Raw genomic sequence first — 57,671 nt, 5'->3', positions numbered from 1 at the left:
CCAGCTCGCGCTCGCCACCGAACTCGGCGTGCCCACCGAGCGGCTGGAATCCCACCCCTGGCCGTCCTGGCTTCCGACCGGTGACCACGTCCGCACCGACTACCCCTGGACCCAGTCCGGCAGCCTGTCCGCGCTGACCGACGTCGTCCAGGACGCGCTGACCGACCGCCGCGGATTCCTCACCATCAGCGGATCCGGGGTCGCGAGCCTCGCCACCGAGTGGCTCAGCCTGGAACCGGCCCGCCTCACGGGCGCGCTGGACGGAGGCCTGGTCGACGAGCAGATCGTGCACCGGATCGCCCACAACATCCCCGGGCTCCGCGTGATGGACGATCGTCTGGGCGGTGAGAGCGTGCGCCGCCTGGTCGACGCGGAGCTGGGCGTCGTCGCCGAGCTTCTCGCTCGCGGCCGCTACCCGGAGAAGATCGGCCGGGAGCTGCACGTCGTCGCCGCCGAGCTCGCCCGCTTCGCCGGCTGGGTGTCGTTCGACGCCGGCTACCAGACCGCCGCCCAGCGCTACTGGGTGACCGCCCTGCACGCGGCGCACGTCGGCGGCGACCGTCTGCTCGGCGCCAACGTGCTGAAGAACATGTCGCTGCAGTGCGTCGACTTCTCCCGGCCCGCCGAGGCCATCGAACTGGCCGAGGCCGCGGTCCGCACCGCCGGCGCCACCACCGGCCGGGTCGGCGCGATGCTGCACATGCGCAAGGCCCGGGCGCACGCGGCGCTCGGCGACCAGGTCGCCTGCACGCGCGAGCTCGCCGTCGCCGAGGCCGCGTTCAGCCGCGCCCGGCCGCAGGAGCCGTCGTGGGCGGTCTACTTCGACGAGGCCGAGTTCCAGGCCCAGGTCGGCTGCTGCTACATCGACCTCGGCCATCTGCCCTCGGCCGACCGCTGGCTCGGCAACGCCCTGGCCAGCCACCCGGCCGAGAAGGTCCGCGACCACGCGACCTACCTGCTGCGCCGCGCGGGCGTCCAGATCGACCTCGGCAACCTCGACGCCGGCTGCGCCCTGGCCGCCGAGGCCGTCCCGCTGCTGACCGTCACCAGGTCCCGGCGCAACGCCCGCCGCGCCGACGAGGTCCGCCGCCGCCTGCGCCGCCACGCCACCGTCCCCGCCGCCCGCGACCTCGACCAGCGGCTCGCCGAGATGGTCTAGCTGGCCTCGGCTACCTGGGCCAGGGCGTCGGCGGTGGCGCGGGGTTCGGTGATCATCAGGTCGTGGCCCGTGTCTATGTCCCAGAGGCGGCCGTCGGCGCGAGCCTTCGCCATCAGGTCCGGGTCCCTGGTGGCGAGCGTGGACGTGCAGACGATGTGGTACCGCGGGATCGCCCACAGCGCTGCCTCGTTGGTGAGCGTCAGCGGCTGCTCGAAGCATCGCCAGGGGTGCGGGGTCAGCCGCTCGGCCATCCAGACGAGGTCGTCGGGGTCGGTCACCCCGTAGAAGGCGCCAGCCTCGGGGAACGGGATGAGCACGAGCTCGACGCCGTCGACCACCTGTCCCGTCGGGCGGGTCGCCTCGATGATCGGCCCGGCGACGTCGACCAGCGACTGGCCGTTGACCGGGTTCGCCGCGTCCAGGTACACGAGGCGCCCGACCCGGTCGGCGGCCCGGTCCGCGATGCCGGTGATGACCATTCCGCCGTAGCTGTGCCCGACGAGGATCACGTCGCGCAGGTTCTCGCAGTGCAGCAGGGCGACGACGTCCTGGATGTGCAGGTCGAGGTCGACGTGCGGGCCGACCAGGTGCGCCCGCTCCCCTAACCCGGTCAGCGTGGGGGTGTGCACCTCGTGTCCGGCCGCCCGCAGCAGCCGGGCGACGGGCTGGTAGCACCAGCCGCCATGGCCACCCCCGTGTACCAGGACATATGTCGCCATGATCCAGCCTCCTCCGCAATGACGGCGCTCGCGCCGCCTGGTCTGCCGCGCACAGGCCCGCCGCATGGTGGGAGCGGCTAGTCGACGCCGATCAGCGCTCCGTCGCCGGTGAAGAAGGCCAGAGCGGTGGCCGGGGCTGTCAGCGTGACCGGGGCCCCGGCACGCGTCGCGTCCGGGGTTCCCGCCACGTCGGTCTGGCGCGCGGAGACGCGGACGGCCACGGCACCGGCCGCGGTCTGCACGTAGACCACCCGCTCGGCGCCCAGGCGTTCGGAGACGACGACGTTGCCCGCGATGCGCAGCGAGCCGTCCAGCCGGGCGGCCGGTGGCGCGCCGGGCGCGGCCGGCGCGCCACCGGGGGACCCGGCCGCCGCGGGGGCGAGCTCGAGGCCCTCGGGGCGCACACCCACAGCGGCGGCACCCGCGGGGGCCGCGACGGCGAACCCAGGACCGCGCAGCATGCCCTCGGTGAGGGCACCGTCGAGGACGGTCATCGGCGGGCTGCCGACGAAGGTGGCGACAAAGCGGGTCGCGGGACGGTCGTAGATCTCGTCGGGAGTGCCCAGCTGTTCCAGGCGGCCCCCGTTGAGGACGGCGACCCGGTCGCCGACGGCCATCGCCTCCGACTGGTCATGGGTCACGAACAGCGCCGTCGAGCCGAGCCGGCGCAGCAGCGCGACGATCTCGACCCGCAGCTCGACACGCAGCTTCGCGTCCAGGCCGGACATCGGCTCGTCGAGCAGCACCACCCGGGCGCGCCGGGCCAGCGCCCGGCCGATCGCGACCCGCTGACGCTGGCCGCCGGACATCTGCGCCGGCCTGCGGTCGGCGAGTGCCCCGATACCCAGCATCTCCAGGGTCTCGCGGGCGCGCGCCACGGCCGCGGACCTGGACATCCTGCGGCCGTAGCGCAGCGCCAGCGTCAGGTTGTCCAGCGCCGACAGGTGCGGGTAGAGCGCGTAGTGCTGGAACACCAGGGCGACGTCCCGCTGGTGCGGGGCGAGGCCGGCCTGGTCCACACCGGCGAACAGCAGCCGGCCGGAGGTGGGGGCCTCCAGGCCGGCGCAGATGCGCAGCAGGGTCGACTTGCCGGAGCCGGACGGGCCGAGCAGCGCGACGATCTCCCCCGGGCGCACGGACATGGACATCTCGGCGAGTGCCCTGACCGGACCGAAGTCCCGGCCGAGGCTCTCCATGTCGATCGGCACGCCCGCGGTGCCGGCGGCGGTCGCCGCCAGCGCGTCGTCGTCAGGCCGCACGGCCAGCTCGGTCACTCCAGCTCCTTGTCGCTCCCGCGGCTTCGTTCCCGCGGCTTCGTTCGCTGCCGGCCGGCCGACGGCGCCCAGGATGCCGAATCCCCGCCGGATCCCGGGGCCGGCGCCGGCGCGCGCCCCCGGTCAGGAGGTCAGCTCGGCGGCCTTGGCCTGGGCGTCGCGCATCGCGGTCGCCGGATCGCTACCCGTCATCGCGCGGATGACCTGGTCCGTGATCGCCTGCGGCACCTCGCCGCCGCGGCTGCCCGCCCAGGCCGGCGGCGGGATCAGCGAGCCGGCCAGTTCCCTGAACGGAGCCAGCTCCGGGAACTCCTGGTAGAACCCGGCGAGCTGGGTCRCCGCGGCGGTGTCGACCGGCAGGTAGCTGAGCGACTCGACGCTGGCGGCGACGACGTCCGGCGCCAGCAGCGAGACCAGCAGCTCGGTCGCCATCTCCTTCTGGCACTGGTCGGTCGAGAGCACGGTCAGCGCGTTGCCGCCGGCCACCGGGTGCTGGGTGCCGCCCGGCAGGGTCGGGAAGGGCACGACGCCGGCCTTGAAGCCGTTCGCCCCCTGGCCGCGGATGAAACGCAGGCCGGCGGCGATCGAGTTCACCGATGCGCTCACCATCGCGGTCTGCCGCTGGATACCGAAGCGCAGCAGTCCGTTCTGGGCCGGCGAGTCGGACTGCGTGCCGTACGTCCCGACCTTCGCGAGGAACTGGGTGGCCTCGAGGGCGGCTGGGGTGGTCAGGTTCGGCGTGCCGTCGGGCTTCTCGATCGGGCTGCCCTTCGACGCGGCGAGCGTGCTCAGGTACCACTGGCCGAACTGCTCGCCGGTCGGCAGGTCGATCGCCTGGACGCTGGCGCCGGAAGACTTGATCTTCGCGGCGGCGGCGAGGACGCCGTCGGTCGTGGTCAGCGTCTTCGGGTCGACGCCGGCCTTGGCCAGGATGTCGGCGTTGTAGATCAGCACGGGCATCGACACCTGGGCCGGGATGCCGATCTGCTTCCCGTCGACCTGGCCGAGCTTGAGGAACCGCTGGTCATAGGTGGAACGCAGCAGGTTGGGCGACAGCGTCTGGGCGCCGAGCTGCCGGGAGTAGACGGGAAGCAGGTCGAACCCGGCGACGGCGACGTCGGTCTGCTTGCCGGCGGCCCGGTCGGCGGAGATCTGCTGGACGAGCGCCACGTAGGTCGGCGCGGTCGAGTTCAGCTGCACGGTGAGGCCCGGGTGCGCCTTCTCCATGTACGCCTTGCCGGACTTGGCCACGTCGCTGAGCGACGCGACGCCATAGAACGTCAGCGTCTTCACCTTGGACGCGCACTCGGCCGACGCGGTCGCGCCGTTGACGCCCGCGACCCCGGCGTCCGCCGTGCGCACGGTCGGCCGCAGATCGGGGACGTCGGAGCTGTCGCCGCCACCGCCGCAGGCCGCGGTGGCCAGGGCGATGGTCGCCGTGAGCAGCACCGGCGCCTGCCTGAGACCAGCCAGCCTGGCTCGGCCCCGGCGCGCCGGGGCCGCTCCGGCATGGCCGGACCTGTCGATGCGGATCACGGTCTATCCCTCCACTGCGCTGGCTGGCACGGTCTGCGCACGGTGTGCCTGGTCGAGGACGAGACGTACATGGTCGACGAGACGCCCAGATCGATGCTGAGGTTGCGGGCTGAGGACATTGGTCAGCCGCCGGCTCCGGTGCCGGTGAGGCCGGCGGTGAGGCGACGCTGGGCGACGAGGAACACGGCGAGGGTCGGYAGGCTGATGATCAGCGCTCCGGCCGACAGCTCGGCGAAGTCAGGCAGGCCCGACGGGGGCGAGGCCACCAGGCTGGCCAGCGCCAGCGGTGGGGTGGCGATCTCCGGTGAGCGGGCTTCCAGCAGCGGCCAGAGGTACTCGTTGAACGACAGCAGGAAGCTGAACACCGACACCGTGGCGATCGCGGGCGCCGACAGCGGCACCACGATGGTCCGCAGCGTACGAACCAGGCCGAGGCCGTCCATCCGGGCGRCTTCCAGGACGGATACCGGGATGGTCGTCATGTACTGGCGCAGTAGGAAGATCGACGCCGCGCTCGTCATGAACGGCAGCACCAGGCCGACGCGGGTGTTCGACAGGCCCAACGCGGAGATCGTCACGTAGTTCGGGATCGCGGTCACCTGGCTCGGGACCAGCAGCGTTGCCAGCACCAGCCCGAACACCACGCCGCGCCCGCGGAAAGGCAGCCAGGCGAACACGTACGCGGCCGGGATGGCGGTCAACAGCTGCAGCAGCAGGATCGCCAGGCTGACGAGGATCCCGGTGAGCAGCGCCCTTCCGAGATGGCCGTCCCGGAAGGCGCGCGTGAAGGCGTCGAAGCTGACGGACTTCGGAATCGGGTTCGACGAGAGGGCCAACGCCGACTGAGACGGCCCGAACGCGGTGCGGACCATCCAGACGAAGGGCAGCAGGGCGAAGAACACGCCGACCGTCAGGACGACGGCTCGCCCGGCGAGCCCCGCGAACCGACCGCTGTTCGGCCCGCCCGTCCGGCCGCTGTTCGGCCCGCCCGTCCGGCCACCCGTCCGTGCGGCGCGATGCGCGTGTCTACCAGTCGGGGCGGCCGGCACAGGGCTGTCCGCCCGCGGCTGGCCCGTCACCGGCTCGGTCATCGCCGGCTCGGTCATCGCCGGCTCGCTCACGGCGGGTTCGTCGGTCGGCGGTTGACTGATGGGCGATGGCCCGGGAGGTGGTTGGCTCATCGGGCCGCCTCCGCCGCCGGGGCGGCCGCGCCGGCGACGCCGAGGCCCACCAGAGCGGCGCCCGATGCGCCGTCCACCCCGGCGTCGGCCCCGTCGCTCTCGACGCGGGCGGCCCGTGCCCTGGCCCGCCTGCCGAGCACCGAGCCGAGGACCCCGATGAGGACGATGCCCAGGATCAGCAGCAGCGCGATCGCCGAGGCGTAGCCGATCCGGAACGAGCCGGTGAACCCGACCTCGTAGATGTAGTAGATGATCGTCGCGCTGGACCGGAACGGCCCGCCGTGCGTCAGCACAGCGACCGTCTCGAAGGTCTGCAGCGTGAGGATCGTCGTGAACACCGCGAGGAAGATCGTGGTGGGCGCGAGCAGCGGCAGCGTGACGTGCCGCAGCCGGGCGAAGCCGCGGATCCCGTCGACCTCGGCCGCCTCGTACACCGAGGCCGGGATGGTCGTGAGGCCCGCGAGGTAGACGACGAAGACGAAGCTGGTCAGCCGCCAGCCGCCGACCAGCGCGACCACCGGCAGTGAGGTCGCCTCGTCTCCCAGCCAGTTGCGTGGCCCGGCGCCGAACCAGCCGATGACCGTGTTGGCGAGCCCGTGACCACTCGGGTCGAACATGTACGCGAAGACCACCGCGATGGCCACCAGGTTCGCGCTGACCGGCAGGAACAACGCCAGCCGCAGGGCACCCGAGCCGCGGGTCACCTTCTGCGTCGCCAGTRCCAGCGCGAGCCCGACGACCACCGCGGGGATGACCGTCAGCACGCAGTACAGCAGCGTGTTGCGGACGGACCTGCCAAAGTCCGGGTCGCCGAACGCCTCGCGGAGGTTCGCCGTGCCGACCCAGTGAAAACTCGGCCCTGTCAGGGTTTTGTCGGTCCCCGCCGCGAAGGCGGAGACCAGCGCGGGGCCGAGGATGAACACGGTCAGCCCCAGYAGAGCGGGCAACAGCAGCGCCCCGATCCGCCAACCGCCGGCTCCGGTCCGCGGTCCGGCCCCCGTCCTTCTCGTCACGCTTACGCATCTTGGACTGCCGCGCGTCACCTGCCTAGAAGGGCGGCTGACATGGAGGTGAACACGACCGGTCCGGGCCATGACGGTGATGGGGTTGAAGCCGGATCCCCGGCGGGGATCCCACTCTGGCCCGATGCCTGCAAGAATGGCAGGCAACCTGATGTCGATCTTGGGACTGCGATGAGTGACGGGACCGGCTCCGAGTGGGGACGAGTCGCCGACGACGGCACCGTCTACGTACGGACGTCCGAAGGCGAACGCGCTGTCGGCTCGTGGCGGGCCGGCAGCCCTGACGAAGGGCTCGCGCACTTCGTGCGCCGCTATGAAGACCTTTCCGCCGAGGTGGTGCTGCTGGAACGGCGGGTGACGATCGCCGGGGTCGACCCGGTGGGGATCGCCGCCAGCGCGCGGAGGCTGCTCGACGGGCTGCCGACGGCCGCCGTCGTGGGCGACCTCGACGCGCTGCGCGGCCGGCTGACGGCGCTGCTCGGCGTGACCGAGGAACGCAAGTCGCAGGCGCAGGCCGAACGGGCCGCCCGCGCGGCGCAGGCGGTCGCCGCGAAGGAGGAGCTGGTCGCCGAGGCCGAGCGGCTGGCGAAGAGCTCCGACTGGAAGACGGTCAGCGAGCGATTCCGGACGATCGGCGACGAGTTCCGCGCGATCACCGGCGTCGACAAGCGGACCGACTCCGGGCTGTGGCGTCGGATCGCCGCCGCGCGCGAGGAGTTCGCCCGCCGCCGGACGGCGCACTTCGCCGCGCTCGACACCCAGCGCGCCACGTCGAAGGAGCGCAAGGAGGCGTTGATCGCCGAGGCCGAGTCGCTCGCCACCTCCACCGACTGGGGGCCGACGAGCACGAGGTTCCGCGAGCTGATGGCCGAGTGGAAGACGGCGGGTCGCGCGGCCAAGGACGTCGACGACGAGCTGTGGACGCGGTTCCGGGCGACACAGGACGCGTTCTTCAGCCGGCGCAACGCGGTGAACGCCGAGCGCGACGCCCAGGCGCGGGCGAACCAGACCGCCAAGGAGGCGCTGCTGGCCGAGGCGGCCGAGCTCGACCCGGCCGACACCGATCGGTCGGCGCGCAGACTGCGCGAGATCCAGGAGCGTTGGGACGCCATCGGCAAGGTGCCGCGTGAGGTGGTCGGCCAGCTGGAGCGACAGCTGGCCACGATCGGCGATCGCATCCGCGAGGCCTCCGACGCCCGCTGGTCGCGCCATGACGGGGAGACCTCCCTGTTCGCCGCGAAGATGCGCGAGAACATCCGCCGGCTCGAGGAGAAGCTGCAGAAGGCCAGGGCCGCGGGCCGGGAGAAGGACGTCGCCCGGCTCGAGGGCGAGCTCGCCAACCACCGGGCTCTGCTGCCGGGCAGCGACCGCTAGGCCGCACCCCCAGGCCCTCGCACCACCGCGACGAAGCCCGCCGACCAGCAGGTTGGCGGGCTTCGTCGCGTTCGGAGTGGTCGCCCACACACGTGTGATGTGCTAACTGTCCGCTTGCCATAGTTAGCACCGTGACGTAGCGTCGCCGTAGTCGGTACGGTGTGCATCGCGCGACGACGCGCCGACGCGGCCGGTGAGTTGGCTGTTCCCCCTTCAGCCACCGGCTGGCTCGACGCGACGGCGGTGTCGACGGTCTGGCGAGGAGGTCGAGAAGCCTGTGGCGGCTCTGAACGTCCGTGAACTCGGCGATTTCATCCGGGACCAGCGGCGCACGGCGCAGATCTCGCTGCGACAGCTGGCGAAGCAGGCGGGAGTCAGCAACCCGTACCTGAGCCAGATCGAGCGCGGCCTGCGCAAGCCGTCGGCGGAGATCCTGCAGCAGATCGCCAAGGCGCTGCGCATCTCCGCCGAGGTCCTGTACGTGCAGGCGGGGATCCTGGAGGAGCGCGAGGGCGGCGAGGACGTGCACGCCGCGGTGCTCGCCGACGAGTTCCTCACCGCCCGCCAGAAGCAGGTCATTCTCGACATCTACGAGGCGTTCCGCCGGGAGAACGCGGTCGCCGCCGCCGCCGTCGCCGCTGGCGGCGCTGGCGGCGCTGGCGACACGCCCGGCGCGGCTGTCAGGGAGCCCGGCACGGTGACCAGGCCACCGGCCCCCCAGCCGTCCACCGCGGGTGGCACGAACGCGGCGAGCACCACCGCCGCGCCCACGCGGGCGGTCCCGAAGCCGGCGGCGGCGGAGACAACCGCCGAGACCGCCGGGCGGCCGACGACGGGGCGCCCACGACGCGCCGCGGCCTCGGCCACGGGGTCAGCCCCGACCACCCGGGCCACGGCCCGCCGGCCGCGCGCGACGTCCGCCGACAAGACAGCCGCCGACAAGACAGCCACCGGCGACACGGCCACGGCCCAGCCCGCGCGGCGGACCACCACCCGGCGCGCGGCGACCCGGCGTCCGCCGGCGGATGCCCCCGCCGCGGGCACCCCGGGCACCGCGGGCACCCCGGGCGGGCCGAGCGCGAGCGCGGAGCCCTCGGGCAACGCCTCGCCGACGGCTCCCCAGTCGTAGCTCGGCGAGCTGCCCGGCTCGCCGACGGTTGCTCCAGATGACGGTGTGTCCCGACTGCCCCTGAAAGCGGTGCACCGCCCTTAGACGACAACAGCAGACACATGCGCGGTGGGACCGCTGGTCCCGATCGCGAAGGAGGTCAGATGGCTACCGAACGGACCACGACCACGACCACGGCCAAGGCCAGGCGCACCAGCACCGCGGCGTCCTCGAAGACCTCGGCCACCGGCGGCGCGAAGAGCGCGCACGCGACCGGCGGCACGACGCGCGGCACAGGCACGAGCGCCTCCGCCGGGACGGGGGCGGCCAGCTCGCGGACCACTCCGGCCCAGCGGCGCGCCCAGATGTCCGAGGTCCGCAAGCCGCTCTACGCCTACGTCGGCGCGGCGGACCTGGCTGTCGAGAAGCTGCGTGCCCTGCCGGCCACGGCCAGCCGGCTGTCGGACCGGGTTGGCGAGCTGACGGTCGAGGCGGCGAAGGTCCCGACCCAGGTCGGCACCACGGTCCGCGGCCTGCCGGAGACCGTCGGCGCCCAGCTGTCGGGCCTGCAGGGCCGCGCGGCCCAGCTCTACAACGCATGGATCGACCGCGGGGAGAAGCGGGTCACCGAGATCCGCCGCAGCCCCGCGACCGAGGAGGCGGTCACGCGCACGAGGACCGCGGTCAGCCGGACCAAGGCGGCCAGCACGTCGGCGCGCCGGGCCGCGGACGCGGTCAGCAAGGCCGCCGTCAGCCAGGCCCCGCTCTCCGGTCGGCCCTCCTCCCGCTAGGACTGGCCCGGGGCGGGGCGCCGCGCGTCCCGCCCCGGGCAGCGGGCACCTCGCCGTGACGACCGGGCGGACGGCCGACCGAGAGGGGAATCGCCGGACCGGGCGTCCGGCGATCGTGGTCCGGGTGTTGTATGGCGGTCATGCGCTACCGTCCCTTGGGCAACTCGGGCCTTCTGGTCTCCGTCGTCGGTCTCGGCTGCAACAACTTCGGGTCGAGGGTCGACCTGGGCGGCACCCGCGCCGTCGTCGACGCGGCGATCGAGGCCGGCATCAACTTCTTCGACACGGCCGACACCTACGGCAACAAGGGCGGCTCGGAGACCCTGCTCGGGCACGTGCTGCGGTCCCGCCGGGATGACGTCGTGCTCGCCACCAAGTTCGGCAACGACATGGGCGGCGTCTRCGGCCCGGACTACGGGGCGCGCGCGTCGCGCCGCTACATCCGCAAGGCCATCGAGGGGTCGCTCAGCAGGCTGCAGACCGACTACATCGACCTTTACCAGCTGCACACCCTCGACGGCGTCACGCCGATCGAGGAGACGCTTGAGGCCCTCGACGAGCTGGTCAAGGAGGGCAAGGTCCGCTACGTCGGGTCCTGCAACCTCGACGGCTGGGAGGCCGCGGACGCCGAGTGGACGGCGCGGACCGCGGGCCACACCCGGTTCATCTCGGCGCAGAACCACTACAACCTGCTGGAGCGTGGTGTCGAGGCCGAGCTGGTGCCGGCGGCACTGAGGTACGGGATCGGCATCCTGCCCTACTTCCCGCTCGCCAACGGCATCCTGACCGGCAAGTACACCCGTGACGAGCCACCGGCACCCGGCACCCGGATGGCCGGCAGGCAGGACGAGCTGACCGACGAGGTCTTCGACCAGATCGAAACCCTCGAGACGTTCGCCAGAGAACGGGACCGTTCGCTGCTGGACGTCGCGATCGGCGGCCTCGCCGCGCAGCCCGCCGTCACCTCCGTCATCGCCGGCGCGACCAGCGCCGCCCAGGTCCAGGCGAACGTGACAGCCGGCGCCTGGCAGCCCCGCCCGGACGACCTCGCCGTCCTCGACAAGATCGCCCCCACCTACCGCCCGCGGGACTAGATTTCTGGTTCGCTCCGTGCGCGCACGGAGCGAACCAGAAGTACAGCGGCGCCCGCCGACCTATCGGCGGAAAGGTACGCCGGTGGGCACCGCGCACCTCTCAGCCTGCCCACGCCCACCCGCCGCGAAGCCGTTTCCCAGGATGAACCGTGCTGGCCAGCCCTAGCGGACCTCGGGTGGGGGCCAGCGGAGGGTCAGCTCGCCGAGGCGCCAGCGGCGCGGCGTTCGGTGGATGGGCCAGCCCTCGGCGTGGAGGGCGGACACGGCCTGGGACCAGCGGGTCCGGGGGCCGAACGGGGCGTAGCTGGCGGCACGCTCCCAGGCAGCGTCAAGGGCGACGAACAGGGCGTGGATGGGCTCGCCGGGGGTGTTGCGGGCGATCAGAGCCTTGGGGAGGCGCTCGGCCAGCTCGGAGGGGCGTTCGAGGCTGGGCAGGTGCGCGGAGAGCGTCAGCGTTCCCGGGCCATCGGCGGGCAGCGCGAACCAGCAGGCGCGGCGGCCGATCTCGTCACAGGTGCCCTCGAGGAGCAGGCCGCCGGGCGCGAGCCGGGAACGCAGGGTCCGCCAGGCGGGCTCGACGTCGTGCTCGGCATACTGCCGCAGCACGTTCATCGCCCGGATGACGAACGGGCGCCGGCCGGCGAGCTCGAACCCACCGCGGGCGAAGGCGAGGCCGGGCGGACGGGCGGCGGCCTGGGCGGCGGCGACCCGCTCCGGGTCCAGCTCGAGGCCGAGCACCCGTACCGACGGGCAGACGGCACGCAGCCGGTCGTGGAGCTCGATCGCGGTGACCGGCGACGCCCCGTATCCGAGGTCGACGACGAGCGGGTCATCCGCGGCGCGCAGCAGGGCCGCCTGGGTTCCCGTCAGCCACCGGTCGACCCGGCGCAGCCGGTTCGGCGCCGTCGTGCCCCGGGTCGGCAGGCCGAGCGCCCGGGCCCGGCCCGCCGCCAGTCGCGGGGGGCGCCCGCCGGGCACCGTCGCCGTCACCCCTCCACCTTGACAGACGGCGCCGGACCGCCTGGGCGGCGCGGTCCCGCCTTCGCCCGTCCGGGACAGGCCGGGGATGACCACTGACCGTCAGGGGGATACAGGTTGCTGCCAACGTGAGGAGGATCGCGCCCGCCAAAACAGCCGAAGTGGTGTCACAACCCGCCTAAGGTGGGCAGTCGGCCTACCGGGACGGGCCGCCCGCGGCCGGTCGCCCTGGCCGCCGAGACGGCCCGGGCATGCCTGGCCAGATGCGTATGTTGCACCTTCCCGGGTCAGCAATATTCGAGTAACAAATCGCTGAAGCGGTCTGACAACGGGGCAGCGCCCGCCGGCCGGTTCGCGGTAGGTGCGTGGAGGTGGTCGTGCAGCTGGTCGCAGGCGGAGGCGAACCGTCCCCGAGCCACCAACGGCACGCCCGGCCTCGTGTACCCCGCCGAGTCGCGATGCTGTCGATGCACACCTCGCCGCTCGAGCAGCCCGGTACCGGCGACGCTGGCGGCCTCAACGTCTACGTCGTCGAGCTCTCCCGCCAGCTCGCCGCGCTGGGCACCGAGGTCGAGGTGTTCACCAGGGCGACGAGCAGCAGCCTGCCTCCGATCGCGCGGCTCCATCCCGGCGTGACGGTCCGGCACGTGCCGGCCGGCCCCTTCGAGGAGATGCAGCGCGCCGAGCTGCCCGCCTGGATCTGCGCCTTCACCGCGGACGTGCTGCGGGCCGAGGCGGAGCGTGAGCCCGGCTGGTTCGACGTCGTCCACTCGCACTACTGGCTCTCCGGCCAGGTGGGGCTGACGGCGGCCCGCCGCTGGGGCGCTCCGCTCATCCACACCGCGCACACCCTGGCGAAGGTCAAGAACCGCTCGCTGGCCGCCGGGGACCTTCCGGAGCCGACGGCGCGGGTGCTCGGCGAGCAGGAGGTGGTGGCGGCCGCGACCCGGCTGGTGGCCTCGACCACCGAGGAGGCCCGCCACCTCGTCGAGCTCTACGGGGCGGATCCGCACGCGGTCGACGTGGTCGCGCCCGGCGTCGACCTGGAGGTGTTCCGGMCCGGCGAGCAGGCCGCGGCGCGTCGACGGATCGGCGTCCGGGCGGACGGTCACCTGCTGCTGTTCGTCGGGCGTATCCAGCCGCTGAAGGCGCCCGACCTGCTGTTGCACGCCACAGCCGAGCTGCTGCGTCGCGACGGGCGGCTGCGCGAGTCGCTCACCGTCGCCGTGGTCGGCGGGCCGAGCGGCACCGGGCTGGACCGCCCGGACGCGCTGGTGAAGCTCGCCGCCGACCTTGGCATCTCCGATGTCATGCTGTTTCGCCCGCCGGTGCCGCGCGCCGAGCTCGCCGACTGGTTCCGCGCGGCCACCGCCGTCATCGTCCCCAGCCACAGCGAGAGCTTCGGGCTGGTCGCGATCGAGGCGCAGGCCTGTGGCACGCCGGTGGTCGCCGCCGCCGTCGGCGGGCTGCGCACCGCCGTCGCCGACGGGCATTCGGGGGTGCTGATCGGGGACCGCGCCCCGGCCGCGTACGCGGATGTGCTGGCGAGGCTGCTGGCCCAGCCCGACTGGCGCCGCCGGCTGTCGGCCGGCGCCCGGGCGCACGCGTCCGGGTTCGGTTGGTCGGCGACCGCCGCGGGCGTGCTCGCCGCCTACGACGCCGCCCTGTCCCCCGCACCGGGTGTAGCGGTGCCGATGCCCATGCCGGTGACGCGGTCGCGCGGACGGCGCAGGCTGACTGGCAGCCCACACTGACTGACAGCGCACGCCGCCTGACTGGCAGCGCACACTGAACAGCACGCCGAACGTCGAGTGGTTCACGTCCGGTCAGGCACACCGCTGGCGACCAGGACCGGCAGTATGAGCGGTCAAAACCAGGGAAGGTTGTCGGTCATGACCGTGACGTCTGTGGGCACAGTGGGGCGGATCGACGAGGCTGAGCGCGCCCGGCTGGACGAAGTGATCAAGGATGCGCTCGACGATCTGGGGCTGGCCTATGAGCACCCCAGAGTCGGAACGTTCCTGGTCACGCTTGAAGGCGAACACAAGCTGCGGACGATGACCTGGGTCGTCGTCCAGGACCACACGCTGCTCGTCGAGGCGTTCTTCATGCGCAAACCGGCGGAGAACGTCGCCGGGACCTACGGGTTCCTGCTCAGCCGCAACGCGAAGACCTACGGCGTGCACTTCTCCATTGACCGCATCGGCGACATCTTCCTCACCGGCCAGGTACCGCTGCTGGCGGTCAACGCCGACGAGATCGACCGACTGCTCGGCTGCGCCCGCACCTACGCCGACGAGAACTTCGACCCGGCGATCGCGCTCGGCTTCGCCCAGGCGGTCGCCCGGGAGAAGGCCTGGCGCGCCAAGGTCGCCGCCGAGGCCCGAGCCGCCCGCGCCCAGGACTAGGGCAGGCCCCCCGGCCGCCCCTGTCCGAGCCGGCCGGTCAGTCCTCGGCTCAGTCCTCGATCTTTCGGAGCCGGGCGGACAGGTGGGGCTGAAGCGGCTTGCCGCTGGCTTCCATGTCGATCGCGTAGGCGAGGTCGCCGCCCTCGACGATGCCGTAGAGCCGGACCGAACGCGTGACGTCGCGGGCGGTGGCGGTCCGGATGACGACGTTCGAGTCCAGCTCGATCCTGGTGCCGTCCAGCGTGCCAACGTAGATCTCGGCGATGCCGAACGGGTGYGCGAGGGAGACCTCGACGATCCTGCCGCCGGGCTTGTCCGGGTCGTCCTGCACCCGCCAGAAGCCGGTCTCGGTGGCCAGGGGGCTCCCCGGCTCGCGGCCGTCGCGCGGCTCGTCGGCCCACCAGGTCGTCGACGCGTAGGCGAGCGCCGGCCGGCCGGTCGACAGGAAGGTGATCTCCTGCTCATAGCGGAAGTCCGGCAGGTCCTCGTAGCCGCCGACACCCTCGCCGTGCCAGGTGCCGACCAGGAAGGCCAGCGGTGCGAGGCTGGGGTGCGGGTCGGGGACCGACGCCCCGCTCCGCGCTGGGCCGGTCGTGCTCGTCACCTGAGTTCTCCTCGTGTCACGGCGCCTGTCGGCGGCATCTGGGGCCCGCCCGAGAGGCAGGATCACGTCCCGTTCGGGCAGGCGGCTTCGGGCAGGTCAGCGTCAGCGCTGGCCCTGGTAGAGCCTGTAGGCCACATACGCCGAGCACCACGCGATCAGCAGCGCGRCCGCCGCCAACAGTCCTGTGAAGACGTACTGCACGGCTCTCCCGCCAAATCTGCCGGAACGGCGTAGTCGGGCGACGTCACGACCTTAAGGGACCGGGATCCCGGTGGTGGCGACCGGGAAGCCTGTGTTGCTGGTTCGTGCCGCGCGACCGGCGCGCTCCGGCCTCGTACTCGCCTCGCTCGTACGGGCGTTGCCGGGAATTCCGTCGCGGCCGGCGGTCATTGTGGGTGTCGTGACAGGACTGTGGGCGCTGGTGGCGGCGGTCGTCGTCGCGACCGGGATTGGGGTGACGCTGCGGCACCGCGACGGCCGCTTCCGTCCGTCTCGGGTCGCGCGGCTCGATCCTCCGCGGGCCCCCGCCAGCCCGTCGGGGGCGGCGACCGGGGAGCAGGCGCCAGGTGAGGGGGACGATCTGGCCGGGCCCAGTGACACGGAGCGGCCTGGGGCGATCCCGAGCCCGGTTGCCCCCCCGGGCGCCACGACGCTGACGCCCGGGGGGACCGCCGCGGTCGGGGAGCAGCCGATGGAGCCCTCGACGGGGTCGCTCGCGGCGGAGCTGGCGGCGCTCGGACGGCCGGGCGGGCAGCGGGGCACGCTGTTGCAGTTCTCCACCGCGTTCTGCGCGCCCTGCCGAACGACCCGGACAGTGCTTGCCGACGTGGCTCGGATCGTGCCGGGCGTGGCGCATGTCGAGGTCGACGCGGAGGACAACCTCGAGCTGGTGCGGCGGCTGGGGATCCGCCGGACGCCGACGGTGCTCGTCCTCGACGGCCATGCGCGGGAGATCAGCAGGGCGAGCGGCGCGCCGCCGAGCCGGGCGGCCGTGATCGCCGCGTTGGGCCCGGTCGCGTCCGAGTCCGAACCCATCGAGCCTTGGTGACGTGGTTGAGTCCGGCGCGAACCATCCAGACACTCACTCACCGGCCACTCCAGCCACTCTGGTCGCCCGCTCCTGGGCGGACGCCGCGGGAGATCGGGCAGCACCCCACCCCCGGGCGATCGTCGCGGGACGGCCTCTGGAAAAATCACTCGATTCGGGCCGCAACTGTTAACACCTGCGTGACGTTCGCTGCTAACGTGGCACCGTTATGTTCTCGACACACCTGATCAAGCGCCGCGCGGTGGATCTTTGCCGCGTGAGCAGCTGCTTGTGTCGACTTTCCTGATTGGGCACTAGCCCAGGCATGCCCGCAACCCGCGGGTGCCCGCCAGACCAACGCCAAGGTTCCCGCTAGATCGGCGAAGCCGAACCAGCGGGTAGGCGCTCTGGGGGCCAGCGGGCGGGCACCCGCCACAGCGACGGCAGACCCGGCCTCACCTGTCTCCGCCCCGCCTGTCAGGAGAAGATCCCTGTGGTTGACCCCAGAGGTCTGCGGTTTGCCGCGACCATCACCGCGGTCGTCCTGTCCGTCGCCCTCGTCACCGGCAATCCATGGGTGCTGCTGGCGCAGCTGGTGGTCTTCGCCGTCGGCGCGGTCGGCGGTGTACGCCGCGCACCGTACGCGCTGGTCTTCCGGCGCCTGATCAGGCCGCGGCTGGGACCCCCGGCCACCACCGAGGACCCTGCCCCGCCTCGGTTCGCCCAGGCCGTCGGGGCCGTCTTCGCCGCCGTCGGCGTCGTCGGGTTCCTGACCGGGCTCGACGTTCTGGGCTATGTGGCGACGGCCTTCGCCTTCGCCGCCGCGTTCCTGAACGCCGCGTTCGAATTTTGTCTCGGTTGTCACCTTTACCTGTTCATCAGAACCACTACTGCGAGAGGAGCGCGCGCATGAGCCGCGAGCAGGCGCTGGTCGACGCGACATGGGCCGAGGCGCACCTGACCGACCCGTCGGTCGTGTTCGTCGAGGTCGACGAGGACGTGTCCGCCTACGACAAGGGCCACATCCCGGGCGCCGTCCGGGTGGACTGGAAGTCCGAGCTACAGGACCCGGTCATCCGTGACTTCGTCGACAAKGCGGCCTTCGAGGCCCTCCTGTCCAGCAAGGGCGTCTCCAACGACCAGACCGTCGTGCTTTACGGCGGGAACAACAACTGGTTCGCCGCGTACGCCTACTGGTACTTCAGCCTCTACGGGCACGCCGACGTCCGGCTGCTCAACGGCGGCCGCAAGAAGTGGGAGCTCGACAGCCGCGAGCTGACCACAGAGGTCGTGGCGCGGCCGGCGACCCAGTACAAGGCCAAGGAGGCGCGCACCGACATCCGCGCCTTCCGTGACGAGGTCATCGCCGCGATCGGCGAGAAGGCGCTCGTCGACGTGCGGTCGCCAGACGAGTTCTCCGGCAAGCTGCTCGCCCCGGCGCACCTCCCGCAGGAGCAGTCRCAGAAGGCCGGGCACATCCCGACCGCGAAGAACATCCCGTGGGCGAAGACCGCCAACGAGGACGGCACTTTCAAGAGCAACGACGAGCTGACCGCCCTCTACAACGAGGCGGGCGTCGACCTCTCCAAGGAGATCATCGCCTACTGCCGGATCGGTGAGCGCTCCGCGCACACCTGGTTCGCGCTGCACGAGCTGCTCGGCCTGCAGGGCGTGAAGAACTACGACGGCTCCTGGACCGAGTACGGCTCGCTGGTCGGCGTGCCGATCGAGAAGGGCGCCTGAGCATGTGCGGAGCCATCGCTGGCGGGCCGTCGACGGAAGGAATTGACGTGGCCAAGGAGACCGTGATCCAGGGAATCGTCGTCAAGGGCGGCGAGCCGGTGTCGTCCGGCTACGCGAGGCTGYTCGACGAGGGCGGCGACTTCACCGCCGAGGTTCCGCTGTCCGCCACCGGCCAGTTCCGGTTCTTCGCCCGCCCGGGCACATGGACCGTGCGCGCCCTGGTGCCGGGTGGAAGCGGCGAGCAGAAGGTGTTCGCCCGCCAGGGCGAACCCGTCGACGCCCGCGTCGAGGTCTCTGTTTGATCTCGGGCCAGGACCCTGGCCGGGTTTTGTAGGCAGGAAAGGCGAAGGCGGTAGAGGGCGACCCTCTACCGCCTTCGTTCTGTTTCAGCTCCCCCCGGCCGCCGCTGCCGCGGCGCGCCCGCTCGAGGAAGATCCACGAGAGTTCGCCTAGGTGGGGCGGCGCGGGGCGGGGATCGAGGGGGGTCCGGGCGGGGCCGCGAGGACCATCGGGCGGACCGTGAAATGTCGCATCTCATTGTCGACGGCGAATGTGGCGGCGGCTCCACGGTCGGGAAAGGGCGCGACCACCTGCCGGACGTCCTGGCGTCCGGCGCCGTCGTACTGAATCACCGCGTACAGACTCTGCGCCTCGGACATCATATGATCATCTAACCTCATCCACGCAAAGTCACGGGATGGGCACCGAGTGTCCCCGCTGTGGTCCGTATCAGTGCGACCAGGCCCGTCGATCAACAGGAGAAGCCAAAACCCGCCCGTCAATAGACAAGGGCCTGCGCGCCGTCTTCCATGGCCTCGGCGACGAAGGCGGCGGCGCCCGCGATCCGGATTCCGTCGATCACGTCGTCCGGGCCGATCGAGCGGCGAGCCGCGCATTGCGTACACAGCGTGACCCGACCGGCCRAGAGCACCACCTCGAGGAGGTCGGGCAGCGGTGCCGCTTCCGGCAGGCTGAACTCGGCCGCCCRGCCCGGCAACGCGAACCAGGCCGACTCACCGGTCAACCACAGCGATACGTCCACCCCGCTGCTGGCCGCCACGGAGGCGACGGTGAACGCCTGTGAGCAGCGCTCCGGCGCGTCCGTCCCGGCGGTCACCTTGATGACGAGCGATCGACTCATACGACCAGTCTCCACCGACGCCGCCTTCCACTGACGTCGCCCGCGGTCTAGCCCGCGGGCGACGGCGTCGCGGCACCTGCCGGGATGGTTGTCGTATCGAGGATGACGTGCTCGCCCGCGGCGCTGAAACGCATGCGGTCGGGCAGAACATCGACGGCCGTCAGCTTCAGGTTGAAGGGCAGCCCCTCGACCGGGATCCTGACGGTCAGCAGCTTGATGATCTGGTCGTGCCACTCGGGTGGGAGCACCGAGGTGACGCTCTGGGCCAGTTCCCGTGGGGTGATGGTGAAGGCCGCCGGCTCCACGCCGATGCTCGCCGTGCCCTCCACCGGGTAGTCCGTTCCGAACACGTTCGCCGTGCCGCCGATCCGGATCGCCGAACCTGCCGGGGCAACCGTCAACTTCATGCCCTGAGCGGCCAGATAGGCGTTGAGGTCGGTGTAGGTCACCTCCACGTCGGCGTCGAGCCTGTCGACCGGGATCTTCTTGACGTCGCCGCCGATGATGTCGGACAGCGGGATGTGCACGCCGTCCAGATGCGAACGCACCCGATCGACCCGCAGGCCGTTCTGGACGCTGCCACGCACGTCGATGTCGATGTCCCGGTAGTCGCCCCTCACGACCTGAGGCAGGAAGAGCACGCCACCGATGGACACCGACGGTTTGGTCGGCAGGTTCTGGCTGCGTTGCGCCTCGGTCGCTATCTGGCCGGAGACCACCCGGACCGCGACCCTGTCTCCGATGAACAACAGCACCAGCAGAACGACAACGACGCCAACTGTGATCCGAATTGCCCGACTGCCCACCGGATCATCCTTACAGATGCCGTCCGACCAGATAGATGAGCGGTGCCGCGATGGTCAGCGGAGCCACCGCCGCGAGCAACGCCGTCGCAACCGGCCTGGCCGCGATCGGGCCGACGCGAACCCCGCCCAACAGCAGCGGCGCGGCTGGTGAACGCAGATCGCCAAGCGCGCCGCGGCCGGCCCGCCACACCCGCGCTCCCGCGCTCCCGGACGCGGCGGCTGGCCGCGCGGCCGGGACCGGTCGCGTCTCGTCGGCCGGCGCAGCCGCCGCACCCGCCGATGAGCGGGACGCGGTCGCCGGTACCGGTGCTGGTGTTGGTGAGGAGGCGCTGGCACGCGCGATCAGCACGCCCATCACCGCCGCCGCGAGCGCGCCGGCCGCGGCGAGCAGCGCGCCCGAGCCAGCCGACAGCTCGTCCGCGTATGCGCCGTAGACGGCGCCCATCCCCGTACCAGCGGAGAGGCCCAGCCCAGCGGCCACCAGCGTCCCAGCGCCCAGCAGGCCGGTCAGCCAGGCGACGAGCACGGCTCCACCGGCCCCGGCCAGCCCGACGGCGACGAGAAGGTCACCCGGCGCGGCCGACCCAGGCTGAGCCCGCAGCGCGAGCAGCCCGGCGAGAAACGCCACGAGCGTGCCGCCGCCGAGCGCGGCCGCGAGCTCACCCGTCACCCGAGCCGGCGTCGGCGTCGGCGTCGGCGTCGGCGTCGGCGGAGCGGACATGCCGGGCGCGGGCGGCGCCATCCGCGCCGTCGGTGCCGAGCCCTCCGGTGAGGCCGATGGTGTCGCGGTGGGTCCGGCGCCGGCGCGCTGGCGCCGGATGAGCTGGTAGACGATCACCACGGCGATCCCGGCGCCGACGACGCCCGCGAGGCTGCCGAGGTCGTGCCGCGCCGCGCCGAGCACAGCGCCGTCGGCGGTCAGCGCCGCCGCGGTGAGCAGGAGCACTGTCGGCCGGGAGGCGCGCAGGACGACGACCCAGGCCCAGCCGAACGCCAGTTGTTCGGCGAGCAGCACGGCGGCCAGCGCCGGGGTTCCGGCCATGGCGGCCGCGGCCGGGAGGGCGGCGGCCAGTGCCGCGCCGAGCAGCGCGGCCGTCACCCACCATCCGCCGGCACGGGCGGTCCGCCCCGAAGCTCTGGCCGGCAAGGCCGACGAGTCCGGGAACGAGGGGTCTGGTGAAGGCTCGGCGCCCGCCGATCCGGCGGGCGCGCAGGTCCGTGGATCGCGGGCACGCACCCCCTCATGCTGTCACGTCACCCGCTGGCCGCCTGCCCGACATCCTCTATCGATCATCGATGGCCCGAGGCCGGCCCCAGACCGCCTGCCAGGACGCTTGTTCTGAGCCACCCCTGAACGCGAGCGCCACCCGGCGGGCCGGCGGGCGCGGTCACCGAACACCAGGACCGAACAGGACCGAACAGGTCAGTCAGGCCGGCTCAGTCGCCTCTCAGCCGCCGGCGAAGGGCGGAAGGGCCTCCACGACACTGCCAGGCCGCAGCGCCAGCGTGGCCGGGTCGCGCCGGCCCGCGGGCTTCTCGTCGATGAGGAACGAGCACCGGGTCAGCACCTCGGCGAGCCGCGGGCCGTGCCGGTCGACGGCGGCCTCGATCACCGCGGCCAGCGTCTCGGCCATCAGGCGCTCCTCGGCCACCCCGGCCGCGTCACGCGCGGCCGCCCAGTACCGGACAGTAACTTCCGTCACACCCGACAAGTAGCCCATCACCCTTCCGCGGCCGGAGTACCTGGCACCACTGGACTTAACTCCGCCACAGGGTGGCGCGCTTCCCATGCGGCGGCCTCAGGAGCACGGAGACCGACGTCGCGTCTCCTCGCGCCCCCTCACGTCATCCGCGCGGTTCGTCTCGCTCGGGGCCRCCTGGGCCGCCTGGGCCGCCCGACGCGGCGCGCGGCGTCATGACTGGACGGCGACGCTGGACGGCGACCCGAGACCGTTGCCGATATGTTTCACTGGCGTTTCCCAGGCGTTATCCGCACTGAACATGGAGTCATGCCGGTGGCCGTCCAGGAGGTACGGAAGATACCTCCCGATCCGGTCGACGAGCCCCGGCACCACGCCCGTCTCCGCGTGCCCGAAACCGGGGACGATCCAGAGCCGGGCCCGCGGGCCGGCCGCCGCGGCGAGCGCCCGCGGATGATCCAGGGTGAAGTACCCGTCCAGGTCGCCATGCACRATCAACAGGGGCGTCGGTGCCACCTTGCCGATCAGGTCGACCGGCGCCGGCGGATGCTCGGCGGGAAGCTCCGGCCAGGGCCGCGGCGAGATACGCACCCCGAAGGCGATTCTCGCGATCAACCGCCCGATCCGCGTCTCGGCCATCCAGAGAATGCGCCGAAGCGGAGCGGTGTCGCGCACGAACCACCGACTGGTCGCGCTGACGGTGATCACCGCGTCCGGAAGATTGCGCAGTCGGTGCCCATAAATGTGAGTTCCCGAACTCGCGAGCGCCGCGTGCCGGACGACCGCGGCACCACCCATCGACCAGCCGACGGTCACGACCCGCTCGTGCCCGAGCCGCCTGGCCTCACCGACGGCCGCGTCGACGTCGAGGACCTCGCGGTCGCCGAACGTGCACACCCCCGTCGACCTGCCGTGACCGCGCGTCTCGACCATGACCACGCCCGCGTGCCACCGCAGCCCCTCCGCCACGGACCGTACAGCCCGCCGGCGGGTCGTCCCGGAGAAGCCCGGGACCAGCACGACCGCGGGCGGCGGGACGGCGGACCCCACCAAAGGGCTGTGATCAAGAAAGGCAGTGGCCAGGATCTCAGCATCGGCCGTCGGGAGAACCCGGTAGACGGTGGGAGCGTGGTGGAACACTCCGCTATCCTCCTCACGTACCGATGTGCGTTTCATGCCCATGACGGTCGTGAGACGCCGAGGTTCGACTTGTGCCTTCTGAGGTCAAGTGCGAACCGCACGGCACACCTGGGTCGACGCTGCCCCACCACACATCCGCCGCACATGGAGGAGCCGTCTTGAGCGTCGTCCTTTTGCTCACCAACGCACCCGGTCCGTCTGCCGAGTCCTTCCCCTCGCTCGGACTACTCACTCATACGGTGCGCGTCGCCCCGCTGGAGGCCAGCGCCCTGCTCGACGCCCCGCCGGTCGACGTCATCGCTGTCGACGGTCGCCGTGAGCTCGTCATCGCCCGCGGCCTGTGCCGCCTGCTGCGCACGACCGGCCTCACCACCCCGCTGCTCGCCCTGGTCACCGAGGGCGGCCTGGCCGCCGTCTCGGCGGACTGGGGAGTCGACGACGTGGTGCTCGACACGGCCGGCCCGGCGGAGGTCGAGGCCCGGCTGCGGCTGGCGATCGGCCGGGTGGCGGCCGCAGGCGGTACCGCGGAGGCCGGCGTCATCCGCTCGGGCGACCTCTCGGTGGACGAGACGACCTACTCGGCGAAGCTGCGTGGCCGGCCCCTCGAGCTCACCTTCAAGGAGTTCGAGCTGCTCAAGTACCTCGCTCAGCACCCTGGCCGGGTCTTCACCCGGGCCCAGCTGCTGCAGGAGGTCTGGGGCTACGACTACTACGGCGGCACCCGCACGGTGGACGTCCACGTCCGCCGGCTGCGCGCCAAGCTGGGTGCCGAGCACGAGTCGATGATCGGCACCGTGCGCCACGTCGGCTACAAGTTCGTCGCCCCGCCGATCACCCCACTGCCCGAGTCGAACGGCGCCGGGCGCCTCGACCGCGATGAGCTCCGCACCCCCGAGCGCGTCTGAGGCTGGCGCTTCTGGCGCTTCGCGACCGTGTTTCTGGGACGCGCGGACTGTCCGCGCGTCCCAGAAACACGGTCGTCTTGGCTTGCGTGCCTGGTGGGTGCGCCTCGCCGCCAGGGTGACTACCGTCTGCTTGTGACCTCTTTGGGCTGGTCGGACAGTCTCACCGCGGCCGAGTCCGACGCGGTGCGGTCGGTCGTCGCGGCCGCGCACGCCGCCGACGGCGTCGGACCGGTCTCCGATGACGTCGCCCTGACGGTCCGGCCGGGATCAGGCGCGGCGCCAGGCCGATTCCACCTGCTCGCGGCCGACCCCACGGCGGCGGGGCCGGCCGCGGCCGCGAGTGACGTCGCCGGGTATGCGCACCTCGCCCATGCGGGAGGTGGGGCGTGGGAGGCGGAGCTGGTCGTCCGCCCGGACCGGCGGCGCCGGGGAGTCGGGTCAGCCCTCGTCGAGGCCCTCGTCCAACGGGTGGCCAGCGAGTCACCGGCCGAGGAGTCCGCCGCCGCGAGCCCGGCGACGCTGGACATCTGGGCACACGGCGACTCGGCGGCCGCCGCCGCGCTCGCCACGCGCAGGGGGTTCGAGCGTGGCCGGGTGCTGCTGCAGCTACGCCGATCCCTGGTCACCGACGCGAAGTCCGCCGACGAGGAACTACCCGAGCCGACGTGGCCGGCGGACGTGACCGTGAGGCGTTTCGAACCGGGCCGTGACGAGCGGGCCTGGCTCGCGCTCAACGCCCTGGCGTTCGCCAGCCACCCAGAGCAGGGCCGCTGGACCGAGCAGGACCTGCTACCGCGCGAAGCGGAGCCGTGGTTCGATCCGGCGGGCTTCTTCCTGGCCGAACGGGACGGCGAGCTGGTCGGTTTCCACTGGACGAAGGTGCACGCCGAGGACCCGACACCGCCCGGCGGCCAGGCCGGGCCGGACGGGGCGCTCCCGATCGGAGAGGTCTACGTCGTCGGGGTCGACCCCTCCCGCGCGGGTGGGGGGCTGGGCCGCGCCCTGACCCTGGCCGGGCTGCGCCATCTGCGCGCCCGTGGCCTCACCGCGGTGATGCTCTACACCGATGAGGACAACGCCCGCGCGGTGCGGATGTACGAGCGTCTCGGCTTCACCCGGCACACCGTCGACGCGCAGTACCGCTGGCACGCCGCCGCCGCCGACCGGCTCGGTCACTGACACGGTCGGTCACCGACACGGCCGGTCACCGACACGGCCGGTCACTGACACACTGACCGCGCGCCGACGGTGCCGGCCGCCAGATCGCCGGCTCTGTCACTCGGAGCTCGCCACCAGCCGCGGCGTCATGCCCATCAGGCATCCCCCGGGATCAGGCTCGGCTCGGTACGAGATCGGGCTCCCCTACCAGGTCACTCGCCACGGGTGGCGCGCGACGCGGCAGCGGCGGCAGCCGCCGTCGGACGCTCGCCCACCCCGCCCTCGACGTCGAGCACGGTGGTCAGGTTCGTCACGTGCAGCAGACGTCGGGCCATGTCGTTGAGGTTGCGCAGGATCAGCCGACCACCGCTGGAACGCTGCCGTCGGTGGGCGTAAAGGATGACAGCAAGGCCCTGCGAGTCCAGGAACCCCACGTCGGTGAAGTCAACGACGATTTCGCTGACACCCGCCATCCGGGCGTCCATGAGGGCTTCTCGCAGAGGATCGAGGGAGGAGTAATCGACGTCTCCCTCGGGCCAGATCACGATTGCATGCGGACCCGTAACTTCGACACGCACTCTCAGGATCATTGCTCCCGCCTCGGCTTCCGTCCGGGTCGTCCCCGGCCGGACATACGGCCCTGTCCTGGCGGCGCGGGGAGCGGCCGGAACAGCCTCGCGTCGCGCACGCCCCGAGCGGGCGTGATCCAGCTCCCCACCGTTGTCAGCCCATCTCCAGGCAACGGCGCCTGCGCGGCCGACGACGGAACGGCGAAACCACCGGCCCGGGTCACCGTAGTCGTGACGGTGATCGGGCTCAGACACTTCGATCGGGTGACGTAGCGGGACGCAAGGCCCGTCAACCATGCAGCGTCGTACCCCTCTCGACTGGGCTCACACCCCGTCAGCAGAGTTCACCCATCGTTTTGACGCTGGGTGCACGACAGGGGACCACCCGTCGATCCTCGGCCTCCCGCTGTTCGTCTGGCCGGACGCGACCGACCGCGAAAAGCTCCCCGCCGCGCGGGGTGGGATGGGGCAGCCGGGGATGCGATCTTTGGGCCATGCGCGATGAACAGGCCCTCGTCCCCCGGCCGGGCACCCCCAGGGAGCCACTCACCCTCGTGAGCCAGCTCGACGGGAGCGTCGTCACGGTCGGCACCCAACCGGGCATCGACGGCGGCGCCCGCGTCATCGTCATGCGGCTGCAGTCGTCCTTGCTGGACGTCCTGAACGCGGTGTACCTGCTGCCGGTGGAGGCTCAACGGCTGGCGGACTCGTTGTCGTCCGCCGCCACAATGGCCGGCACCGGCACCGGCACTGCCGCGCCCGCGGACCGCTTCCCGGCCCGCGTGCCGGACGAGGGTCCATATCCGTATGACCTCGTCGACGCCGAGCCGGCGAGCCTGGAAGCCGACGCGGTTGACGGGGACGGGAACGGGGACGGCGTCGTTCCGGACGGGAACAGCGCGATGGACGGCATGGCCGCGATGCACACGGTCACGGCCAGCGAAGGGGCGAGCGCCGGCGAGCTGCGCGACGCGCTCGGCACCCTGCCGTCGTCCGCGGAGCTGGTCGACTTCGGCGCCGACGCTGACGTCATCCTGGTCTTCGCGACCACATCGCGTTCGAGGCCCTAGYGAACCCGCGGGATCCCAGGGATCCCGGAAGGGGTTCGGCGGGAGGTCTCTACGCGGGGTCGGCGGATCCGCTGCCTGGCCCCGCCTGGCTAGAAGCGAGCCGAGCGTCCAGCTCCGCCCGGTCGTCGACCCAGTACGGCCCCTCGTCCTCCACCACGTCCGCCATGATCACATGATGGCGGCCGGCGTGCCCGGCCGGAAGCAGGCAGGTCAGCCCCTCCGCCCGGCAGCTCGAGATCACGACGGTCTTCGGCATGGTCCAGAGCAGCCACACCTCGTCGTCGCCCCAGCCCTGCAGCACGGCCGTGTGGCTGCCCTCGTGACCGCCTTCCAGCGCGCAGGTCACCTCGTCAGGCACCTCGTAGGCGGCACCGGGCACGTCGCCCAGCCGCTGCACTATCTCCTCCGGCACCCGCTGCCACTCGCCGCAGGCACCGTCGTCCACGGTCTCACCCATGTCCCGGCTCCCTTTGCCCTTCCCGGAGACCTCCGTCGGCCCGGCCGCGCGGTCCTCGCAACCCGATACCCAGCACCGCCGACCCACTCGACGCACAGATATAAGCACGTGGGGTCGGTAGACCCGGACACCGGGTCGAAACACTCCGTATGGATAAAGTCACCCATCGAACACAAGAGGAAGTTTTCGACCGACCTAGACCCGGTCCGCCGGCGAGGTGTCAACGAGAGAGATGCCGAGGGCGGCGGCAAGCGACGGCGCCAGGCCCATGAGGTCGCCGGCGCCGATCTCGGCGCCGGCGAGGCCACTCGCGCCCGTCACCCGGTCGAACCGGCAGCCGGCGAAGCGGGCCGCGGTGACGGTCGCGCCGGTGAAGTCCGCGCCGGTCAGGTCACAGCGAACGAACTCGACGTGGTCAAGCCGGGCGCGGGTCAGGTCCAGGCCGGTCAGGTCGCAGCCCTCGAACCGAGAGCGGTGCAACCGGCAGAACCGCAGGGTCAGGCCGTCCGCCCGTACGTCGGTCAGCCGCGCGTCGCGGATCTCGCCATCCACCCAGACGGCTCCCGAGAGCCGGCCGCCATCGACCGTCACCCTGGTCGCCGCGCCGCCGTCGACTATGGTTCCGGCGAGCGCGACGTCCCGTATCGCGACGTCCCGCAGGGTCACGCCGGCGAGCTGGCCGCCGACCACCCGCAGCGCGACCACCCGCAGCGCGGCCAGCCGGACGCCGGCCAGCCGGACGTCGCGCCCGGCACTGTCGCCCGCCGCTGCGAGCAGCTCCGCCAGCTCGACGAGCTCCGCCGGCCCCCGGCCACCGTCGATCGGCCGGGCTGGCTCGGCCGGCAGATCCGGTGCCACCGGAGTCCAGGGGTCGTTGCGTCGCCGCGTGCTCGCCATGGCCTCAGCATCCCGGACGCTTCCGACGCCTTCGGCCCGGCCTCCGCCGCGCGGCTCAGCCGCGGATCACGTCGATGAGGCTCAGGATCGCCAGGATCACGAAGGCAGCCGCCGCGATCCTGGTGATGATCTTGACCGGAACGATCCGCAACAGGCCGCGGCCACCGGCGATCGCGATCGCCGCCACCGACCACAGCGCGAGCAGCGCGCCGAGCCAGACCGTCACCGGTGAGTCGAACCGGGCGGCCAGGTTCGCCGTGGAGATCTGCGTCAGGTCGCCCATCTCGGCCACGAAGATGACGGTGAACGAGGTCGCCGCCACCCGCCAGAACCCGCGGGATGCGGAGCTTTCCCGCTCCTCGGACGCGACCCCGAGGTCACTGGGCGCTGGCTCACCGGCCGACGGATGAGCCGCGTCCGGCGCCGCGGTCGGCTCACCGGCGATGCCGGACGCGCCGCCGCCCCTCGGCGTCGCCGTGGGCGCGCCCGCCGCCGTGGGCGCGCCCGCCGCGACGGTGCCCGCCGGGACGCTCCCGCGGCTCTCGCGGGTCATATCGGTCTCGCCCGTCTCGCCCGTCTCGCCGGTCTCGCCCGTCTCCTCGCGGCCYTCGCGGCCCTCGCGGTAGACGAGCACGGCGCCGACGGCGAACAGGACCAGCGCGATCGCGTCGACGACGCGGTGCGGCAGCAGCGTGAGTACGCTGCCGGCGACGACGGCCAACGTGACATGCACGAGGAACGCGGCGGCCACCCCTGCCCAGACGTAGAGAGGCCGGTAGCGGCTGCCCATCACGATGCTCGCGACCATGGTCTTGTCGGGCAGCTCGGCGAGAAAAATGATGCCGAAGGTAATGAACGCGGCGGTAAGGCTCACGGCCTGGTCCCTCTTCTCGGGCCGGGCCGGGGGCGCGAGTCCCTTCGACCCGGCAGGCGAACCGGATCGAAGGTCTCGCCCACCCGGTCGACCGCAAGATCAACCAGGCCCGGCCGCCGGGCCTGCGCCGCTGGGTCTCGGCCGATCTAGATCGGCCTGACGCGCGACGCCGCCAGTATGTCGACGACCGGGCTGTCCAGCACCTCGGCGCCGGACAGCAGGGCTACTCCCCTTCGGGGGCCACCCTACCGGAGGAACCGGAGCCAACCGGCTGTCAAGGGGCACAGGCCGCTATGACATCATCGCTCGGCCGAGTCTGTGCGAATGTCGCACCGAGGCGCAGCTAGAGGCGTACAGCTCGTTGTCGAGGAGAGGCGCATGGCTTCCAAGAAACAAGTCAAGGCATACGCCGACCAGGCGAAGACGACCCTGCGCAAGGCGGTGCAGCAGACCGGCTTCGACGTCGTCCGCCGCCGTCCCGGGCTCGACTCCGCTGGCATGGATGCGCTGGCGATCGCGACCATCCGCGAGACGTCGCCCTACACGATGACCGACCCGACGAAGGTGTTCGGCCTCATCCAGGCCGTCCGCTACCTGGTGACGAACAAGATCCCCGGCAACATCGTCGAGTGCGGTGTGTGGGCCGGCGGCTCGTCAATGGCGGCCGCGCGCACGTTGCTGCAGCTCGGCGACACCTCCCGCCACCTCTACCTGTTCGACACCTTCGAAGGCATGACGCCGCCGACCGGCGCCGACATCGCGCCGGACGGGCAGACCGCCGAGCACCTGCTCGCGAACTCCGACCCGGACGACCCGGCTTCGGCCTGGTCGATCGTGCCGCTGGAGCAGGTCAAGGAGAACGTCGCGCGGATCGGCTACCCCGCCGACAAGATCCACTTTGTCAAGGGCATGGTCGAGGAGACGGTGCCGGCCGGAGCCCCGGAGCAGATCGCGCTGCTGCGCCTGGACACCGACTGGTTCGAGTCGACCCGGCACGAGATGGAGCACCTGTTCCCGCGGATCAGCCCCAGCGGGGTACTGATCATCGACGACTACGGCTGGTGGAAGGGCTCCCAGCAGGCCGTCGACGCCTACATCGCGAACCACCAGATCCCGCTGCTGCTGACCCGCCTCGGCCCGGAGGGCGGCGCGATCGGCGTGGTCCCAGCCACCGGCGCGGCTACCACCCTGACGAAGCCCCCGTCGTACTCCGCCAGCGCCCAGGCTTGAGTTTCCGGTTCGGCTCCCGTCCCGGCCGACATAGTCGAGCCGGGTCGGGCGGGAAGGTTGTCCCCGGTTCGCTCCGTCCGGGCACGGCGCTACGGCCCCGTACTCGCTTCGCTCCCACGGGACCTCCGCGCCGTGTCCTCCTGCGCTCACGGGCGCTGCGGCGACCTCGCTGCGGCCCGACCCACTTCGCTTCGCTCGTGGGTCGGGCCTCCGCGAGGTGCGCCTCCGCGCCCAGCGCGGTTGCGTGCCGCTGAAGCGTCACCAAACCGGGTGCGGGCCGGGCACTGGAAACTACGTGAACAGGGCGCTTGCCCAGTGGTCGCCGGTCTTGACGCCGGGGGGGATGGCGAAGACGGCGCTGCTGGTGTGCTTGATGTACTCGTTGAGGGCGTCGGTCATCGCAAGCCGTCGCTGGAGCGGGATGAATCCGGTGCGCGGGTCGCGCTGGAACGCGATGAAGAACAGGCCCGCGTCGAGCTGGCCGGTCTCCTGGTCGACCCCGTCGGTATAGGAGTAGCCGCGCCGCAGGATGGAGACGCCGCCGTTGGCCGACGGCGCGGCGAGGCGGATGTGGGCGTCCTCGGGGACGACCAGGGCGCCGTCCTCGTTCTTGGCCGTCAGCGGGACAGGGTCGAACTCGCCGGTCGCGCCCAGTGGCGCGCCGTTCCCCTTGTGACGCCCGATGACGTCCTCCTGGTCGGCGAGGAAGTCCCGGTCCCAGGCCTCCAGCAGCATCCGGATCCGGCGGGTCACGACGTAGGTGCCGCCGCGCATCCACGCCTGGTCGGTGTCCGCGCCGACCCAGACAAAGGAGTCGAGGGCCTTCGCGTCCTCACGCTTGATGTTGTTGGTGYCGTCCTTGAAGCCCATCAGGTTGCGCGGGGTCTGCTGGGCGTCGCTGGTGGTGCTGGTCCGGCCGAACCCCAGCTGGAACCAGCGCAGCACGGCGCTGCCCTGGGCCAGCCGGCGGAGGTTGCGGACGGCGTGGAACGCGACCTGCGGATCGTCGGCGCAGGCCTGGATACACAGGTCACCGCCGCCGCGGTTCGGTTCGAGGGCGTCGCGGGGCATGAACGGGATGTCGACGAGAGCGGCCGGGCGGCGGGCGCCCAGGCCGAAGCGGTCGTCGAACAGCGTCGGGCCAACCCCGAAGGTGATGGTCAGGTTGGCCGCGGACAGGCCGATCGCCTCTCCGGTGTCCCGTGGCGGTGACTGGGGCGCCGTCTCGACGTCGCTCACGGGCTGCCCGGCGGCCATCCGGCCAGCCGCGTCGGTCCAGACCCGCAGCAGGTCACGCAGGCCGTCGCGACTCACTCCGGCCGAGACATCGAAGGCCGCGAAGGCCAGCCGGTCCTGGGCGACCGTGGTGATACCGGCCTGCTGGCGGCCGTAGAACGGAATGACGGCGCTCGGCGGGGTGGAAGCGGCGGGCGCCGCGTCATCCGAGCAGCCGGCCACGGTCGTGGCCGCACCCGCCCCGGCCAGACCAGCCGCGCCCAGCAACGCCCGGCGTCGCGACAGTCCTCGATACTCGGCCATCGCCGCATGTCCTTCTCGTCTGGTTTCCGGCGGACGTTCGACGAACGCCGCCGCCTGCTACCGATGGCTGCCCGGGCCTGGCCCGGGCAGCCATCGGCCGTTACTCCTGACGCACGACCGGCCGCGCCGGTCCTACTGCACGACCGTGCCGGCCACCTGCGACAGCGGCTCGGCGAGAGCGTCGACGGTCTGCGTCAGCGCGCGCCGCTGGTCCTCGGTGACCTTGTCGTACGAGACGTAGCCCGTGCCTTCCTTGTACGGGTCGAGCGCCTTGTACATGTCGGTGAAGCGGGCCCGGACGTTCGTGGCCAGCGTCGGGTCCAGCTTCTGGAGCGCCGGCTCCAGCAGGGTGAAAGCCTTGTCCGCTCCGTCGATGTTGCCCTGCATGTCGAGGAGGTCGAGGAGGCTGTACCGCTCCTCCTCGCCGGTGACCTTCGTCAGGCCCACCTCGTCGAGCAGCTCGGTCGCGCCGTTGGCCACCTGCGCGGGCTGGAAGGTGGTCGTGGCGACGAGCGTGTTGAGCTTGCCCACGTCGGCCGCGAGCTGGTCGGCGATCGGCGACATCCCGTCGAGCGACTTGTCGGCGAAGATGGCCTTCTCGAGGCGGTGGAAGCCGGTCCAGGTCGCCGGGTCGGGAGCGTCGTCGATCCGGGCGTCGATGGCGGGGTCGAGGTCCCCGAACGACTCGGCGACCGGCTCGATCCGCTCGTAGTTCAGGCGGGGGACGCCGTAGAGCTCCGCGGCCTTGGCGATGTCACCGGCCTTGACAGCCGCGACGAACGGCGCGGTGTTGGTCACCAGCTCGGCGACCTGGGCGCGCACGTAGACGGCGTAGTCGGTGGCCGCCTTGTTGAGCTGTTCGGTCACCCCCGCCGGCAACGTCGCCTTGGCCGTGGCTCCGGCCTTGGCCGCGGTGACGACGAAGTCGGTCTTCTCCTTGTCCTCGCCGCCCTCGGCTCCCGGGCAGTAGAGCTGGTACTTGCCCTCCTTGACGTTCAGCGAGAAGGTGCCCGACAGGCCGGGCGTCAGGTTCTCCTTCTCGCCGAGGATCGTGTCGCCGTTGAGCAGCTCGACCTCGGTGATGGCGTCGGCGTCCTTGTTGGCGATCTTGAATGTCGTCGGGCCGGCCGGGATGGTCGCCGGATCCGCCGTACACCCCTGCGGGGTGATCGTCACGGCGACGGTCTGTTTGCCGCCGTCAGCCGTGTCGGAGTCCGACGAGTCGCTGCCACAGGCGGCGGCGCTCACGGCGACGACGGCGGCGATGGCACTGAGCGCGAGTGGTGCGCGACGCACGAAAGTACCCCCAGATCGAAAATGAGAACAGTCATCGGAAGGGCGCCCGGAAGAACCACGCCCGGGCGGCCCGGCTCTACGGCGTCGTTGCCGAGGCGTCACGCGGGAGGGGCCGTGCCCCGGCCCGCTGGTCCTCGGTGACCGCCGAGGAACCTTCCCCGGCCGCGGCGGGCTCCGCCGCGGCGGAGCGCGGCGGGCGTCGTCGCGCGGGCCAGGCGACGAACAGCGCCAGCGGGACCAGGTAGACGATCCAGGCGATGAACTCCGCGACCACTGGCCGGGGCTGCAGGCCCAGCACGCCGGTCAGCACGCTCGCCAGCGGTGTGCCCGGTCTCACCAGCCAGGACAGGTCGAAGAGCCTCTTCTGGCCGGCGTCGAGCCAGCCGGCCTCGTGGCCGGTGTGGGCGGCGGTCGCCAGCAGCCCGGCGGCGACCAGGACGAGGACCAGCCCGGTGACGCGGAAGAAGCGAGACAGGTTGATGTGCACGCCGCCCCGGTAGATACCGACGCCCACGACGACCGCGACCAGCACGCCGAGCAGCGCCCCGCCGCCGGCGGCCGCCGGCGACGTGCTGGCGTTGAAGGCGGCGATCAGGAACACCGCGGTCTCGAAGCCCTCCCGCAGCACCGCGAGAAAGGCCATGACCACCAGGGCCCTGGTCGACCCCGTCTCCAGGGCGGACGCGGTCGCGGTCTCCAGCGAGCGCTTCAGGTCCCGCGAGTGCCGCCGCATCCAGACAACCATGTATGTGACCATCGCCACGGCGATAAGCCCGATGACGGTCTCCAGCTCCTCCTGCTGGCGCTGCGGCAGCTCCCGGTCCAGCGCCTGCAGGGCGATGCCGATGCCCAGGCAGAGCAGGACGGCCAGCGCGACGCCGATCCACACCTGCCGCAGGGCGTCACGTCGGCCACTCTGGCGAAGGAACGCCGCCACGATGCCAACGATCAGAGAGGCTTCCAGCCCCTCGCGCAGGCCGATCACAAAGGTCGGAAGCACCGACGGTCCTCCCTCACGATTTACTCAGGACTAGTACGTCGACGGCCGCTCGCGACTCGCTGACGAGCAAAAACTATGGTTAACCTTGCCAAAATTAGGCTTACCTAAGGGCAGGCGCAAGGTACCCGCGGGCCGACACAACGGGACCCGCACCTATGGGCCAGTCGGACACCACGCGACGCCGCCACGCCGAGACGCCCACAGCGTTGCCCTGATCGAACACATGTGCGACCGTTGAGCCTGTGGAAGTGCGGATCGTGATCGACGGCCAGACGTTCGAGCTGCCGGCCGACACCGACCCGGACGAGCTCCGCGGACGCGTCGCCCAGGCGGTCTTCCGCTGCGAGGTCGAGCAGCTCTACCTGGCGGACGGCCACACGATGCTCGTCAACTGGCGCTCGGTCCGCACCATCCAGATCCGCACCGGCCCCGCCGCTCCCGACCGCCCCACCCCCGGCCCCAGCACCACCCCGTTCGGCGAGCCGCCGATCCCCTAGACGGACCACGGCCGTGTGGTGGCCCGGGCGGGACCTAGGGCCACCTTCCCCCGCACGGCCGTGGTCCCCTGACAACCCAGCCACCGCGTCCTGTCTCCTGGCGTGGCGTCTCCCCGCTCGGCGGAGGCGGTGGGGGCCGTGGTCAGATGAGGCCATGCCAGCCGCCACCCCCGGCGTGCCCGCCGGCCCGTCCACCCAGGAGCCTTTCGGCGGCGTACCGGCCGAGCTCACCGCCGACGTCGCGGGACGGGTACGGGCGTTGATGCCGCGCGTCCGCGACGAGCTCGCCGAGCTCGTCGCCATCCCGACCGTCTTCGATCCCCGGCTGGGGCCGTCGGCGGACTGCGTGCGCTGCGCGGGCCTGGTCGCGGACGCGCTGCGCGACGCCGGGCTGCCGGACGTGCGGCTGGTGGAGACGCCGGACGGCTCCACAGCGGTGATCGGCCACCGGCCGGCGCCCCCCGGCGCGCCGACCGTGCTGTTCTACGCCCACTACGACGTCCAGCCTCCGGGCGACGAGGCGAGCTGGGACAGCCCGCCCTTCACGCTGACCGAGCGGGACGGCCGCTGGTATGGCCGGGGCGCCTCCGACTGCAAGGGCAACCTGATGGCCCACCTCACCGCGCTGCGGGCGGTCGGGGCCGCGCCGCCGGTCGGCATCAAGGTCGTCGTCGAAGGCTCCGAGGAGCAGGGCACCGGGGGGCTCGAGCGGTTCGTCGAGCAGAACCCGGGCCCGCTGGCCGCGGACACGATCGTGATCTGCGACTCGGGCAACGTAGCCGTGGGCGTGCCGACGTTGACGACGGTGCTGCGCGGCCTGGTGAGCGCCGTCGTCCGCGTGACGACCGGTACCAGCGGCATGCACAGCGGCATGTTCGGCGGCCCCACGCCGGACGCCCTGCTGGCGCTGGTCGCGATGCTCGCGACACTGCACAACGAGGCGGGCGACGTCACCATCCCCGGGCTCGCCAACGGCGGGGTGTGGAACGGCGAGCCGTACCCCGAGGAGCGGCTACGGGCCGACGCGCACGTGCTGCCCGACGTGGGCCTGCTCGGAAGCGGCACCGTCGCCGACCAGCTGTGGGCCCGGCCGGCGCTGACGGTCATCGGCATGGAGGTGCCCCCGCTGACCGGTGCGCCGTCGGCGGTGCAGCCGGCCGCCGCGGCCCGGCTGAACCTGCGGGTCCCGCCGGGCGTCGACCCGGAGGCCGCCTACGGCCTGCTCGCCGAGCATCTGCGCGCGGTCGCTCCGTGGCGTGTCCGGGTGGAGGTCGAGCTGGAGGGCATCGGCGCGTCGTTTCGGGCCGAGACCGACGGGCCTGGCTACCGCGCGATGACAGCGGCGCTGGCGGCTGCCTACGGGCGGCCGGTCACCACCGCGGGGCAGGGCGRCGGCATCCCGCTGTGTGACACGTTCGCGCGGACCTACCCGGACGCCGAGATCGTGCTGATCGGGGTCTCCGAGCCGGCCTGCCTCATCCATGCCCCCAACGAGAGCGTCGCCCCCAGCGAGATCGAGCAGATCGCCCTCGCCGAGGCCCTCTTCCTGCTCGGCCATCCCACAACGGGCTGACCAGCGGGAGAGACGGATCATGATCGACATAGGGCGGGTACCACAATCACCTCGCAAGACGGGCAACCCAGCTCCGCGCCTGGCGTCGCGCGGTGCCATTCTTGGGGGTCATGGGACCGCGGGGGGACGAGGCCACGTCGGCCATGCCCCTGGAACCCCCGCCGGTGAAGGCGCCGCCCCCGGATCCCCAGTCGGTGAAGCACCAGCCCACGCAGCCCCAGCCCCAGCCCGTCCAGCCCGCGCCTACCGGCCAGGCGTCCACCCAGCCCGCGCCCCCCGCGGCCCTGTCGCCCACAACCGCGTCACCCACGACCGCGCCGCCCGTGCCTGTGTCACCCACGCCCGCGTCCGTCACCTCTCCCGAGCCCGCGGTGGCCCAGGCCTTGACGACCGGGACCCAGCCGGCCTCGCCGGCCCCGGCGGCTGAGACCGAGGCCGTGCCCGCGGTGCCGGCCCGCAAGCGGGCTCCTCGGCGCGCGCCGGCCAAGACGCCGGCCGTGAAGGGCACGACGGTCTCGACGGTGGCGCCGGCCGACCAGGCCACGGCCGACGAGACACCGACTGTGCGGCAGCCGGCTCCCTCGGCGGCCAAGGCGACCCGAGCCCGGCCAGCCCGCGCCAAGGCCGCGCCCGCCACGGCGACAGCGCGGTCGCCGCTGCCGGAGGCGACGGCTGGTCCCGCGCCGGGCAGGGCCGCCCAGCGGGCCGGCGCTGGAATGGCCGGACTCGCCGACGCGACGCCGGAGCCGGTCGAGACCCGGGTCTCCTCACCGCTCAGCCCGACGGGCACGGGGGATCTCAGTGAGCTGATCCGTCTGCTGATCCCGGATGACCCGACGACCGGCCCGGTCCCGATCCCGACACCCCCCCTGGACACCGGCCCCCTGATCCTCCCCCCGATCGACGGCCCGTTCCTGACGCCTATGGCCGGCGAGACAGGGCCGCTCACCGTTCCGCTCGCCTACCGCGGGTGGGACAGCCCGACCGCTCCTGGCGGCGCGCCGGACGATGCCACCGCATCGACGAGTCCTGGGGGTGCTGACCCAGCCGACCGGGCCACCGCGGCTCCAGTCGGTAGGAGCGCCACCGGTAGGAGCGCCACCGGTGAGAGCACCACCGGTGGGAGCGCCACCGGTGGGAGCGCCACCGTGGCCGCCGCGGAGCGGTCCGCCGCGGCGGCCGACACGACCTGGCCGGGCGTGGCCGAGGCCGACGAGGGGTTCGCGGTCGTCGGGGTGCTGCGGCGCCGGCCGCGCCGGTGGCCCTGGAACGACTGGCGGGGGGCAGGCCTCCCACTGCCCGCGACCTGGTCACGGTCGGGGCGGGAGCCATCCTCGCGGCGCGGGCCGCGGGCGCTGCGCTGGTCGCTGGACATGAGCTGGGAGCGGACGCTGCGCCAGCCGCGGTTTCGGCGCTGGCTCCCCGCCGTGGACTGGGAGGAGACCGCGGCCCGGCCGCGGGGCCGATACCTGCTGCCCGCCCTGATCTGGCCGGCGGCTCCACCCCGGCCGTCCGAGCGGCGCTGGCAGGCGGCCGGACGCTCACGGTCCCGGCCGGCCTGGGCCAGGGGCAACATCGACCGGCGGTTCGCGCCGGTCTACGCGGTGGCCTTCTCGCCGGACGGGCGGCGGCTCGCGACGGCGAGCGGCGACGGCCTCGTCCGGTTGTGGAACGTCGCCGATCCGGGCGTGCCCGCGCGGATGTGGGAGGTCTCGACGAGGTTCGCGGCCGGGCCGGTCGTGGCGTTCTCACCCGACGGCACGTGGCTGGCCACGGGCCATGACGACACCAACGCGGTGCTCTGGGAGATCGAGGAGCTGGCCGGACCTGTTCCGCGCGGGCTGCTCGCCCATCCCGGGGGGCTGACCGGGCTGCACTTCTCGGCGGACGGGCGACGGCTCGCCGCCGCCTTCGCCGCGGAGGCCGCCCGGATCTGGGACGTCGCCGACCCCACCCACCCCCGCCCGCTGGGCCGCGCGGGTGACTCACGCCTGATCCGCGCCGCCGCGATCTTCCCGGACGGCCACTGGCTCGCGACCGCGGGCGAGCGGATCGAGTTCTGGGAGGTCTCGGCCACGCCGGTGCGCCGCATGCACCTGACGGCCGGCGAGGGCCCGCTGTTCGCCGTGGCGGTCGCGCCGGACGGCCGGACCATGGCGGTGGGACGCCTCGACGGCGCCGTCGACCTCTGGCACACGATCGACCCGTCGGCGCCGGCGCCGCGGGCCTCGATCGACGCGCACGCCGGCTGGGTCACGTCGGTCACCTTCAGCGCGGACAGCCGGTGGCTGGCCACCGTGAGCGCGGAGCACGTCGCGCTGTGGGACCTGCGGGACCCGACCGCGGCGGTCGGGCGGATACGTACCCGGCTGCCGGTGACCGCCGTCGCGTTCGCCCCCGAGCGCGAGCTGCTCGCCGTCGCGAGCCTCGATGGATCGGTGACCCTGCTGCGCCCGACGGCGCTGGCCGCGCCCGAGCGGGACGCTCATGAGCCGGCCAGCGCGGATGGCCGCGCGGCGGCGGACACCGACGCGGCGCGGGCCGACGCGGAGACCGACGCCGTGGGGAAGACCAGGACCGCGGTCGGGGTCGAGCCGCTCAGGACCCTCCGCCCGACGGCGCACGCGCCGGCCACCGCGGGCATCGAGCTGCCGGGCAGGCGCCGCCGCGAGCGGCGGACGAACGGTCGGGCGGCGGTCGTCGGGGGCATCGCGATCGGCCTGAGCTGTCTGCTTGTCTTTGGTCACCAGCTGGGGCTGCCCCCGGTGCTGCTGTTGGCCACGGGGCTGATCGTCGTGCTGGCACTGGTCGCGGCGATGGGGGTGGCGCTGGCGGCGGCCGTCTGGGCGCCGTCGGCCGTCGGCCCACACCAGGCGGCCGGCGCGGGTCCGCCCGCCGGCCGGTCCGCTGGCCGGCGGACGCGCGGCGCGCACACGCGCTCGGCGAGCCGCCCGGTCCGGCCGGGGCCGCGGACGACGCCCGACCTGACGGCGCCCGACCTGACGGCGCCCGACCCGACGGCGCCCGACCCGACGACGGCGCGAACGAACGCCGCCGAGCCGAGCTGGGAGCAGTCGCGAGACGCGGGCGCCGACCCGCCGAGCTCCACGCTCCCGCTCGGCCTCGTCGGCGCCGATGCCGTCAGGGCCGAGGACGACGGGATGGGCGGCTACGCGGACGGCGAGTCCGAAACCGTCGTCACCAGTCCTTGGAACGTGTCCGAATCAACGCACCCGGCACCATAAGAAACGTGCACGTCACCTAAAGCGCCCGCGCTGGCCGCCTGCGTCATCTAGGCTGCGCGGCTGGTACGCCATGGCGCATAAGGGCAACTGACGCTGTCCGCGGTCGTTGTGTGGCCTGACTACCGCCGAACCCGACATCGACAGGAGACTCCGATGCCAGCGCTGGCTCCGGTTCCCGACACCTCGGCCGGGTGCTGAGATGGCGACCCCCACGGTGGGCCAGCAGGCCCCCGACTTCACCCTTTCCGGCCTGGTCGTCCACGAGGGCGAGACCATCCGTTCCGATTACACCCTTTCCGTCGCCAAGGGCACCCCGATCGTGCTCGCGTTCTACCCCGGCGACGAGACGCCGGTCTGCACGAAGCAGCTGTGCTCGTATGCGGACAGCATGGAGGTGTTCTCGGGCGTCGGCGCCCAGGTCTGGGGCATCAGCCCGCAGGACCTCGACAGCCACGAGCGGTTCGCCAGGAATCGCGCCCTGTCCTTCCCGCTGCTGGCCGACCCGGACCGTGCCGTGATCCGCCAGTACGGGATCGCGATGCCCGGTCTTGGGCTGCGCCGTTCGGTGTTCCTCGTGGACGCTGACGGCGTGCTGCGCTGGAAGAACGTCGGACTGATCGGCGTCACCTATGCCACCGCCGCCGAGATCGGCAAGGAGCTCGCCCGGCTGGGGTGACCGACGGCCGGCCGTCGTCCCGGCCGCGAGGCTCCGCCGTCGTCTCCGCGCGCCCCGGCGGAGCTTCCATCCCCTGCCCCGCTGAGCCCCGGCCAGCGAGGCCGCCGAGAACCGTTTCGGCCTGGCGCGGTCGACGTGCCGGGTTCGGGCCAACTGTCGTAAAGTCACCGGCGAGGCCGCCGGTCTTCGGTATTCGGAACTCGACAGTGAGGTGGGGGCAGCCTTGTTCACCGCCCGACGGGATCCGGACGCGTCCGCGAAGGATGCGGCCACGGCTGCCCCGAGCACCGTCCTCCAGATCGGGGATGTGGCCCGGCAGGTAGGTCTGTCTCTGCGCACGGTCCGCTTCTACGAGGAGGCCGGGCTGCTGACCCCGGTCGGACGGACTCAGGGTGGCTTCCGTCTCTACGACGAGGACGCCCTGGACCGGCTGCTTCTGATCAAGCGGATGAAGCCCCTCGGCTTCACGCTGGAGGAGATGCGCTCCCTGCTCGCGGTGCGTGACGAGCTTCGCMTGCCGGACCTGACCGCGGACCGTCAGCATGAGCTGCGGGAGCGGCTGAGGACTTGGGCGACGCTCGCGGAGGAGAAGCTCGCCGACCTGCGGGCACGGGCCGGGATCGCGGCGGACTTCGTCGCGGGCCTGCACGACGACGCGTCCCGCCTGCCCGACAACCCGGACGACCTCACGGACATCGTCCCCCACTCCGGTGCCACCGACACCGCCCCCATCGCCGGTGAGAGCGCCGCGACCTGCGACGATGGTGACAGTGACGGCATGGTGCGCGCCGCCACCACTCACCACCCAGACGGCCCCAAGCACGACGCGCCTTCGACCGAGACGAGCCCCGACCGGACCTGACCGTTCGCGCCGCCGGCGCCGCCACGAGCGGTCACCAGCCGACGCGTAACGGACGCCGGGTGCGCCCACGCCCGGCCAGCGGCACCCGCCGAGCCCACCCGTCCCGCCTCCAGCATCGATAAGGGTTCAGTTGTCCAGCACGCATAGCATCCCGTCCGCCGCCAGCGCCGGACCCGAGGTCTACCCGATCGGCGACGTAGCGGACAAGGTCACCCTGTCGTTGCGCACGACGCGCTTCTACGCCGAGGCCGGCCTGCTCGCCGCCGTCGCCGAGGACGGAGCCGGGGCGCCGCTGTACGACGAGGACGCCGTCGACCGTCTCCTCCTGGTCAAGAAGATGAAGCCGCTCGGCTTCGCCCTCGACGAGATGCGCGCTCTCATCGCCCTGCGCGACGAGGCGACGAGCGCCGGCACTCCTCCCGAGCGGCGCGAGGAGCTCCTCGACCGGCTGCACACCTGGGTCGCCCTCGGCGAGGAGAAGCTGCGTTCCCTCGAGGAGCAGGTCCGCATCGCCGAGTCGTTCCTGCATGGCCTGCACGACGACGCTCACCGGGCCCGCCGCGCGGCCGGCGACTAGTCCTCGCGGCTTTCCACCTCCGCCGCCGCCTGGCCGTGCGCCGGCCGGCTCCCAGCGAAGTCGGACGACGAGGTTGGGGCGATGATGGTCCGCATGCCGACTTTTATTCAGAAGCCGACCATCGTCGAAGCGGCGGGCACCCTACCGAAGATCATCCGCGAGTACGTGGGCAAGGTGAACACCGGCTCGTCCGGCGTGAGCATCGCGCACATGACCAGCCCCTCCGGCTGGGAGGAGCCTGGCCAGCGGCCCGAGTTCGACGAGTACACGCTGGTGCTGCGCGGCGCACTCACCGTTGAGCACTCGGACGGGGTGATCGAGGTCGGTGCCGGCGAGGCCGTCCACACGGCGGCCGGCGAGTGGGTGCGGTACAGCACTCGCGGCGCGGACGGGGCCGACTACATCTCGGTCTGCCTGCCCGCCTTCGCTCCGGACACCGTCCACCGCGACGCCTGAACTCCATCCGCCACCGGAGCACCGGATCGGACGCGGACTTCCACGTCGGGGTCGCGGCGGGACCGGCGCCGACTACGATCAGGGGAAACCGTCGCGGCGCCTTCCCGGCTGGCTGGCTGGCTCTGGAAGGCGAACGCGACGAGGCTGGTGGCGGCGGGAGGCGACGGATGACGACATCGAGTGAGTCACCGCCGCTGTTGCGCCGGCTGGTCGGGGACGCCCTACGCGACTACCGGATGAGCCAGGGCCGGACGCTGCGTGATGTGGCGGCCGCGGCGCGGGTTTCCGTCCCCTACCTGTCCGAGGTGGAGCGTGGCCGCAAGGAGGCGTCGTCCGAGGTGCTCGCCGCGGTATGCCGCGGGCTGGGCATCCGCCTGAGCGACCTGCTCGAGCAGGTACGCCGCGAGCTGGTGGAGCGGGAGCCCCGCCAGCAGCCTTCCCGGGCACCGGTTCGGCCGGTCGCCGGCTCGGCGCCCACCCGCCCGGTGGCGGGCGCGAAGGCGCCGGTCGCCAGGCCGGCCGCGGCGGCACGGCCGCTGTCTCCCGCGGCCCCGGTTCGGATCGTGCGCGCCGCCGAGCAGGCCGTCCCGACTCCGCCCATCCAGCCGGGCCCGACCTGCCACGTCGGCGCCGCGCACACGCCACCCGCTCGGCCACTGCGCGCGCTTCGGGGCCGGGGGCGACACGGGCGACCGGGCGGCTTCGGTCCGCGCCAGGCTCTGGCACCGATCGTCCCCACGGCCCCGGGCCGGACTCCCGCTCTGGCGGCCCGGTCCGGGTGCGCGGCGGGCCGGCGCGTCTCGGGGCACCCTCGCGCGGCCGGGCACGCCCCTCGCCGTGTCGGCGGCCTGGCGGTCTGGGCGACAGTCACGCTCTGAGCGGCCCGCGGCCGCTGCCCGACTCGCGGCAGCTGACCCGGCCACGGCCGCCGTCGGGCTTGAGTGGCCGCTGTTGGGCCAGTGCGGTGGACTACCAGCGCGGCGGGCTAGACGGCGCTGTCCCCGTTTACCGTTACCGTTACCGCCCGCGGGCCCGGCCCGGTCGTGTGGCGCCGCGGCCAGCCCTGGCTACGACGGTGTCCCCGCATCCGCCCGCCTCCGGACGATCGCGGGAATGACGGCCCAGAGCAGGACAAGAACCAGCAAGGTCAGCGCACCGGCGACGATCCCCCCGGTGGTGCCGACGACGACGTCGAAGATGAGGGTGACGACGCCGGCGACGGCGAGCGCGAGCAGCCCGAGCCCCGCCTGCGCCAGCGCGTTCGCCGCCTGGATGAGCAGTTCCTTCTGGTGACGGCGGAACACCGCCCGATGCAGGCTGACCGRCATCAGCAGAAGGCCCGTCGCCGCGACCGCGAGCAGCACGACGACCAGGTAGAGCACCCGCTGGTTCGAGGTGAGGTCCGAGAACTTCTCCTGGAACGGGAGCGCCAACAGAAAGGCTGTAAGCAGTTGCACGCCCGTCTGCGCGACGCGGAGCTCCTGTAGCAGCTCGGTCCAGTTCCGGTCACGCCGGTGGTCCAGCGTCTCCCCGGAGTGGCCGGCGGCACTGTCGACGCTCATGCCGTCCCATCCTGCCCGCCCCAGGCAGAGGCGTCATCATCTGCGCAATCGCCAGACCGGGCCGCCCCGGACCACCATGGCATGCGATCCACGTCCCACGACGTGAGATTCTCCGCGCCGAACCGCCCCATCCGCCCGGCTTGCGAGCATGGGGACGTGACGCACACACCGGACGGCGAGGGCACGAGCTCGCCGCCACACAGCGGCAGGCACCATCCGAAGGTCTTCAACGAGCGAATGCTGCTCGCGCAGCGCCGGACCGGTCAGGAGCGGTTCGCCGACGCCGTCACCGGCTTCGCCGGCTCGATGTCGTTCGTCTACCTGCACCTCGTCTGGTTCACCGGCTGGATCCTGCTCAACCAGGGCGCCTTTGGCGACAGGATAATCTTCGACCCGTTTCCCTACGGCCTGTTGACGATGGTCGTCAGTCTGGAGGCGATCTTCCTGTCTACGTTCGTGATGATCAGCCAGAACCGGGACACCCGCCGCCAGAACGTGCGCGCGGACCTGGACTACGCGACCACCGTCCGGTCCGAGGTCTGGTCGTCGCACATCGGCCGGCAACTGGGCATCGACCCGGCCGCGGTCGAGGTCCGCGTCCAGGAGATCCTCCGCCAGACCGGCACGCCCGCGCCCTGAGGCCGGCCGACTGACCGCCCGCCGCACTGACAGCCCGCCGCACTGACCACCGGCCGCACTGACCACCGGCCGCACTGACACCCGCCGCGCTGACCGCCGACTGCTGACCGCTGACCGGCCTCAGGCCGCGGGCGGCTCGTCGGAGTCGACGGCCAGCGCGGCCAGTACGGCGTCGGTGACCTCGCGGCGCCGGGCCTCGCCGACGACCTCGGCGCCGTCAGGCTCCTGGATGTAGAAGGCGTCCACGACGTCGAGACCGATGGTCGCGACGATCGCCGTCCGCACGTCGACGCCGACCTCGGCGAGCGCACCCACGATCCGGAACAGCACCCCGGCCCGGTCGGGGGCGCGCACCTCCAGCACCGTCCTCGACCCGGAGTCGTCGAACGTCGCCCGCGGCGCGCCAGGGGTGCGCCACGGACGGCGGGTCGCGTAGGCCTCCTCCCGGGCGGCGAGCTGGCCGCCGACGTCGAGCCGGCCCTCCAGCCCGCGGCGCAGGTCGGCGAGCAGCCGGCTCGCGTCGGGCTCACGACCGTGCCGCCCGGCGACGGCGGCCTGCAGCAGCGCCCGTCCGTTCGCGCCACGGGCCGAGGCGCGCCGGACGTCGAGGCGGTTGAGCGCGAGCACCCCGGTCGTGACGGCGAGCAGGCCCACGTGGTCCGGCGCGAGCACGACGATCTCGTACATGCCCTCGTCGGGCAGCCCGTTGACCTGGACGAGGTGCTCGTCGGGCAGCTCGAGCAGGGCGCGCTGGCGGTCGGTCAGCTCGCCGGGGTACGGCACCGGGCCACCGCCGAGGACGGCCAGCGCGCGGGTGACCAGGTCGTTGATGAGGCGGGCCTTCCAGGCGCTCCACGCCGTCGCGCCGGTCGCCTGGGAGTCGGCCTGGGTCAGCTTGTGCAGCAGGGTGAGCACCTGCGCGCTGCCGGCCGCCGCCGCGACCGCCTCGATCGTGGCCGGGTCGTCGATGTCGCGGTGGGTCGCGGCGTCCGGCAGCAGCAGGTGGTGGCGGACCATCGCGATCAGCACGTCCACGTCGGCCGGCGGCAGGCCGAGGCGGGGCCCCAGCTTCTCGACGATGACGATGCCGGCGTCGGTGTGGTCGCCGGGATAGCCCTTGCCGATGTCGTGCAGCAGCGCGCCCAGCAGCAGCAGGTCGGGGCGGTCGACGTCGCGGGTGTGGTCGGCCGCCCGCGCCGCCGCCTCCAGCAGGTGCCGGTCGACGGTGTAACGGTGGTACGGGTTGCGCTGGGGCCGGCTGCGCACCGCGGCCCACTCCGGCAGGATCCGGGTGAGCAGGCCGACCTGGTCGAGCGACTCCAGCACCGGCACGGCGTTGTCGCCGGCGGCGAGCAGCGCGACGAAGGCGTCCCTGGCCGCGTCCGGCCACGGGTCCGGCATCGGCGGCGTCTCGCGGGCGAACCGGTCGACCGCGAACCGGCCGAGCGGGATGCCGGCGCGGGCGGCGGCCGCCGCGGCCCGCAGCACCAGCGTCGGGTCGGTGGCGGGATCCGCGTCCCTGGCGAGCAGGACCTCGCCGTCCTGCTCGACGACCCCGGCGGCGAGCGGGCGGCGTATCGGCCGGCGCGAGCGCCAGCGCGACTGGGAGCGCAGCGCCGCGGACACCCGGTGCCACGTGGTGTCCCACGTCCACGAGATCGTCCGGCCGGCGTCGGCGATGGCGTGCGCGAGGGCGAACGAGTCCGGTTCACCGAGCGCGCCTGGCCTGCCCAGTTCGGCCGGCTCGCCGGGCTGGGCGGGTTCGCCGGGCTGGGCGGGTTCGCGATCGTCGGTCTCGGTCTCGGCCGGCCTGGCCCGGTAGCCGAGCGCCGCGGCGACCGAGGTGCCGTCCTGGAGCAGCAGCCGGTCCTGGTCACGGCCGGCGGCGAGCCGGCGGACCTCGCCGCGGACGTCGAGCAGCATTCGCTGGGCGGCGAGCACCCGCTCGCCAGGAGCCTCGGCGACCCAGGCGGCGGCGAGCGCGCGCAACGCCTGCGCGTCGCGCAGCCCGCCGCGGGACTCCTTGAGGTCGGGCTCCAGCAGGAACGCGACCTCACCACACCGGCGGGCGCGTTCGGCGTGCAGCTCGGCGAGCTCGGGCAGCCTGCGGCTGGCCTTGGCGCGCCAGCGGGCCCGCACAGTCTCGGTGAGCCTGGCCGCGAGCGCCTCGTCACCGGCGATCAGGCGGGCGTCGAGCAGGCCGAGGGCCGCCTTCATGTCACCATCGGCGACCGATACGGCCTGCTCGACCGTGCGGACGCTGTGGTCGAGGCCGACACCCGCGTCCCAGATCGGGTACCAGATCCCGTCGGCGACCTCGGCGACGGGACGCGCGCCGCGCCGGCCGTCGTGCAGCAGCACGAGGTCGAGGTCGGTACCGAAGGCCGGCTCGCCGCGGCCGTAGCCACCCACGGCGAGCAGGGCGGCGCCGGGGCCCGGATCGCCGAACAGGGCCCGCAGCGCGGCGTCGGCACGCTCGGTGAGCGCCGCCCGCAGCGGAGCCCCGATCAGATCTGGGAACGCGTCGTCCCGCCCGCGCAGCGCCGCGAGCCCGGCCGCCACGTCCACCCCGTGCTCCACCGCGCGCCCACCTCCAGATCCGTCATACAAGTCAGATCCTTACGCGACGGACACCTGTGCCGCCTGTCAACAAGGACGGCGGTAGGCGCCGGCGCAGCGCGACGAGCGGACAAGGCGGGGGTAGGCCAGTCCTGGCCTACCCCCGCCCATCACGGTCGGTCGCGCTACCGAAGCAGAGAAGGAGCGATCAGAACTTCTCGCGGGGTCGGACCCGGAGGCTCCGGCGCTCCTCGGTGCTACAGGGCGTCGGAGCCGCGCTCACCGGTCCGTACACGGATGACCGTTTCGACCGGGACCACCCAGACCTTGCCGTCACCGATCTTGCCGGTCTGCGCCGCGGTGGTGATCGCGGTAACGAGACCATCGACGGCCTCGTCATCGGCAACAACCTCGATCTTGATCTTCGGAACGAAGTCGACCTTGTACTCGGCGCCTCGGTAGACCTCCGTGTGCCCCTTCTGCCGACCGTAGCCCTGAACCTCGGAGATAGTCAGTCCGTGCACACCCAGGGCCTCCAGCGCCGCCTTGACGTCGTCGACCTTGAACGGCTTGATCACCGCGGTGACAAGCTTGGTCATTACTTTTCCTCCTCTTTTTGACAGACCTGTGCCCCCTCGCTCAGGTCTGCGTCCTCTCGGGTATCTTGACCGATTTGACGGCGGCGACGCTACCGTCATCGCCGGACAAAGTCAGCCAGTTCGCTTCTTCTTTTCGCCACGRCCGGCCGGCCCTGATCGGCTCCCCATCCCCGCCGTTTCGCGAGAGCCGAGAGATTGGCTTGAAGCGCGCGGCTGGTGAACGTTCCKGCAGCCGGGTCCGAAGAGCGGCGACCGCCAGGCCAGCATGCCTGACATGATTCTTACGACGCTCCCCCGGGCCGGTCACCGCCTTCCGGATCGCCAGCGCGAGAACCAGTGTGACGGCGGCTGAGTAACCAACCGTGGACACGACCGCGAGCACCTGTCTGCCGAGCAGCCCCCATGACCCCCCGTAGACGAGGCCTTCGTTGATCGAGCCGCCTGTGTCCGCCGTCGCGAAGAAGCCGACGAGCAGGGTGCCGAGCACACCGCCGACGAGGTGGACGGCGCCGACGTCGAACGCGTCGTCGATCCCGGCCCTGCCCGTGAGAGCCGTGGTGAAAGCGCAGGCGACCCCGGCGAGCGCCCCGATCGCCAACGCGCCCATCGGCGCCACGAAACCGCTCGCGGGGGTGATGGCGACCAGCCCGGCGATGGCGCCGGATGCCGCGCCGACCGGGGTCGTCCGGCCGTCACGCGACCACTCGACGATCAGCCAGCAGACCATCCCGGCGGCGGCGGCGAGCTGCGTGTTCAGGAACGCCCAGCCGGCGAGCTCGCCCGAGCCGAGCGCCGAGCCCGCCGTGACCCCGAACCAGCCGACCCAGACGATGCCCGCGCCGACCAGCGCCAGCGGCACGTTGTGCGGCAGCCCTCTGAACATGCCTGGCGAACGCCTGGAGACGCCGCCCGGTCGCGCCGCGGCGCCGCTGCCCGGCGCCAGGGCCGCGCCGCGCGCGGGGCGCCCCGCGCCCCGCCACACACCCCGCGGGCCAGGACGGGGGCCGAGCACGGCCGCGAGCACGACGCCAGCGGCGCCGGCGCTCGCGTGGATCGTGGTACCGCCGGCGAAGTCCAGCGCGCCGAGCCGGAACAGCCAGCCGTGCGGGCTCCAGACCCAGTGCGCGACCGGCGCGTAGACCAATGCCAGCCACAGCGCGACGAGAAGGGCGAGCGCGCCGAGCCGAAGCCGCCCAGCCGTCGCCCCGGTGACCAGCGCGGCGGCGAGGAGCGCCAGCATCAGCTGGAAGGTGAGGACGATCACCGTCGGGGTGCCACCGCCCTCGGCGGTGTAGGGCGCTGTCACCGGATCGCCGAGGTGGCGCAGCGCGAAGGCGCCGAGACCGCCCCACGCCCCGTTGCCGCCGGGCCCGAACGCGATCGTGTAGCCGACCAGCACCCACAGCAGCGTGCCGGCCCCGACGCAGACCAGGTTCTGCGTCAGGACGCCCAGGACGTGCCCGGTACGGGCCAGGCCGCCGTGGAAAAGAGCCAGACCCAGTACCGCGAACATCGCGAGCGCACAGCTCACCAGCAACCAGGCGCCGTTCGCGGACAGATGGGCGTCAACGATCGCTCCGTGCAACCGCGGATCAACGATGTGCGCGTTCATGTGCCTCCCCCGATCACGCGCCAGCTCCGGGCAGCATGCCCGGGAGTGTGTGCATCCTCCTCACTGGGTGCTCAAAGGGCACGTGGCCCCGTACCGGGGCGCGTCGGACGATCGACGCGAACCGACGGGACCGCGACCGGGCCGATACAGCAAGGTGGGGGTGCGCCGGCTGGTACCGACGCACCCCCACCTTCTGTGCTGTATGCCTACCGGGCGGCGACGAGACGAGCTCGTCCGCCTCCGTCAGACTCGCGGCGCTGGCCCGTCAGTTCAGGCCTGCGCCTCTTCGGGCACCTTGACCGGGGAGACGGCCGACGAGAGGGAACCCCCGCCGCCGACCGAGCTGAACCGGTACGCGGTCTCGCCGTGCTGCGCCTCGTCGAGGCCGATCTCCTCGTGCTCATCGCTGAGGCGACCGTTCAGGACGTACTTGACGAACAGGGCGAGGATCGCGGTACCAACGGCCGAGTAGCCGACAGTGGCACCGACGGTCATCGCCTGGTAGCCGAGAACGCTCCACGGACCGCCGTAGAAGAGGCCGTCCTTGCCAGCCGCGTTCACGTCGACCGTGCCGAAGAAGCCGATCAGCAGGGCGCCGAGAACACCGCCGACCAGGTGGACGGCACCGACATCGAGCGCGTCGTCGATCCCGACCTTGCCCTTGATGGCCGTGGCCAGGGCGCAGACRGCACCGGCGATCGCGCCGATCGCGATGGAGCCCATCGGCGAGACGAAACCACAGGCCGGGGTGATGGCGACCAGACCGGCGACCGCACCGGAGGCAGCACCCAGGGTGGTCGGCTTGCCGTCACGCAGCCACTCGACCGCGACCCACGCGAGCGAGGCGACACCGGTGGCGATCTGGGTGTTCAGGAACGCCCACGCGGCCAGCGAGCCGGAGCCCAGGGCCGAACCGGCGTTGAACCCGAACCAGCCGAACCACAGGATGCTCGCGCCGAGGACGACGTACGGCACGTTGTGCGGACGGAAGTCCCCACCCGGCCAGCCCTTGCGACGGCCGAGCACGAGTGCCAGGACGACACCCGCGGCACCGGCGTTCGCGTGGACGACCGTGYCGCCGGCGAAGTCGAGCGCGCCCTTCTGGAACAGCCAGCCGTTCACGTTCCAGACCCAGTACGCGATCGGCGAGTAGATCAGGATCGACCACAGGGCGATGAAGACGACGAACGCGCCGAACTTGATGCGGTCCGCRCTCGCACCGGTGATCAGCGCCGGCGTGATGATGGCGAACATCATCTGGAAGGCGATGAAGACGACGGTGTGAACGCCGCCGCCCTCGGGGTTGTACACGGCCGTGACGTGGTCGCCGATGTTCTGCAGCGCGGCGAAGTCGAAGCCTCCGAAGAAGCCGTTCGTCGCCGGCCCGAAGGCGATGCTGTAGCCGACCAGCGTCCAGAGCAGGGTCACGATTCCGATGCAGAAGAAGTTCTGCATCAGCATGCCCAGGACGTGCTTGGTGCGGACCATGCCACCGTAGAAGAAGGCGAGACCCGGCGTCATGAAGAGCACCAGCGCCGCGCTGGTGAGCAACCACGCGTCGTTGGCGGACAGCCCCGCGTTGGTGACAGCGTCCGTTAGTTCCTKTTGGGACATATCTCTCCCGTCGTTCTTCCCCCCGCGCGAGCGGYCGCGCGGACTGCGTCCACCGGTTCGCTGCCCGCGGCACTCGTCCCGGATCCTCCGGAGTCGAAGGTTCTTCAGGGCGTGTTCCGGACCAGTGACCGCCCTGTTTCTTGTGTGTGAATTCGCCAAATTGGGCGCGTCGTGGTCGACTCGGGTGTGCCGGCTGTAGATCCTTCGGAACCCTACGTGTCACCCGGCGCGGATGCGTGACTGTCCAACTTCAGACAGTTAGCGTGACGCGCCGTGCGCACCACGCCATCGGAGGGCTCCCATAGGGGCAGTGGTCCGTCTCAAAGCTCACTGAGGACAAGGAGTTGGCTCGAACGGGCCGTGTCGCGGCCCGTACGGCCCTCGCGGCACGGCCGGCCGGCCGGCGTCCGGGTGTCGGTGGGTTTCCTGATCTCCGGATGGCTGTTCCTCGCCCCCGGCATGGCCCCCGCGTGGGCGAGCCCTGTCACTCCGTCGGCCGACGGAAGCACCTCGGCGGGAGGCGACGATGGCTCATCCGACACGATCGACGGGATCATGGCCCAGATCGCGGCGGCCCGCGGCCAGCTCGCGGATCTCGACGCCAAGCTGTCGGAGGCGACCGAGGCGTTCGACGCGGGTCGGATCCGGCTCGGTCAGGCGAGAGCCGCGGTCGACGACGCCGAGGGGCGCGTCGACCGGGCCGACGCCGCGGTCCAGGACGCCGTCCAGGAAAGGCGCGGGCTCGCGGCATCCGCGTACCGCGCCGGCGGGCTGGACACGCTGTCGGCGATCCTCACCGGCGATCCGGGCGGCGCACTGGACCGGGCCGGCGCGCTGAACGCGCTGTCGCGCAGGGCCGGACTCGCCGAGACCCGGGAACGGCTGGCCCGCGTCGACCTGACCGAGGCACGCGCCACCGCCCGCACGACGATGGCGGACGCGCAGAGCGCCCTCGACGCCGTCACCGATCAGAAAAAGATCATCGAGACGTCGGCTGGCTCGCAGCGCACCCTGCTCGACGGCCTGATCGTCAAGCAGGCCGACCTGGAACGGCAGGCCAGAGCGCGGGAGGCCGCGGCGCGGCAGGCGCGGCAGCAGGCCGCGGCCGCCGAGGCCGCGCGGGTCGCCCAGGCCGCCGCCGCCGAGCAGACGAGGCTGCGCCAGCAGTCCAGCCTGGTCCAGCAGGCGACCGACACCTTCGCCGCGACCCCGGTCACGCCGGCCGCCCCGGTCACGCCCGCCAGCCCCGCCCCGCCCGTACCGGCGGCAGCGGCTGGCGCGCCTCCGCCGCCGCCACCGCCCGCGGTAGCCGGGAGCGGCGGCGCGGCGACCGCCGTCGCCGAGGCGTACCGGCAGATCGGCAAGCCATACGTGTGGGGGGCGGAGGGGCCGAACGAGTTCGACTGCTCGGGCCTGACGCAGTGGGTGTGGGCGAAGGCCGGCGTCCATCTTCCGCACTACACCGGTGACCAGTGGAACGCCGGCCGGCACGTGTCCCGTGACCAGCTCATCCCTGGCGACCTGGTGTTCTTCAACGGATCTCTGGATCACGTCGGCATCTACATCGGCAACGACCAGATGATCCACGCTCCACACACCGGCGCCGTCGTCCGCGTGGAGAGCGTGTGGTGGTCCAGCTTCCAGGGGGCCGTCCGCCCATTCGGCTGAGYCCACCCACCCGGTCCAGCGCTGGCCGCGCCGGCGCCGGCCGGGACCCGCGGAACCAGGCTCMGGGAGTCATCCAGATTCGGGTGGACGCCGGAACCCTGGACGCGCTACCCGAACTGCTCGGCCATGTCGATGAGTTCCTTGCAGCGCGGGCAGACCGGGAATCGCTGAGGATCCCGGACGGGTTCGAACTTGTACCCACACAGGGCGGTCACCCGGCCGCCTTCGATGGACGCACGGACGATCTCCTCGCGGCGGGCGAAGTGGGCGTGGTCGTCACCCTCGCCGGTGCGCGTATCGGACGTCTCTGGCCGGATCTGCGTCGTGCTCACCCGTCGAGTGTAGGTCGCGGCGGCCCGCCTGCCACCCCTGGGCCGCCGCGCGGCCGGAACGCGGGGCAGAATTCGCGCGCGAGGACGCGCGGACACGAGGACACGGGACGCGAGGACCAGTCGGCACCACCGACGCGGCCCACTCGACTCTTGCCTCAGCGGAAGGCGGCGTACTCTTAGGAGTGGACGAAGGAGACCGGTGACTGCACTGATCGACAGTACCGAGATGTACCTCCGTACCCTGTACGAGCTACGGGAAGAGGGCATCCCGCCGCTACGGGCACGCTTGGTAGAGCGGCTGCACGTCAGCGCCCCCRCCGCGAGCGAGTCCACGGCTCGGCTGGCACACGAGGGACTGGTGTCCCTCGCTGAGGACCGGACGGTCCAGTTCACCGAGAAGGGGCTCCTCCGGGCCACCGCGGTGATGCGCAAGCACCGGCTCGCCGAGCTGCTGCTCACGAAGATCATCGGCCTCGACTGGGCGCTGGTCCACAACGAGGCCTGCCGCTGGGAGCACGTGATCTCCGACGAGGTCGAAGCCCGGCTCACGGTGATCCTCGGCGATCCCAAGCGATGCCCGTTCGGGAACGAGATCCCACCCCCCATCGACCAGCTCATGGGCGGCAACGGCTCCCCGACCAGCCTCCTCGCCAGCGCGGACCTCGCCGGCGGCAAGAGCAGGCCGGTCACGGTGGGCTGGATCTCCGAGCGGCTACAGGCTCATGAGGGCACGATGCGACGACTGCAGGAGAACGGGATCATCCCCGGCGCCCCGATCGTCGTCGAGTCCCACGGCGACCTCGTCAGCATCCGCCAGGAGACCGACAGGCCCTCCGAGATCGACCGCCGCACCGCCTCCCTGGTCTACGTCGACCCCTGACCGCGCCCGGCCCGTGGCGCGAGACCCCACGGCCCCCGGTCTCGCGCTCCGAGCCCACGTAGAACGACCATGCCCCCGATCCGCCACCCGGGCGGCGTATCCTTGCCTGGTCACCGTGAACCCAAGATCGCCCCACCCGGGACGATCTCCGTGGCCGCGGAGACCGCCAGGCCCTCGTAGCTCAGTGGATAGAGCGACCGCCTCCTAAGCGGTAGGCCGCAGGTCCGATTCCTGCCGGGGGCACTCGCAAAAGCCCAGGTCGYAAGCACGACTCAGCGAGCACTCAAGGGTCGATTTAGGCCTGACCGCCGGTTACCCAGACACGTGGCCGTCCGGAGATGGCACCAGTATGATCTCCTGCCAGCTCCAGGTGCAGGTCGACGGCGGGCAGCGAGCCGGCGGCAACAAGATCATGTCGACAGTCAAGGAAATGTAACTCTAAATGTAACCCTCGCAGTTACATTTGGGGTTACATTTAGGCGTGCCTCAAGACGTGGACAAGATGATCAGGCGGCTGCGCGCGGCCGGCGGCGACAGTACCGAGGTCGAGGTCAAGTCCGCYGCAGGCGGTCTGCCTAGCTCGTTGACCTCGACGCTCAGCGCGCTGGCGAACCAGCCAGGCGGCGGGACGATCATTTTGGGCCTCGACGAGAAGACCGGCTTCCGCGCTGTCGGCCTGCATGACGTGCAGACGCTCAAGCAGGGCCTCGCCGCCAAGGCCCGCGCCTTCACCCCGCCGGTCCGTCTCACCATCGACGATGCCGAGGTAGACGGCGCCCCTGTCATCGTGGCGCAGGTCCACGAGTGCGACCGGTCAACCAAGCCGTGTCGCGTCACCGCTACAGGCACCGCATACCTGCGCGCATACGACGGCGACTACGCCCTGTCCGACCTCGAGGAGCAAGGCTTCCTCGCGGGACGCCGCCCACCGCACTTTGATCGATCACCTGTCGACGACGGCACCTTGGACGACCTCGACATCGAACTCGTGGACGCGTTCCTCGCTTCGGTGCGGGATCGCGACCCGTCCGGCCTCGGCCGCTTCCGCGACGACGCCGAACTGCTGCGAAGAGCTGGTGTGACAGTCGGCGCGGGGCAGCCCACCGTCGCCGGACTCCTCGCGCTGGGAGTTCATCCGCAGCAGTGGTTTCCTCGGTACGTCGTCCAAGCCGCCGCGCAGCCACTGCCAACCGACTCGGCCGCGACGAGGGYACGCAACCAGATCACGATCAGCGGGCCGATCCCCCGCATGCTCGACACGGCACTCTCATGGGCTCGCCGCACCTTCGACACCGCCATCGTCGCCGAGATGGACGGATCGGTCCATGACCGTCCGGTCTATCCGCTCGTCGCGTTTCGTGAGCTGGTAGCCAACGCGCTGATTCACCGGGACCTCGATCATTGGTCAGCCGGACTCGCCGTCGAGGTGCGCCTGCTACGAGACCGGCTCGTCGTCGGCAACCCCGGCGGTCTGTACGGCATTACGGTTGACCGTCTCGGCCGCGATGCCGTGACCTCGGCCCGGAACGCCAGGCTCATCTCTATTTGCCAGCACGTCCGAGCCCCAGAAACCGGTGCACGCGTCGTCGAGGCCCTCGCCACTGGCATACCCACCATCAACGAGGCCCTCGCCGAAAATGGACTTCCGCCCGCCCACTACATCGACAGCGGTATTCGCTTCACCGTCGTCCTCCACGCGCACGCGCCTGACGTCGCCAAGGCTTCCGAGGTGCCGACAGCCGCCACGTTGAAGCTGGGACCAACAGAGGGCCGCGTCTACGACTCCCTCGCTACCCGGGCGAAAACCGTCGACGAACTCTCCGACGAGCTAGGACTCTCCGCACCGAACCTCCGCAAAACCCTGCGCCGCCTCCGCGATCGTGGGCTGGTGCTTCAACGGGGCGGCAAGGGCCAGGTGACCGTCTACCAGCGAGCGCCTAAGTGGCCTGCACCACGCGAAGTATCGTCCAGCCAGACAGGGCCATAGCCTGACCGGCTTACTTGCTGGTCTCAGTCTTGGTCTCGTTCAGGACAGTTCAGGCACGGTCGGGACCACGTCGTGGCATCGTCTCGGGTGCATCGCGGACCGCCACGAAGCCCGGCGGACGTGCCACCGTGGCACTCCTAAGCGGTAGGCCGCAGGTCCGATTCCTGCCGGGGGCACAGAAGAATGATCTTCGTGTGGCTATTGTGCTGGTCAAGCATGGTGAGCGATATCGCGGCCAGCTTTGGCCGCTCCGGCCTGCGGCGGACCGCACCCGTGGMCACCGGCAGTTTTGCTGACTACGAGCAGGCGCAGGTTCGTGCCCTACGGGGTAACCGCAGCAAGCACCTCGACGGCCAGCCGAACCTCCGACTTACTTCGGCCGGCGGCTGGGGCATCGGGTGCTGTTGCTCGACTCGTCCCACGAGAGCGCTACTGCACATGATCGTCGAGTCTTGGTGCCCAGCGCCCGCCGACGCCGGATCGCCCGCACGATCACCAGATCGGGCCTCAGCTCAGGGGAACTTTCCCGCAGCCGAGTTGCTTCTCGCCCGCGGGGTCTCGGGGCTCCGGTCAGCATGAACGCCTGAGCGGGTCAGGGCTTGCCGTCAGTGGTCGGCGCCGTGCGGGCGGTAGCCCGCACTCGGGGTGATCAGGCCGGTCTCGTAGGCGAAGGCGACGGTCTGGACGCGGTCGCGCAGGCCCAGCTTCGCCAGGATGCGCCCGACGTGGACCTTGACCGTGGCCTCGGAGACGTGCAGCTCATCGGCGATCTCGCGGTTGGTGCGGGCCTGGGCCACCAGGAGCAGCACGTCGTGCTCGCGGTCGGTGAGGGCGGCGAGCGTGGCGGCCCTGGCGTCGGCCTGTTCGGGGGTCGGCATTAGGGCGTGTATTTGGTTGTGATCATTGGGTGGATTGTGCGAGTTCCTTGATCCAGATCATGGAGGCGCGGAGGTGGAGGCCTGCGAGGTAGCTGCCTGGTGTCTTGTCGTAGCGGGTGGCGATCCCTCGCCAGGCCTTCAGCCTGTCGATCAGCCGTTCGACGGTGTTCCTCTCCTTGTAGAGCTCGGCGTCGTGGCGGACGGGCCGCCCACCGCCGCGTCCCTTCTTCCTGCGGTTCGCGGCCTGGTCGACCTTCTCGGGGATGACCGCGGTGATCCCACGTCCACGCAGGTAGGCACGGTTACCGCGAGACGAGTACGCCTTGTCTCCGGCGACCGCACCGGGCCGGGTCCGAGGCCGACCGGCAGGCCCGGGAACGCGGACCTTCGCCAGCACCGGGATGAACTGCGGGCTGTCCGCGGCCTGACCCGCGCTCAGCACGAACGCCAACGGCCGACACCGCCGGTCGGCGGCGAGATGGACCTTGCTGGTCTGCCCACCCCGCGACCGTCCCAGCAACGCGGCACCCAGCCGGACCCGGCGTCGACGCCGCACCCGTCGTCGACTCTCCCGCCCGGGGTCCTCTATGGCGTCCGGCCCGTTTTGTCCTTCCGTGTCGCCCCCTTTTCCCGAGCCTTCTCCTCCTGGTCGGCCGCGGCCTTCTCCAACGCGGTGATCACGTCCTCGGTCAGATGCATCCCGGCCGCGTCGTGGTGAGYCCGGGCCGTGGTCGAGTCCACGCTGACCAGCGACAGATCCACCACCCCACGCCGCCCCGCCTCGGCGATCATCCCCTCGAGCAGGGCCACGAAGACCCCGGCGTCCCGCCACTGCCGAAACCGGTTGTGCACCGTCGACCAGGCACCGAACTCGCCCGGGATCTCCCGCCACTGGCTACCCGTCCGAAACCGCCACACCACACCCTCGAACTGCGCCCGCAACCGCGCCGGGTACGGGCCGAACTCCCCGATCGGCAGATACGGCTCGATGAACGCCCACTCCTGGTCCGTCAGCTGCACCCGCGTCATACATCACGATCTACCCGACCCTGATCCACCACGAAGACGGATCACGAAGAGAGATCACAACCAGATACGCGCCCTAGCTGGGCGCGCGGGGCCGTGTCGTGATCTTGAGATAGCCCGTCAGCCGCCCAAGGAGGTCGACAGCGCGGTCAGCGCCTGCTTCTCGGTGGCGGGGTCGGGGTTGGATGCCCGCAGTGCGGTCAGGGCGTCGTCGATCCGACCGTCGAGGAACGTCCAGGCGTTACCGTCCAGGGGCTTGAGCTTGGACTCGTCGTCGTCCCAGGTCGTCTCGAGATCCTTGATCCGAGCCGTGGCTCCGCTCTGGTCGCCCGCGTCCACCTTGGTGAGCGTGTCGTCGACGACCGTCTTGAGGCTCGCGACATCGGCCGGTGGGAAGTGGGCGGTTGCCTGAGCAGGCGTGAGCTGGATGTTGTTGGAGGCTGATCCGCCGGACTCCTCCGCGGCGAGCGGAGAGGCGTGCGGGGTCTGCGCGGTGTGGTGGAGCAGGAGCCCGGCGGCGATCGCAGCCGCGGCGTAGAGACCGAGGGCGAGTCGTTCTCGGCCCGGGCCGGCGCCGTGGACGCCGGTCTCCGCGGCCTCGGACGCGGGGATGACGTCCGCCTTCGACC

53 protein-coding genes, 1 tRNA gene and 3 pseudogenes (1 of these 57 running past the window's edge) are annotated in these 57,671 nt (G+C 72.0%); 29 read left to right on the top strand and 28 right to left on the bottom strand.

Annotation, left to right across the window (positions count from 1 at the left end):
- Positions 1 to 1,159 carry the 3' portion of an NsdA family TPR-like regulatory protein gene (locus BL253_RS15365; protein ID WP_076817506.1) on the top strand. 191 nt of this gene lie to the left of the window's left edge, so only the last 1,159 of its 1,350 coding nucleotides appear in the window; its start codon lies off the left edge, out of view; the stop codon is at positions 1,157 to 1,159.
- On the opposite strand, the gene BL253_RS15360 is transcribed toward BL253_RS15365, so the two are convergent.
- The 5 genes from BL253_RS15360 to BL253_RS15340 form a co-directional block, all read right to left on the bottom strand.
- Positions 1,156 to 1,878, bottom strand: coding sequence for an alpha/beta fold hydrolase (locus tag BL253_RS15360; RefSeq protein ID WP_076817504.1), 723 nt, complete (start codon positions 1,876 to 1,878; stop codon positions 1,156 to 1,158). The two genes, BL253_RS15365 and BL253_RS15360, sit on opposite strands and share 4 nt — an antisense overlap.
- Positions 1,879 to 1,955: 77 nt before the next feature.
- Positions 1,956 to 3,152, bottom strand: a complete 1,197-nt coding sequence (locus tag BL253_RS15355) for an ABC transporter ATP-binding protein (RefSeq protein ID WP_076817502.1) — start codon at positions 3,150 to 3,152, stop codon at positions 1,956 to 1,958.
- A gap of 123 nt (positions 3,153 to 3,275) precedes the next feature.
- The gene (locus tag BL253_RS15350) at positions 3,276 to 4,625 is read right to left on the bottom strand and encodes an extracellular solute-binding protein (RefSeq protein ID WP_076817558.1); all 1,350 of its coding nucleotides are present in this window, start codon (positions 4,623 to 4,625) and stop codon (positions 3,276 to 3,278) included.
- A 185-nt stretch (positions 4,626 to 4,810) separates the two neighbouring features.
- Positions 4,811 to 5,869 carry a carbohydrate ABC transporter permease gene (locus BL253_RS15345; protein ID WP_076817500.1) on the bottom strand — a complete coding sequence of 353 codons (1,059 nt, stop codon included), beginning with the start codon at positions 5,867 to 5,869 and terminating at the stop codon, positions 4,811 to 4,813.
- Complete coding sequence (locus BL253_RS15340) at positions 5,866 to 6,882, bottom strand: carbohydrate ABC transporter permease (RefSeq protein ID WP_076817498.1); 1,017 nt, start codon at positions 6,880 to 6,882, stop codon at positions 5,866 to 5,868. The genes BL253_RS15345 and BL253_RS15340 overlap by 4 nt, the downstream gene beginning before the upstream one ends.
- A gap of 180 nt (positions 6,883 to 7,062) precedes the next feature.
- Between BL253_RS15340 and BL253_RS15335 the strand changes: the two genes are divergently transcribed.
- The 4 genes from BL253_RS15335 (at position 7,063) to BL253_RS15315 (ending at position 11,258) form a co-directional block, all read left to right on the top strand.
- Positions 7,063 to 8,265: a DUF349 domain-containing protein gene (locus BL253_RS15335; RefSeq protein WP_076817496.1), complete on the top strand. Its 1,203-nt coding sequence runs from the start codon at positions 7,063 to 7,065 to the stop codon at positions 8,263 to 8,265.
- 277 nt (positions 8,266 to 8,542) lie between these two features.
- Entirely contained in the window at positions 8,543 to 9,394 is an 852-nt protein-coding gene (locus tag BL253_RS15330; protein WP_076817494.1) for a helix-turn-helix domain-containing protein, read from the top strand.
- A 143-nt stretch (positions 9,395 to 9,537) separates the two neighbouring features.
- Entirely contained in the window at positions 9,538 to 10,164 is a 627-nt protein-coding gene (locus BL253_RS15320) for a hypothetical protein (RefSeq protein WP_198946274.1), read from the top strand.
- Between the two features lie 140 nt (positions 10,165 to 10,304).
- The gene (locus tag BL253_RS15315; protein WP_076817554.1) at positions 10,305 to 11,258 is read left to right on the top strand and encodes an aldo/keto reductase; all 954 of its coding nucleotides are present in this window, start codon (positions 10,305 to 10,307) and stop codon (positions 11,256 to 11,258) included.
- Positions 11,259 to 11,420: 162 nt separating this feature from the next.
- Here the strand turns inward: BL253_RS15315 and BL253_RS15310 are convergent, their stop codons facing one another.
- Complete coding sequence (locus BL253_RS15310; RefSeq protein WP_081438341.1) at positions 11,421 to 12,248, bottom strand: class I SAM-dependent methyltransferase; 828 nt, start codon at positions 12,246 to 12,248, stop codon at positions 11,421 to 11,423.
- Positions 12,249 to 12,613: 365 nt separating this feature from the next.
- On the opposite strand from BL253_RS15310, the gene mshA reads away from it, so the two are divergent.
- On the top strand, positions 12,614 to 13,990 hold the full coding sequence (gene mshA / locus BL253_RS15305; protein ID WP_076817552.1) for a D-inositol-3-phosphate glycosyltransferase: 1,377 nt from the start codon (positions 12,614 to 12,616) through the stop codon (positions 13,988 to 13,990).
- Between the two features lie 138 nt (positions 13,991 to 14,128).
- On the top strand, positions 14,129 to 14,644 hold the full coding sequence (locus BL253_RS15300) for a type III secretion system chaperone family protein (RefSeq protein WP_076817489.1): 516 nt from the start codon (positions 14,129 to 14,131) through the stop codon (positions 14,642 to 14,644).
- Between the two features lie 49 nt (positions 14,645 to 14,693).
- Here BL253_RS15300 and BL253_RS15295 read toward each other — a convergent pair whose 3' ends face one another.
- Positions 14,694 to 15,248, bottom strand: coding sequence for a nitrobindin family protein (locus tag BL253_RS15295; protein ID WP_076817487.1), 555 nt, complete (start codon positions 15,246 to 15,248; stop codon positions 14,694 to 14,696).
- Positions 15,249 to 15,648: 400 nt separating this feature from the next.
- Here BL253_RS15295 and BL253_RS43745 point away from each other — a divergent pair, with 400 nt between their 5' ends.
- The 5 genes from BL253_RS43745 to BL253_RS15275 all read left to right on the top strand — a co-directional run bounded on the left by BL253_RS43745 (position 15,649) and on the right by BL253_RS15275 (position 18,320).
- Positions 15,649 to 16,296 (top strand): thioredoxin family protein, encoded by a 648-nt coding sequence (locus tag BL253_RS43745; RefSeq protein ID WP_076817551.1) that lies wholly within the window; start codon positions 15,649 to 15,651, stop codon positions 16,294 to 16,296.
- 208 nt (positions 16,297 to 16,504) lie between these two features.
- Positions 16,505 to 16,582, top strand: coding sequence for an Ms5788A family Cys-rich leader peptide (locus BL253_RS45380; RefSeq protein ID WP_397428671.1), 78 nt, complete (start codon positions 16,505 to 16,507; stop codon positions 16,580 to 16,582).
- 186 nt (positions 16,583 to 16,768) lie between these two features.
- Complete coding sequence (locus BL253_RS15285; protein WP_076817485.1) at positions 16,769 to 17,188, top strand: DUF4395 domain-containing protein; 420 nt, start codon at positions 16,769 to 16,771, stop codon at positions 17,186 to 17,188.
- Positions 17,185 to 18,018, top strand: coding sequence for a sulfurtransferase (locus tag BL253_RS15280; protein ID WP_076817483.1), 834 nt, complete (start codon positions 17,185 to 17,187; stop codon positions 18,016 to 18,018). The genes BL253_RS15285 and BL253_RS15280 overlap by 4 nt, the downstream gene beginning before the upstream one ends.
- 2 nt (positions 18,019 to 18,020) lie before the next feature.
- Positions 18,021 to 18,320, top strand: coding sequence for a DUF1416 domain-containing protein (locus tag BL253_RS15275; RefSeq protein ID WP_076817481.1), 300 nt, complete (start codon positions 18,021 to 18,023; stop codon positions 18,318 to 18,320).
- A 476-nt stretch (positions 18,321 to 18,796) separates the two neighbouring features.
- On the opposite strand, the gene BL253_RS15265 is transcribed toward BL253_RS15275, so the two are convergent.
- From BL253_RS15265 to BL253_RS15245, 5 genes are all read right to left on the bottom strand, one after another.
- Positions 18,797 to 19,159 (bottom strand): DsrE family protein, encoded by a 363-nt coding sequence (locus tag BL253_RS15265; protein ID WP_076817477.1) that lies wholly within the window; start codon positions 19,157 to 19,159, stop codon positions 18,797 to 18,799.
- 47 nt (positions 19,160 to 19,206) lie between these two features.
- Positions 19,207 to 19,965 (bottom strand): LmeA family phospholipid-binding protein, encoded by a 759-nt coding sequence (locus BL253_RS15260; RefSeq protein ID WP_081438340.1) that lies wholly within the window; start codon positions 19,963 to 19,965, stop codon positions 19,207 to 19,209.
- A gap of 10 nt (positions 19,966 to 19,975) precedes the next feature.
- Complete coding sequence (locus BL253_RS15255; RefSeq protein WP_076817474.1) at positions 19,976 to 21,064, bottom strand: hypothetical protein; 1,089 nt, start codon at positions 21,062 to 21,064, stop codon at positions 19,976 to 19,978.
- Positions 21,065 to 21,413: 349 nt separating this feature from the next.
- Positions 21,414 to 21,686 carry a MoaD/ThiS family protein gene (locus BL253_RS15250; RefSeq protein WP_241834818.1) on the bottom strand — a complete coding sequence of 91 codons (273 nt, stop codon included), beginning with the start codon at positions 21,684 to 21,686 and terminating at the stop codon, positions 21,414 to 21,416.
- Between the two features lie 192 nt (positions 21,687 to 21,878).
- A complete protein-coding gene (locus BL253_RS15245; RefSeq protein ID WP_241834817.1) occupies positions 21,879 to 22,805 on the bottom strand; it encodes an alpha/beta hydrolase family protein in 927 nt (308 codons plus the stop codon).
- 158 nt (positions 22,806 to 22,963) lie between these two features.
- Here BL253_RS15245 and BL253_RS15240 point away from each other — a divergent pair, with 158 nt between their 5' ends.
- A complete protein-coding gene (locus tag BL253_RS15240) occupies positions 22,964 to 23,710 on the top strand; it encodes a winged helix-turn-helix transcriptional regulator (protein WP_076817472.1) in 747 nt (248 codons plus the stop codon).
- 132 nt (positions 23,711 to 23,842) lie between these two features.
- Positions 23,843 to 24,889 carry a mycothiol synthase gene (gene mshD / locus BL253_RS15235; protein ID WP_076817470.1) on the top strand — a complete coding sequence of 349 codons (1,047 nt, stop codon included), beginning with the start codon at positions 23,843 to 23,845 and terminating at the stop codon, positions 24,887 to 24,889.
- Positions 24,890 to 25,080: 191 nt separating this feature from the next.
- On the opposite strand, the gene BL253_RS15230 is transcribed toward mshD, so the two are convergent.
- Positions 25,081 to 25,458, bottom strand: coding sequence for an STAS domain-containing protein (locus BL253_RS15230; protein ID WP_076817469.1), 378 nt, complete (start codon positions 25,456 to 25,458; stop codon positions 25,081 to 25,083).
- Positions 25,459 to 25,931: 473 nt separating this feature from the next.
- Here BL253_RS15230 and BL253_RS15225 point away from each other — a divergent pair, with 473 nt between their 5' ends.
- Positions 25,932 to 26,507, top strand: a complete 576-nt coding sequence (locus BL253_RS15225) for a hypothetical protein (RefSeq protein WP_076817467.1) — start codon at positions 25,932 to 25,934, stop codon at positions 26,505 to 26,507.
- Positions 26,508 to 26,556: 49 nt separating this feature from the next.
- Here the strand turns inward: BL253_RS15225 and BL253_RS15220 are convergent, their stop codons facing one another.
- The 3 genes from BL253_RS15220 to BL253_RS15210 all read right to left on the bottom strand — a co-directional run bounded on the left by BL253_RS15220 (position 26,557) and on the right by BL253_RS15210 (position 28,735).
- Complete coding sequence (locus BL253_RS15220; RefSeq protein ID WP_076817465.1) at positions 26,557 to 26,964, bottom strand: hypothetical protein; 408 nt, start codon at positions 26,962 to 26,964, stop codon at positions 26,557 to 26,559.
- A gap of 195 nt (positions 26,965 to 27,159) precedes the next feature.
- A complete protein-coding gene (locus BL253_RS15215) occupies positions 27,160 to 27,861 on the bottom strand; it encodes a pentapeptide repeat-containing protein (RefSeq protein WP_241834816.1) in 702 nt (233 codons plus the stop codon).
- Between the two features lie 55 nt (positions 27,862 to 27,916).
- A complete protein-coding gene (locus tag BL253_RS15210; RefSeq protein ID WP_076817463.1) occupies positions 27,917 to 28,735 on the bottom strand; it encodes a TMEM165/GDT1 family protein in 819 nt (272 codons plus the stop codon).
- Between the two features lie 378 nt (positions 28,736 to 29,113).
- Here BL253_RS15210 and BL253_RS15205 point away from each other — a divergent pair, with 378 nt between their 5' ends.
- The gene (locus tag BL253_RS15205) at positions 29,114 to 29,965 is read left to right on the top strand and encodes a TylF/MycF/NovP-related O-methyltransferase (protein WP_076817461.1); all 852 of its coding nucleotides are present in this window, start codon (positions 29,114 to 29,116) and stop codon (positions 29,963 to 29,965) included.
- Positions 29,966 to 30,256: 291 nt separating this feature from the next.
- Here BL253_RS15205 and efeB read toward each other — a convergent pair whose 3' ends face one another.
- From efeB to efeU, 3 genes are all read right to left on the bottom strand, one after another.
- On the bottom strand, positions 30,257 to 31,504 hold the full coding sequence (gene efeB / locus BL253_RS15200; protein ID WP_076817460.1) for an iron uptake transporter deferrochelatase/peroxidase subunit: 1,248 nt from the start codon (positions 31,502 to 31,504) through the stop codon (positions 30,257 to 30,259).
- A 132-nt stretch (positions 31,505 to 31,636) separates the two neighbouring features.
- Positions 31,637 to 32,800, bottom strand: a complete 1,164-nt coding sequence (gene efeO, locus BL253_RS15195) for an iron uptake system protein EfeO (protein WP_076817458.1) — start codon at positions 32,798 to 32,800, stop codon at positions 31,637 to 31,639.
- A gap of 76 nt (positions 32,801 to 32,876) precedes the next feature.
- The gene (efeU, locus tag BL253_RS15190; protein WP_081438339.1) at positions 32,877 to 33,800 is read right to left on the bottom strand and encodes an iron uptake transporter permease EfeU; all 924 of its coding nucleotides are present in this window, start codon (positions 33,798 to 33,800) and stop codon (positions 32,877 to 32,879) included.
- Positions 33,801 to 34,042: 242 nt separating this feature from the next.
- On the opposite strand from efeU, the gene BL253_RS15185 reads away from it, so the two are divergent.
- The 8 genes from BL253_RS15185 to BL253_RS45370 all read left to right on the top strand — a co-directional run bounded on the left by BL253_RS15185 (position 34,043) and on the right by BL253_RS45370 (position 42,564).
- Positions 34,043 to 34,297 (top strand): hypothetical protein, encoded by a 255-nt coding sequence (locus BL253_RS15185; protein WP_241834815.1) that lies wholly within the window; start codon positions 34,043 to 34,045, stop codon positions 34,295 to 34,297.
- A 154-nt stretch (positions 34,298 to 34,451) separates the two neighbouring features.
- Complete coding sequence (locus BL253_RS15180; RefSeq protein ID WP_076817454.1) at positions 34,452 to 35,870, top strand: dipeptidase; 1,419 nt, start codon at positions 34,452 to 34,454, stop codon at positions 35,868 to 35,870.
- Positions 35,871 to 36,253: 383 nt separating this feature from the next.
- Positions 36,254 to 39,115, top strand: a complete 2,862-nt coding sequence (locus tag BL253_RS15170; RefSeq protein WP_131831498.1) for a WD40 repeat domain-containing protein — start codon at positions 36,254 to 36,256, stop codon at positions 39,113 to 39,115.
- 199 nt (positions 39,116 to 39,314) lie between these two features.
- Positions 39,315 to 39,791, top strand: coding sequence for a peroxiredoxin (locus tag BL253_RS15165; RefSeq protein ID WP_076817448.1), 477 nt, complete (start codon positions 39,315 to 39,317; stop codon positions 39,789 to 39,791).
- A gap of 223 nt (positions 39,792 to 40,014) precedes the next feature.
- Positions 40,015 to 40,653 carry a MerR family transcriptional regulator gene (locus BL253_RS45375; RefSeq protein WP_081438338.1) on the top strand — a complete coding sequence of 213 codons (639 nt, stop codon included), beginning with the start codon at positions 40,015 to 40,017 and terminating at the stop codon, positions 40,651 to 40,653.
- 130 nt (positions 40,654 to 40,783) lie between these two features.
- Positions 40,784 to 41,230, top strand: a complete 447-nt coding sequence (locus BL253_RS15155) for a MerR family transcriptional regulator (RefSeq protein ID WP_076817446.1) — start codon at positions 40,784 to 40,786, stop codon at positions 41,228 to 41,230.
- A 93-nt stretch (positions 41,231 to 41,323) separates the two neighbouring features.
- Entirely contained in the window at positions 41,324 to 41,686 is a 363-nt protein-coding gene (locus tag BL253_RS15150; RefSeq protein WP_076817445.1) for a cupin domain-containing protein, read from the top strand.
- Between the two features lie 167 nt (positions 41,687 to 41,853).
- Entirely contained in the window at positions 41,854 to 42,564 is a 711-nt protein-coding gene (locus BL253_RS45370) for a helix-turn-helix domain-containing protein (protein ID WP_081438337.1), read from the top strand.
- 189 nt (positions 42,565 to 42,753) lie between these two features.
- Here BL253_RS45370 and BL253_RS15140 read toward each other — a convergent pair whose 3' ends face one another.
- Positions 42,754 to 43,248 carry a DUF6328 family protein gene (locus BL253_RS15140; protein WP_076817443.1) on the bottom strand — a complete coding sequence of 165 codons (495 nt, stop codon included), beginning with the start codon at positions 43,246 to 43,248 and terminating at the stop codon, positions 42,754 to 42,756.
- A 156-nt stretch (positions 43,249 to 43,404) separates the two neighbouring features.
- Between BL253_RS15140 and BL253_RS15135 the strand changes: the two genes are divergently transcribed.
- Complete coding sequence (locus tag BL253_RS15135; RefSeq protein WP_076817441.1) at positions 43,405 to 43,887, top strand: DUF1003 domain-containing protein; 483 nt, start codon at positions 43,405 to 43,407, stop codon at positions 43,885 to 43,887.
- Positions 43,888 to 44,007: 120 nt separating this feature from the next.
- Here BL253_RS15135 and BL253_RS15130 read toward each other — a convergent pair whose 3' ends face one another.
- The 4 genes from BL253_RS15130 to BL253_RS15115 form a co-directional block, all read right to left on the bottom strand.
- Complete coding sequence (locus BL253_RS15130; protein ID WP_198946275.1) at positions 44,008 to 46,449, bottom strand: [protein-PII] uridylyltransferase; 2,442 nt, start codon at positions 46,447 to 46,449, stop codon at positions 44,008 to 44,010.
- 254 nt (positions 46,450 to 46,703) lie between these two features.
- The gene (locus BL253_RS15125; RefSeq protein ID WP_076817437.1) at positions 46,704 to 47,045 is read right to left on the bottom strand and encodes a P-II family nitrogen regulator; all 342 of its coding nucleotides are present in this window, start codon (positions 47,043 to 47,045) and stop codon (positions 46,704 to 46,706) included.
- Positions 47,046 to 47,085: 40 nt separating this feature from the next.
- Positions 47,086 to 48,657, bottom strand: a complete 1,572-nt coding sequence (locus tag BL253_RS15120; protein ID WP_076817435.1) for an ammonium transporter — start codon at positions 48,655 to 48,657, stop codon at positions 47,086 to 47,088.
- A gap of 270 nt (positions 48,658 to 48,927) precedes the next feature.
- On the bottom strand, positions 48,928 to 50,271 hold the full coding sequence (locus BL253_RS15115; protein ID WP_076817433.1) for an ammonium transporter: 1,344 nt from the start codon (positions 50,269 to 50,271) through the stop codon (positions 48,928 to 48,930).
- A gap of 360 nt (positions 50,272 to 50,631) precedes the next feature.
- On the opposite strand from BL253_RS15115, the gene BL253_RS15110 reads away from it, so the two are divergent.
- Positions 50,632 to 51,939 carry a C40 family peptidase gene (locus tag BL253_RS15110; RefSeq protein WP_241834814.1) on the top strand — a complete coding sequence of 436 codons (1,308 nt, stop codon included), beginning with the start codon at positions 50,632 to 50,634 and terminating at the stop codon, positions 51,937 to 51,939.
- Positions 51,940 to 52,046: 107 nt separating this feature from the next.
- On the opposite strand, the gene BL253_RS15105 is transcribed toward BL253_RS15110, so the two are convergent.
- Positions 52,047 to 52,271, bottom strand: coding sequence for a DUF3039 domain-containing protein (locus tag BL253_RS15105; RefSeq protein WP_076817431.1), 225 nt, complete (start codon positions 52,269 to 52,271; stop codon positions 52,047 to 52,049).
- Positions 52,272 to 52,470: 199 nt separating this feature from the next.
- Between BL253_RS15105 and BL253_RS15100 the strand changes: the two genes are divergently transcribed.
- The 3 genes from BL253_RS15100 (at position 52,471) to BL253_RS15090 (ending at position 55,138) form a co-directional block, all read left to right on the top strand.
- Entirely contained in the window at positions 52,471 to 53,151 is a 681-nt protein-coding gene (locus BL253_RS15100; protein WP_076817429.1) for a metal-dependent transcriptional regulator, read from the top strand.
- 170 nt (positions 53,152 to 53,321) lie between these two features.
- Positions 53,322 to 53,394: transfer RNA gene (locus BL253_RS15095), tRNA-Arg, on the top strand.
- A gap of 259 nt (positions 53,395 to 53,653) precedes the next feature.
- The gene (locus BL253_RS15090) at positions 53,654 to 55,138 is read left to right on the top strand and encodes an ATP-binding protein (RefSeq protein ID WP_096336009.1); all 1,485 of its coding nucleotides are present in this window, start codon (positions 53,654 to 53,656) and stop codon (positions 55,136 to 55,138) included.
- Positions 55,139 to 55,743: 605 nt separating this feature from the next.
- On the opposite strand, the pseudogene BL253_RS15085 reads toward BL253_RS15090, so the two are convergent.
- The 3 pseudogenes from BL253_RS15085 to BL253_RS15070 all read right to left on the bottom strand — a co-directional run.
- Positions 55,744 to 55,986 (bottom strand): annotated as a pseudogene (locus BL253_RS15085) (response regulator transcription factor); the annotation flags it as partial.
- Between the two features lie 52 nt (positions 55,987 to 56,038).
- Positions 56,039 to 57,045 (bottom strand): annotated as a pseudogene (locus BL253_RS39340) (IS5 family transposase).
- Positions 57,046 to 57,162: 117 nt separating this feature from the next.
- A pseudogene (locus tag BL253_RS15070) lies at positions 57,163 to 57,671 on the bottom strand (hypothetical protein); the annotation flags it as partial.

The sequence above is a fragment of the Pseudofrankia asymbiotica genome (assembly GCF_001983105.1).
In the GTDB taxonomy this organism is placed as follows: domain Bacteria; phylum Actinomycetota; class Actinomycetes; order Frankiales; family Frankiaceae; genus Pseudofrankia; species Pseudofrankia asymbiotica.
The sequence above is the reverse complement of the archived record's forward strand: the minus strand, read 5'-3'. Positions and strand labels throughout refer to the sequence as shown.

Excerpts from the sequence above, each read along its gene's own strand:
- BL253_RS45370 (WP_081438337.1), top strand. The coding sequence starts at position 41,854 with ATGACGACATCGAGTGAGTCACCGCCGCTGTTGCGCCGGCTGGTCGGG.
- BL253_RS15320 (WP_198946274.1), top strand. The coding sequence starts at position 9,538 with ATGGCTACCGAACGGACCACGACCACGACCACGGCCAAGGCCAGGCGC.
- BL253_RS15230 (WP_076817469.1), bottom strand. The coding sequence starts at position 25,458 with ATGATCCTGAGAGTGCGTGTCGAAGTTACGGGTCCGCATGCAATCGTG.
- BL253_RS15335 (WP_076817496.1), top strand. The coding sequence starts at position 7,063 with ATGAGTGACGGGACCGGCTCCGAGTGGGGACGAGTCGCCGACGACGGC.
- BL253_RS15205 (WP_076817461.1), top strand. The coding sequence starts at position 29,114 with ATGGCTTCCAAGAAACAAGTCAAGGCATACGCCGACCAGGCGAAGACG.
- BL253_RS15225 (WP_076817467.1), top strand. The coding sequence starts at position 25,932 with ATGCGCGATGAACAGGCCCTCGTCCCCCGGCCGGGCACCCCCAGGGAG.
- BL253_RS15150 (WP_076817445.1), top strand. The coding sequence starts at position 41,324 with ATGCCGACTTTTATTCAGAAGCCGACCATCGTCGAAGCGGCGGGCACC.
- BL253_RS15250 (WP_241834818.1), bottom strand. The coding sequence starts at position 21,686 with ATGGGCTACTTGTCGGGTGTGACGGAAGTTACTGTCCGGTACTGGGCG.
- BL253_RS15125 (WP_076817437.1), bottom strand. The coding sequence starts at position 47,045 with ATGACCAAGCTTGTCACCGCGGTGATCAAGCCGTTCAAGGTCGACGAC.
- BL253_RS15360 (WP_076817504.1), bottom strand. The coding sequence starts at position 1,878 with ATGGCGACATATGTCCTGGTACACGGGGGTGGCCATGGCGGCTGGTGC.
- BL253_RS45380 (WP_397428671.1), top strand. The coding sequence starts at position 16,505 with ATGTTCTCGACACACCTGATCAAGCGCCGCGCGGTGGATCTTTGCCGC.
- BL253_RS15300 (WP_076817489.1), top strand. The coding sequence starts at position 14,129 with ATGACCGTGACGTCTGTGGGCACAGTGGGGCGGATCGACGAGGCTGAG.
- BL253_RS15220 (WP_076817465.1), bottom strand. The coding sequence starts at position 26,964 with ATGGGTGAGACCGTGGACGACGGTGCCTGCGGCGAGTGGCAGCGGGTG.
- BL253_RS15215 (WP_241834816.1), bottom strand. The coding sequence starts at position 27,861 with ATGGCGAGCACGCGGCGACGCAACGACCCCTGGACTCCGGTGGCACCG.
- BL253_RS15165 (WP_076817448.1), top strand. The coding sequence starts at position 39,315 with ATGGCGACCCCCACGGTGGGCCAGCAGGCCCCCGACTTCACCCTTTCC.